Source organism: Verrucomicrobiia bacterium, assembly GCA_026414565.1.
Taxonomy (GTDB): Bacteria; Verrucomicrobiota; Verrucomicrobiia; order Limisphaerales; family Fontisphaeraceae; genus Fontisphaera.
Genome location: JAOAIT010000055.1, coordinates 171,957 through 215,874 on the forward strand (window position 1 = coordinate 171,957; position 43,918 = coordinate 215,874).

A 43,918-nucleotide genomic window follows, 5' to 3' on the forward strand; every position below is an offset into this window, starting at 1 on the left:
CCTGGATGGTTTCCAGCTTTTCCCTGCCCAGCGCGCGGCGGAGCTGATCGGCGCGGCCGGGCGGCAGGCCGGCAAAGGCCTCGCAAATTTGCAGGACGTGCTCCTCATACACCACCAGGCCGAACGTGCCTCTCAGGCACGGCTCCAGCGAAGGATGCGGATAATCGGGCGGCTCCAGCCCTTGGTAGCGGCGGCAGAACTTTTGTTTTTTCTGCTCGTTGGCGGCGCCGGGGCGGATGACGCTGACCAGCGCCACCAGGCCGTCTATTTCGCGGATGTTGCTCTGCCGGCAAAGGCCCACCATGGCAGGTGACTCGATATGATGCACGGCGCGCGCCTGGCCGCCGGCAATCAGCTCCCAGACGGCGGGATCATCCCACGGGGCGAGGTCCGGCAGCCCGCCGTCCAGCGGCGCCAACGTTTCGGTTTCCCCGGCGGCCGGGCGCCGGCCGGCGTTTTCAGGCGGCGCCGTTTCCCGGGATATTTCCGCTAGGGCGTCGCGCACCACGGCCAGGCCGCCCTGGGCCAGAATGTCCAGTTTCACCAGGCCAAGAGCCTCGACGGCGTCCATGTCGTACTGTGTGGCGGGCCAGCCTTTGTGGGCGCGGAAGGTGGGCGCAAGCTCGTGCATCGGCTGGCGCGAGAGCACCACGCCGCAGGGGTGCATCTTGGGATACCGCGGGAAACCGTCCAGAAACTCCGCCATCTCCAGGGCGGAGCGGTACGGCTCTTCGTCCAGCGGCAGATCGCGGCACTCAGGGCTGGCCCGCAGCAGTGGCACAAGCCCGCGGGCGCGGCCCCAGGGGAAATGCTCGGTGAAACGCCGCACCTGATGCTCGGACAGGCCGAGGGCCTTGCCCACGTCGCCCACCGCGCCGCGGGCCTGGTAGGTGGAGAACCCGCCCACCACCGCGCAATGCTCCGGGCCGTATTTCTCAAAGAGCAGCGCGATGACATCGTCTTTGCAATCGTGGGGGAAATCCACGTCAATATCCGGCAGCTTGTGCATGGCCATGCGCTCCCGGTTGAGAAAGCGGCGGAAGTAGAGCTCAAAGCGCAGCGGGCACACCTGGCTGATGCCCAGGCAATAGCAGACCAGCGAATCAGCCGCGCTGCCGCGGGTGAGCCAGTCAATGCCCCGCCGGCGGCACTCGCGCAGCAAATCCCACACCACCAGGAAATAGTCCTCGTAGCCCACCTCCCCAATGATGCCCAGCTCCTCCTCCAGTTGCGGCCGCACCTGCGCCCAGCGTTCAGGGTAACGGCGGCGCGCGCCTTCCATCACCAGCCGCCGCAAAAACGCGCGCGCGCTGGAGCCGTCCGGCGGTTGAAACGCCGGGAATTGCGGCGGGCCGAAGGGGAAGCGAAAACCCCGGCAGCGCGCAGCAATCTCGGCATTGCCGGCCAGGGCGCGGGGGGGCAGGCGGAGGGACTGGCGTAACTCGGCAGGCGTGCGCCAGTGCAGCTCGCCGGCGAGCTTGGCGGGATGCTCCTGCCGCAGTAGGGTGAGGGTGCGGATGGCCTCCACCACCTCGAATTTCCAGCGGTCCTGGGGCGTGGCGTAATGCACCGGCTGCCCCCACGCCAGGGGCAGATGCGCCGGAAAACGGGCGGCGTCCTCGGGGGCGCACACCAGCCCGTAAAAACGGCCGGGAAACCACGCTGCCAGCCGCGCGTCCGCCCCCACCGCCAGCAGGCCGTCCGTCCCTTCCTCCAACTGTTGCCGCGACCATTGCCCCGGCGGCAGGCTGAGCCACCGGCAGAGCCGGGCATAGCCTTGCTGGTTTTCCACGAACAAAACCAGGGGCCGGCCTTCGAGGGTGATTTCTGCGCCCACCAGCGGTTGCAGGCCGGCGGCCTGGGCCTGCTGCACAAACTCCGGCGCGCCATGCAGATGGCCCAGATCGGCCAGCCCCAGCGCGGGCGTTTCGTGCTGTTGCGCCAGCCGGATGATGTCGCGAATGGCCAGGGTGGACGCCAGAAATGAATAATAACTGCGCACCCGCAACGGAATGACGGGCACGGTGGCCGGGCGCCGGAACGTCCCGGGCGTGGCCACCGCCTTGCTGCAGCCTGCTTGCCGTGGGGGGGAGTGCTCCCGGGCGGGTTCAGTGGGGGCGCTGCGCTCCGCCAGCAACAGGTCATGCCCGCGCTGGACCACGCCCCGGCCGAACTTTTCGCGCAGGGCATCCACGGCGGCGGCCAGGCGGCGGCGCGCGGCAGGGCGGCCATCACCGGGCAGCAGCTCCAGGGCGCCGGTCAAGTGGCCATCATACAGATGGGTCAGCCGCAACGAGACAAGGCGGAGGCTCACGCGGCGGCGCCAGGCCCGTTTCAGGAGACTGCGCAGGCGGCCGTACACTTCGGTTTCCACGCACACCGGCTCAGGCAGGCTTTCACTGCATTGATCCTCCGCCATGTCATTGTAACGCACCTTCACGGTGAGCGTCCGGGCGGCCTGGCCGGTGGCCCGCAGCCTGGCAAACAGCTCGTCGGCCATGCGGCGCAGGACAGCCTGCGCGTATTCCTCGTCGGTGATGTCCTGCGCAAAGGTTTCCTGCTGGCCCAGCGATTTGGCCGGGGCGCGGCTGGGCACCACGGGGCGATCATCCAGACCGCGCGCAAAGCGATGCAGCGTTCCCGCGGCGGAACCCACCAGGACTTCGAGCAGCTCCGGCGGGGTGGCCGCGATCTGGCCCACCCGCGCCAGCCCGGCGGCATCCAGACGCGCCCCCAGTTTGGGCCCCACGCCCGGCAGCCAGCGGTTGGGCAGCGGCGCCAGAAACCCGGCCTCCCTGCCCGGCGGGACTTCAAGCAGCGCGGCGGGCTTGTTCAGCTTGGAGGCCACCTGGCTCACGAGCTTGTTGGTGGCCACGCCCTCGCTGACGGAGATTTTGAGCGATTGCCGGATCGCTTCGCGCAGGCGCCGGGCCACCTCAAGGGGCGGACGCCGCGCCCCGGTTACGTCCAGGTAGCCCTCGTCAATCGAGGCCACCTCCACCTCCGGCGTGAAGTCGTAGGCGTAGGAAAACATCCACTGCGAAAATTGCTCGTACTTTGCAAAATCCCCCGGCAGCAGGATCAACTGCGGACACAACCGGCGGGCCAGCGCCGCGGGCATGGGAGTGTAAATGCCAAACCGCCGCGCCTCGTACGAGGCGGACGCAATGATGCCGCGCTTTTCCCCGCCCACGGCAACGGGCCGTCCGCGCAGGCGCGGGTCCGCCGCCTGCTCCACCGAGGCGAAGAAGGCATCGGCGTCAAGGTGGATGATGCCGTTGAACATCCGCAGGGAAGGGGAGGTTGGGGGGCGTTACCAGGTTGCCAGGTGGCAGGGAACAAAAGAGTATTTTGCTGAATCACCCCCCGCGCTTAAGGGGGGTTCAGCCGGATCATGAGCCCCCCCGGCGCCTCCGGCGATGCGGTTCGTCCAGGAAACGGCGGCGGGGCGTATGGGCCGGGCCGGATCCTGCTTCGCCAAAGCAGGCCCTCGGCGGCTGATCGCATACCTCGCCCCGCAGAACTTCCGGGCTGCCAGACCGGCTTCCCCGTCTGCAAAAGTTAAAAACCTTTCACTGTTTTCCTGCATAACTCCCTCCGCTCACCCCACCTTCCCGCGCACCAGCCCCACCATCACCCCCTGAATGACCAGCTCGGCGGCGGGGATGAGCTTGGGATACCTGGGATTTTCGGCCTTGAGGTAGGGGCGGCCACGCTCCACCACATACGTCTTCAGCGTGCTTTCGTTGTCAATCAACGCCGCCACCACTTCGCCGGGCCGGGGAATCCGGCCGTGTTCCAAAATCACAATGTCGCCGTCTATGATGTGCCGCCCGATCATCGAATCGCCCCGCACCCGCAGCGCAAACGTCCGCGCCGTGGGTTGAATGCCCAGCGTGCGCACATCCACCGACACGCACCCCTCGGCCTCCTGCTGCCGGTCCTCGGCAAAGCCGGCCGGGATGCTGCCAAACAGCGGGATGTCCACCACCGCCTGCCGCAGCCGCGCCAGGGGCGAGGCCAGGCGCCACGAGCGCGCCTTGCCCGGCTCATGCGCCAGCCAGCCCTTGCGCTCCAGCGCCGCCACGTGACACGCCGCCGCCCGCGGGCTGCGGAAACCAAAATGCGCCGCAATTTCGCGCAGGCTGGGCATCGGCCCGCCCGCCTGCTGCCGGGCCTGAAACAGCGCCAACACCCGTTTTTGTTGTTCCGTCAACGGTCTCATAATAACTATACAAATGTATAGTAATCGGGGAAAGAAATCAAGCCCTCCTCTTGAGCTGCTGCCCTCTCCGCCCGAAAATCGCCGGCGCCCCGGCCCGTTTTTCAGGAGATGGCACGGATCACGCCGTCATCGTAGGAAGGTTCAATCCGCGCCCCGGCGGGGACTTCCAGAAAATCCTCGCCGCTCCAATCCCCGTGCAACCAGCGGCGCAGGAGGGTCAAGTCCCCCGCCAATTCCTCAAAAGTCCAGCCGCGTTTCTGGCAAATCTCCTGCACCTGCGCCCGCAAATTGAGCACGCGGGTGAAATCATACTCAATCAAGATGCCGTGGGTATAGTGGCTGAGCCATTCATTCATGGCCTCGACCAGGTACTGGGCGGCTTCCTCCCCATATTTCTCCACCCAGGCGGTGTAGGTGTCGCTGCCTTCGGCCACCGGGCCGGGGCGGTTGGGCAGGAGATTCACCCCCTGCGGCAGGGCCCGCTGGCCGCGGCGGGCCATGCACTCCAGCCAGCCGCAGGTGTAATAATACGCGCCGGGACGTTCCTGCTGCTGTTGCGCGTAACGCTGGCGCGACCCGAGAAAAAAGGTGATGCAATCATGCGCGCGCGGCACGATGAGCCGCGTGTGGCGCGCCTGCAGGCCGGCAATGAGGTTGCCGCACAGGCCATACCCCAGCAGGATGGCGTCGTACTTGCCCTCCGGCACGGCGTCCACCCGCGCCTGCACCTGGCCGCGGCCGTGGGCGGGGTTGTCATGATAGCCCTGGGGGAGGAATTCCAAATCCAGCAACAGCGGCGAAGTGGCGGCCAGAAAGCACACCTCGCGCACCATGATTTCACAGGCCAGGACTTTGCAGAGCATGGCTCAAGGCCGCCGGGCCACCCAGGCGATGGCCTGGGCCAGCAGTTTCCGGAAGCTGGGGTTGGTGTAGGCCTGCCCGTCATGGCCAAGCTGAATGGCCGCCACCCGGGCGTTGGCGTAGGTCTTGGCCCACGCCACGATGGGACTGCTGCTCGGCGTGTCACACAACAAAAGCGGGATCACGTCAGGATGAATATACAGCCCCCCGTAAGTTTCATCGTGAATCTCAAAATCTTTCAACCCTCGCGTGATGGGATGGGCGGTGGAGGCGATGCGCACCTGCATCACCACATCATGCTTGAAGGTGGAGCCGGGCCGTTCCACGCCGTCGAGCACCTCCTTTTTCAAGACATATTTGCCGCCGATGATCTGGCGATACTCCGGCCAGTCCTGGTAATTGGCCAGGCTGTGATGCAGGGCCACCAGCCCCTTGCCCTCCTGCAGGCGCGCCACGAAATTGGATTTGGCCGTGGAGGAAATCGGCTGCCACATGTCATACAGCACCATCACGTCCCACTGCCGCGCGGCCTCGGCTTGCCAATAGTCCTGGGCCTGCGGATGCACCGCCGCCTGAAAGGTGATGTCCGGGTTGTCCTTGAACACCTGCCAGAACTCGTTGGTTTGGTAGTCATGTCCGCCGGTAATGACCAGCACCCGGATTTTCTCGGCCGCCGTCAGCGAACCGGCCAGCAGAGCGCCGCCCAGCACGGTGGCGATCAACAAACAGCGCAAGGATTTCATGCCCCTACTATGCTGCCAGACCCGGCGAAAGAAAAGGGAAAGATTGACTTTTCCCTGCCCGTGCCCCCTCCCCACGAATTGCCCTTTGCAGCGGTTTGCGCGCCGGCCCGTGTCTTTCCTTTCTTGATTCCTGTCTTCCGCCCCGCCTACAGTTTCGCCATGTGGTCATCCAATGCGCCCACCCCCGATTCAACGCGAATGCTCTATGTCTGGCTGATCTCTGCCGTGGCGGCCCTGGGGGGGCTGCTGTTTGGCTGGGATTGGGTGGTCATCGGCGGGGCCAAACCCTTTTTTGAGCCGCATTTCAATCTCCCGGCCATGGCGGCGGCCTGGCGGCAGCATCCCTTGGCCCGCGCGGTGGGATTGGACACGCCGGAGGCCTTGAGCGGGTGGGCCAATAGTTGCGCTCTCCTGGGATGTCTGGCCGGGGCGCTGGTGGCGGGGGTGCTCAGTGACGCGCTCGGCCGAAAAAAATTGTTGATTGCCGCCGCCTTCCTCTTTGCCGTGTCCTCCGTGCTCACCGGCTGGGCGGGCAGTTTCAATCAATTCGTGGTGTGGCGCATCACGGGCGGCATCGCCATCGGCATGGCCTCCAACCTCTCCCCGCTCTACATCGCCGAAGTCGCCCCGGCGGCCTGGCGCGGACGGCTGGTGACCCTGAATCAACTGGCCATCGTGGTGGGAATTCTGGCCGCGCAACTGGTCAACCTGGCCATCGCACGGCCGGTGCCCGAAGGCGCCACCGCGGCGGACATTGCGGCCTCCTGGAACGGCCAGTACGGCTGGCGCTGGATGTTCACCCTGGTGGCCGCGCCCTCGCTGATCTTTCTGGCGTGCGCCCTCTGGGTGCCGGAAAGCCCCCGCTGGCTGGTGAAAAATGGCCGGCCCGACGCCGCGCAGCGGGTGCTGGCGCGCATCGGCGGCGAAGACTACGCCCGCCGCGAAACCGAGGCCATCAGCGCCACCATCGCGGCCGAGGAGGTCGCTCGGGTGCGGCTGGGGGATTTGCTGGAGCCGCGATTGTTCAAGGTGCTGGTGCTGGGCTGCGCGCTGGCCGTGCTGCAGCAATGGAGCGGCATCAACGTGTTGTTTAATTATGCGGAGAACATTTTCAAACAGGCCGGTCTGGCGGTGAACACCATCCTGTTTTTCATCGTCCTCACCGGCCTGGTCAATCTGGTGTTCACCCTGCTGGCGCTGGGGACGGTGGACCGTTGGGGCCGCCGTCGTTTGATGCTGCTGGGCTGCGCGGGAATTGGGGCGTCGCATCTGTTGATTGGCGTGGCCTATGCCCAGCACTGGCAGGGGGTGATGGTGCTCTTGTTCGCGCTGCTGGCCATCGGGTGTTATGCCATGTCGCTGGCGCCGGTCACCTGGGTGCTGATCGCAGAAATCTTCCCCAACCGCATCCGTGGCGCCGCCATTTCCGTGGCGGTTTCCGCCCTGTGGGTGGCCTGTTTCATCCTCACCTTCACCTTCCCCATCCTCGAGCGGCGCATCGGGACGGGCAACACCTTCTGGCTGTATGCGGCGATTTGCGCGGCGGGTTTTGTTTTGGTTTATTTCAAGGTGCCCGAGACGCGCGGCAAATCGCTGGAAAACATCGAGCGCGAGCTGGGCGGCGGGCAGATCCATGGTTGAGCGAAAGCCGGTTATGCGTGCGAAAAAATGGCTCTGGATGGGCGCGATTGTGGCCCTCCTGCTGCTCATGGCCACCGTCTGGTGGCTCCACCGTTTCCAGCGCTACACGCCCGTGGAGGTGGCCCGGGACCTCCGCGCCGCCATGCAGGTCAAGGGCCATCCCCGGCCGGTGGAGCGTTTCCTGGAGCTGCGCTACGGGCCGCTGGACCTGCCCACCAACCGGCATCAGGCGTTTCTGGATTTTTTCAACCCCGGCCATGTCGAAGGGCTGCACCTCCTGACCAGCCGGCTGCCGGCCGAGCGGCGGAAGACCAACATCCAGGCCATGGCCCAGTGGCTGGCGCAGTATCGCCAGCAACTCCTGCCCGAGGAGAAACAAATGCTCGCGGCGTATTTCCGCACCCCCGAGGGCCGCCGCGCCATCGAATCCGCCACCGCCAAATATCTTTCGCAGGACGTGTATTACCGGGCGGAAACGGCGCCTGTGATTCGGGAGCTGATGAACACCCTCAACGATTTGCAATCGCCATGATCCCTTCCCCAAAATGCGCCTGCCGCGGACGCGCGGCTTTTACGCTGATTGAGCTGCTCGTGGTAATCGCCATCATTGCCATCCTCGCCGCGCTGCTGCTGCCTTCCCTGGGCCGCGCCAAACGCTCCGCCCGGGCCACCGCCTGCCTCAGCCAGCTCCGGCAAATGGGCGTGGCCCTGGAGTTGTACGTGCAGGAGCACGAGGACCGCCTGCCTTCCTGTCCCTTGTTGCCCAGCACGGACACCAACTTGACGCCGATCACCACCGTCCTGCAGCCCTACCTTAAAAAGCCGGAAATCTGGCGCTGCCCGGAAGACGAGGAAATTTTCCCGCGTGAACAAACCAGTTACGAGTGGAATGCCTTTCTGAATGGCGCCTCCTACACCCGCCCCGAAACCTGGTCTCCCGTCACCCACAGCATCGTGCAAACGATATTTGGCGGGCGGGTCAACACCCCCTTGATTGGCGACGCCGGCACCTTTCATGCCGAGGGCAGCAGTGGACTGGGCAAAAATGCCTTGTTCTTTGACGGGCGGGTGGAGCGTGCCCGGCGCCGTTGAGGCAGGGCTACTTGCCCACGCCCATGACAATCACCACCAGGTCAATGATGAACAGCAGCACAATGGTGGCCTCCAGCACCAGCATCCAGCGATTGGTGCGATCGGTGTTGAGAAAGTGGTAGAGGTCATCCAGCGTTTTCAATTTGCCATCCAGCACCCGGTGCCAGTCGGCCAGATGGAACCGCTGGGAAACCGCCTGATAAATCCGCGCCAGGTGCCAGTCGCCGAAAAACTTGGTGATGTTGCTCAGCTCGTCATTGAAGCGGGCCAGGTCAATTTTCAGTTCGCGCAACTCGCGCATGATTTGACTGCGGCGGCGGGTGCCCTGGCCGCTTAAATCACGGTAGCTGCGCTCGATCGCGTCGTCCAGCAACCGGTCATACGCCTCCAGCTCGGCCAGTTGCAGATTGGCCAGCTCCAGAATGTAAAGCGTCTCCTCAAACTCCCCCGGATTGTCCACCACCAGCGCGGCGTCCCAGTCCACCACCGTCAGATCATCCTCGTAATAGCTCAGGTACAAGTTGGTGGATTCCTCCGCCTCCTGGGTGGAAAGCGACTCCAACTCCGGCTCCTGGGTGAGCAACGCCGCCACTTCCCGGCGATGTTGCGCCAGCCAGTTTTCCGCGCGGATTTTGCCGCCGTCGGCAGCCTTCAGGGGCGCTTCCAGACAAAAAACGGTGTAGGCCTCCTCCTCCTCCAGCCGCTCCACCGGCCGCACGAAGTGGGATTTCAGCTCCTCCCGGATCTGCTCCGCCAGTTGGCGCACCTCGGTGTACAAATCGCCATTGGTGAAGGTTAAATCATGGTATTGGACGAGTTCTTTCAATTCGTTGACTTGAAACGGCACACGCACCGACAGACTCATGGCGCCCACGGGAAACAGTTTGACCGTGACTTCCAGCCGCACCGGCCCGTGGGGGCCAATCCGCTCCCACGGCGTCAGCCGCACCAGCAACGGCCGATGCAGCATTAGGTAACGGGGACTCCGCTTGCTGGTGTCCACGCAATAATCAGCCACCGGCTGCCCCCGCAATTCCCGCAGGGCCAGCGGATTGATGTCATACGCCAGGTCAAAGGCATACAAGTACACCACCGAGCCCCGATAACGGGCCGCCGTCGTTGCTGTCCTGGACTGCCCTTCCTCCGCGGTCTGCCACGCTGTGATCATATCCCACCTTAAGATACGTCTTCCCCCGCCCCGGGCACAAGCGGCTTTTGGGGCGGAGGGAAAATCTCCCTTTGCGGTTGCTTTGGCCGGACGGGTGGCTTAACTTGGCCGCCGACAAACCGATGCGCATTATGTTGCAACGTAGATTCTTCCTCTGGGCGGCCGCGCTCCTGCTGGCCGTGGGTGTTCAAGTGCAGGCCGCCGACCAGCCCAAGAAGGGCGTGCTCCGGCACGTCGTCATTTTCAAATACAAGGAAACCGCCTCGGCCCAGGACATTGCACGGGTGGAGGAAGCCTTCCGGGCCTTGAAGAAATCCATACCCGGCATCGTTTCCTTCGAGAGCGGCGTTAATGTCAGCCCGGAAAATCTAAACAAAGGTTTCACGCACTGCTACATTCTGACCTTCCGCACCGAGAAGGACCGCGACGCCTACCTGGTGCACCCGGAGCACCAGAAGTTTGTCGAGATCGTCAAGCCCGTCCTGGCGGAGCCGCTGGTCATTGATTTCTGGGTGCGGGAGAAGTGAGCCATGGCCGGTGCCTTGCGCGGCGGAGTTTTCCGCGTGACGGGCGGCGTGCCGCTGCAGGGCGAGGTCACGCCGCAGGGCAATAAAAACGAGGCGCTGCCCGCTTTGGCTGCCTGCTGCCTCACGGCCGAGCCGGTGCGGCTGGAAAACCTGCCGGCCATCGAGGATGTGGACGTGATGATGCGCATCCTCGCCGCCGTGGGGGTTTCCGTGCAGGAGGAGCCGGAGCGTCAGACCGTGCTGGTCCGCGCCGCGGCCGAGCCCAACCCCCAGTTGCCCGTGGAATTATGCGCCCGCCTCCGCGGCTCGGTCACCCTGGCCGGTCCGTTGCTGGCCCGTTGCGGCCGCGTCTTTCTGCCCCTGCCGGGCGGCGACAAAATCGGGCGGCGCCGGCTGGATACGCATCTGCAGGTTTTTCAGGAATTGGGCGCGGAAATCACCGCCACCGGCCAGGGCTATGAAATCGCCGCCCGCCGCCTGCGGGGCGCCGACATCTGGATGGATGAGGCCAGCGTGACGGCCACCGAAAACGCCGTTTGCGCCGCGGCCACGGCCGAGGGGGAAACCATCCTGCGCAACGCCGCCAGCGAGCCGCATGTCCAAAACCTCTGCCACCTGCTCAACCGCATGGGGGCGCGCATCGAGGGCATCGGCTCCAATGTGCTCCGCATTGCCGGCGTGCCCGCGCTCCACGGCGCCACTCATCGCATCGGGCCGGATTATCAGGAAATTGGCAGCTTCATTGCGCTGGCGGCGGTGACCCGCGGACGGCTCATGATTCGCCAGGCTGGCGTGCCGCATCTGCGCATGATCCGCGCCGCCTTCAACCGCCTGGGCGTCCGCACCGAGGCCGTCGGCGAGGATGATTTGCTCATCCCCTCAGAGCAGACCCTCCGCATCGTCAATGATTGGGGCGGCGCCGTGCCCAAAATTGATGACGCGCCCTGGCCGGGGTTTCCCGCCGATTTAACCTCCGTGGCGCTGGTGACCGCCACCCAGTGCACCGGCACCGTGCTGATTCACGAGAAAATGTACGAGTCCCGCCTCTACTTTACCGACAGCCTCATCAGCATGGGGGCCCGCATCATCTTGTGCGACCCGCATCGCGCCGTGGTCATTGGCCCGGACCGCCTGCGCGGGGCGCGGCTCAACAGCCCGGACATTCGCGCCGGCATGGCCATGTTGATCGCGGCCTTGTGCGCCGAGGGGGAATCGGTCATTCAAAACATCATCCAGATTGACCGCGGCTTTGCCAACATTGATCACCGGCTGCGGCAGTTGGGGGCGCGCCTCCAACGGGAAATCTGAACTGCCGCTCCCCTTGCGCGGGTCAAGCTGCCGCGGGGCATCCCCGCCGCCATTCCGGTGCCTGAGCAGACCCATCCATCCGTCCGCCGCTTTTCCTCCCTCACCGCCGGAAAAAATCGCCTGGGCGGTTTGACAAGGGGGCAAATGCCGTTATATTGAAAGCGGACTAAAACAGTCCTGTTTAACATGCAAATCACGCGGGCCAGTGAATATGGAGTCATCGGGCTGACCGCCCTGGCACGGCGTCCGGCGGGCGCCGTGGTCATGATTGATGAGGTCAGCCGCGAGATGGACATCCCGCGCAGTTTCCTGGCCAAGATTTTCCAGTCCTTGGTGCGGGCCGGCCTGGTGCAATCCGTGCGCGGCACCGGCGGAGGCTTTCGTCTGGCACGGCCGGCGGAAGCGATCACGGTGCTCGACATCATTGAAGGCGTGGAAGGCCCCATTGCCCTGCAGCGGTGCTTGGAGGAGAAGCCGGATTGCGTGCACATGACCCACTGCGCCTTGTGCGGCCTGCTGGCCGAGGCGCAGGGGCGGTTGCGCGAGACCCTGGCCCGCACCACCCTGGCGGAGCTGGCCCGGCGCCAGCCGCCGCGGCTGGCGGTGAACGGCGAGGCGAAAAGGCCCCAGATTTTTTTGAAACCTGAACCAGTGCCCTGAACTTAAAGCGAAATCCGACTATGAGCGAAACCTACACCCTCTACAACCAGACCGTCATGGATCACTTCATGAATCCCCGCAACATGGGGGACTTGCCCGATGCGGATGGGGTGGGCGAAGTGGGCGCCGCGGCCTGCGGCGACATCATGAAGATCAGCCTGAAAATCCAGGACGGCAAGATCACCGATGCGCGCTTCAAAACCTTCGGCTGCGGCTCCGCCATTGCCAGCTCCAGCATGGCCACCGAGCTGATCAAGGGCCGCACGGTCGAGGAAGCCTTGAACTTCTCCAACCAGGAAGTGGTGGACGCCTTGGGCGGCCTGCCGCCGGTGAAAATCCACTGTTCGGTGCTGGCCGAGGAGGCCCTGAAGGCCGCACTGGAGGATTACCTCAAGAAACATCCGGAAGTGGCTGCCAAGGTGAAGGAAAAAGAAGCCGCCCAGGCCGCCGCGCCGGAGACCGCCAACGCCTGATTTTATGCGCCGCGTTTATTTGGATCATTTGTCGGCGACGCCCCTGCTGCCGGAGGCCTTCGAGGCCATGAAACCCTATTTCATGGAGGCCTTTGGCAATGCGTCGTCCTTGCATCAGTACGGCTTGCAGGCGCGGGATGCGCTCGCCCGGGCGCGCTCGCAGATTGCCGCCCTCATCAATGCCGAGTCCGCCGAGGAGATCTTTTTCACCTCCGACGGCACGGAGTCGGCCAACCTGGCGATCAAAGGGGTGGCCTATGCCAACCAGCGCCGCGGTAACCATCTGGTGGTCAGCGAAATTGAGCATCCCTCGGTGCTCAATTCGGTGGAGTTTCTGGAGAAACAGGGCTTCACCTGCACCCGCGTCAAGGTGGATGGTGAAGGCTTCGTGAATCCGGAAGACGTCCGCGCGGCCATCACTGACAAGACCATTCTGGTGGCGGTGCATCATGCCAATCACGATATTGGGAGCATCGAACCCGTCCGCGAAATCGGCCGGATTTGCGCCGAGAAAGGCGTGCCCTTCTACGTGGACGCCGAGGCCAGCGCCGGCTGGCTGCCGATTGACGTGCAGCAGATGGGCGCCAGCCTGTTGTCCTTCTCGCCGCACAAGTTCTACGGCCCCAAGGGTGTGGGTGTGCTCTATCGCAACAAAAAGGCGCGGTTGGTGAGCATCATTCACGGCGGCGTGCAAGAGGGCGGCCGCCGCGCGGGCACCGAAAACGTGCCGGCAATCGTGGGCGCGGGGGTGGCGGCCGAAGTGGCCCTGCGCGAGCTGAACCAGCGGTTTGCTCACACGGCGCGCCTGCAGAAAAAATTGTGGGAAGGCTTGAAGGCCAATGTGCCGTACATCAAGCTCAACGGCCCTGAACCCGGCCCGCGCCGCCTCCCCCATACCATCAACATCAGCACCGAGTTCATCGAAGGCGAAGGGCAGCTTTTGATGTGCGACCTGAACGGCATCGCGGTGGCCAGCGGCTCCAGTTGCGTGAGCAAGTCCCTCAAAATCAGCCATGTGCTGGCGGCCATCGGCCTGGACCATGCGCTGGCGCAGGGCAACATCATCATGTCCCTCGGCAAGGACACCACGGACGAAGACATTGACTACGTGATCCAGACCTTCGCCAGGGTGGTGGTCCCCAAACTTCGCAACATGTCCCCCATGTGGGATGAGTTTCAGCGCGGCATCATTGACTCGGTCATCAGCCCCACCGGCCGCGGACGCTCCTTCACGGAACATGCCGCCGCCGTATCCGGCAAGCCGGCTCACTAAAGCATTTACTTCGGGGCGCAGGGCCGGCCGTCGCGCCGGCCCTGCACTTTTTTCGGAAGGCATAAAACCATTCGTCAACCCTGCCCCGAGGGTGTAGATTACCAGCATGGCCGCTCGCATTTTTCCACCGCGCCGGTCGTATGGCCTGCTGTGCCTCATCTTGGGCGCGTCCATGCTGATTTGGGGCCAGACACTGCTGGCCTCCCGCCTGCACGGGAAAACCTACATCATTTACTGGACGCTCTGCTTCCTGGTCACCAGTTTGGCCTTGATTCTGGCCTTGTGGGAAACCCGGCGGTTGCGCATCCAGTTGCAGGAGGAGGAAAAGGCTCTGTTTCGCGAGATGGTCCGGCAAATTGAACTGGCGCGCCGGGAAAAGGAGGCCAGGCAGGACTCCCCAGAACCTTCCCCGGAAAAGGGCGGCAAGGAACGTCAATAACCCAAGGCTCCCTCCGCCGCGCAAAGCCTGCCTCCATTGGGGGGTGTCTCCGAATGAAGTGTGGATTGGCCGCCATGCGCAAACCCGGGGCAGGGGAGTTGGAATTGCTTGCGCCTTGGCCTGCGGGGCCTTTGCTGCTAGGTTTTGTCCATGCCGTTAAGGATTAAAATATGTGGCATCACGTCCGCAGCCGATGCCCAGGCGGCAGTGGCGGCGGGCGCGGATGCGTTGGGTTTTGTGTTCTACGAAAAAAGCCCGCGTTACGTGACCCCGGCGCAGGCGCGGGACATCGTGGCCGCGCTGCCCCCCTTCGTGGTACGCGTGGGGGTGCTGGTCAACCCGGCGGCCGAGCTGGTGCAGGAAGTCCTCGCGGCGGGGATGCAGGTATTGCAGTTTCATGGGGACGAAACCCTCGAGCAATGCCGTCAGCAGCCCGTGCCGGTCATCAAAGGCTTCCGCCTGCAGGACGAATTGTCCCTGCTGACCTGCCGCGACTATACCGGCCTGCCGTGGTTGCTGGACAGTTATGTGGCCGGTCAGGCAGGCGGTACGGGCGCGGTGTTTAATTGGGAACTGGCAGTCAAGGCCAAGGCCTCCAATCCCCTCATCATCCTGGCCGGCGGCTTGACGCCCGACAATGTGGCCGAGGCCATTCGGCGGGTGCGCCCCTACGCGGTGGATGTATCCAGCGGAGTGGAAGCGGCGCCCGGCCGGAAAGATGCCGCCAAACTGCGTGCCTTTGTGGCCGCCGCCCGCGCAGCGTGAGCCGATGAGGTACCCCATGGGGCTGCGGGGCAGCCCGCCGGCCCTTGCATTTTGCGCCTCCTGCACGTAGGGTGAAGCCGGGCGGCGAATAAAGACGCCTGCCCACCGTCCAAACCCATGGGAGGCGGCCTGCCTGAACAAATGGGCCGCCCATGAGTCTAAGCTGTGTTATGAAAACGAACTTTGGGAAACATTTTATTTGTTTGGGGCTGGTGGCCGCGGTGGTGGCCGGTTGCGCCTCCGCGGGCGTGAAAAATCCCTCAGGCACCGGCGTCAAGGTGTTGCGCCCGGACGAGGCGGGCTTTGTGGCCGGCACGGGCATTGAATCGCAGGACCTGGTGGCGGTCACCGACAAGATCGCCCGCAACATCCTCAACGTGCCGGAAATCAAGAACGCCCCCACTCCTCCCTACATCGTCCTGGAGCCGGTGATTAATGAAACTCGTTTCACCATCAACAAGGACATGTTTCTCACGCGCATTCAGACGGAGCTGATCAGCAAGGCCGGCGGCAAGGTGCGTTTCCTGGCTCGTGAGCGCCTGGCCGCGCTGGAGCGCGAGCGCGACCTGAAGCGCACCGGCCAGGTGACCTCCACCTCCGATCCCAAGCTCCAGGAGTTCAAAGGCGCCGATTATTTCCTCACCGGCAAGCTGCAAAGCCTCACCACCCGCACCTCCCGCGGCACCAGCGACTATATCCTTTACACCTTCGAGCTGATTGACGCCCGCACCAGCGTGATTGTCTTCAAGGACTCGATGGAGGTGAAGAAACAGGGGCAGGAAGACGCGGCCTACCGCTAAACCCCTGCGGCGCCTGCCGCTCCGGACTATGAAACCCCTGCCGGCCCTGTGTTTATGCGCCCTGCTGTGGCTGGCCGGTTGCGCCACCACCCCGCCCGGCCCGCCCTTGCCCGACGCCCAGGCGGACCCTGTGGCCCACGGGCTGGCCATGATTGAGCGCGCCCCGGCGCGCGATCGGGTTTTGTGGCAGTATCGCACCGCCCTTCACGCCCTCCGCCGCGGCCAATATGACACCGCCACACGGCTGCTGGACGAGGCCCTCCTGCGGGTCAACAACATCTTCGGCCCCGATCGCGATGCCAAAAAGGCCCGCAGCCTCTTTCACGAGGAGGCCAAAAAGTCCTTCATCGGCGAACCTTACGAGCGTTGCATGGCCAACTTCTACCGGGGCCTGCTCTACTGGCGCGCCGGCGAGGTGGACAACGCCCGGGCCTGTTTCCGCAACGCCCAGTTCATGGACAGCGACGCTGAGAACAAGACCTATGCGGGGGATTATATCCTCTTTGACTACCTCGATGGCTATGCCACCGTGAAACTCGGCGGCGACGGCAGCGATGCCTTCAAGCGCGCCCAGGCTCGCGCTCCCGCCCCGCTGCCGCCCTACAATCCGCGCGCCAACCTGCTGGTCTTTCTGGAGTACGGCCCCGGTCCCCAGAAATACGCCACCGGCGAATACCGCGAGCAGTTGCGTTTCCGCACCTTTGAGTCGCCGGTGGTCATGGCCGTCCTCAAACAGGGCTCCCAGGAGCTGGCGCGGGTCGGACCGTATGACGATCTTAATTTTCAGGCCACCACCCGCGGCGGGCGGGTGATGGATCACGTGCTCAAAAATAAGGCCGTTTTCAAAAGCACCACCGACACCGTCGGCAATGTGGCCGTCATTGGCGGCGCGGTCATGGCCATGCACGACGACACCAGCGAAGCCGGTCTGGCCGTGCTGGGCGCCGGCCTGGTGGCCAAGCTCCTCGCGGCGGCGGCCAATCCCGCGGCCGATACCCGCTGCTGGGACAACCTGCCCCTGTACTTGGGCTTTGCCGCCCTGGAAATGCCGCCGGGCCGCCACACCCTGACCATTGAATTTTGGAATCGGGACCATCAACCCGTCAGCACCTTCACCAAACAATGGAACGTGACGGTGGCGCCCGACCGCGACACCGTCATTTTTGTCAGTGATCAATCCGTCAATCGCATGGACCTATGAGCAAATCCCTCGGACACCTCCTCTTTTGTGCGGCGGCGCTGCTGGCCGCCGGCTGCCAGACCAGCAACATTGACACGGGGGCCTACCCGCCCAAAAACACCAACAAATACGATCTGGAAAACCGGGCCAACTTCGTCCTCCTGGATCGCGCCACCCAAACCAGCGTGACCTGTCACGGCATCCAGGAGCGGCGCCTGGACGATGGCCGGCTCCAGGTCTCGGCCAATGTGCGGAACCGCCTCCATCGGCGCATCCAGGTCCAGATCAACTGCGTGTTCAAGGATGCCCAGGGTTTTGTGGTGGAAGATACACCCTGGCGTGACCTCATTCTGGACGAAAATGCCCAGGAAGGCGTGAGCTTCGTCTCCACCCAGACCACCGCCCAGAAATACACCATCCGCGTCCGCCAGGCCCGGTAAGCCGCGGACAAAACTTGGCAGCGCGACCACGGCCCCCTAGAGTCAGCCCGTGGCCCGTACCTTGGTCGAACGGCTGCCCTCCCGGGCAGCCAGCCCTGATGAGCTGTTGGAACGCTTCCTGGATTACGTCCGGGATTGCGGCCTCGAGCTGTATCCCGCTCAGGAAGAGGCGCTGCTGGAATTGCTGGAGGGCAAAAATGTCATCCTGAACACCCCCACCGGCTCGGGCAAATCCCTCGTGGCCGCCGCCCTCCATTTCCTGGCCTTGGCCCAGGGACGCCGCTCGGTGTACACCTGTCCCATCAAGGCCCTGGTCAACGAAAAATGGATGGCCCTCTGCCGGGAATTCGGCCCGGAAAACGTCGGTTTGAGCACCGGCGATGCCACCGTCAATCGCGATGCGCCCGTGCTCTGTTGCACGGCGGAAATCCTGGCCAACATCGCCCTGCGCCAGGGGGCTGAAGCCCCCGTGGATGATGCGGTGCTGGACGAATTCCACTATTACTCCGATCCGGAACGCGGCGTGGCGTGGCAAGTGCCACTCCTAACTCTGCCCCAAACCAGATTCCTCCTCATGTCCGCCACCCTGGGCGATACCACCTTTTTTGAGGAGGCCCTGACCCGTCTCAATGGGCGTCCCACGGTGACCGTGCGCTCAGACCATCGGCCGGTGCCCTTGAGCTTTGCCTATGCAGAAACCCCTCTGGCGCAAACGGTGGAGCGGCTCCTGTCCGAAAACAAAGCCCCCATTTATGTGGTGCATTTCACCCAGGCGGAGGCGGCGGACAATGCCCAGAACTTCACCAGCCTGAACGTTTGCACCCGTGAAGAGAGGCAGGCCCTGGCCCAGGCTTTGGAGGGATACCGCTTCACCAGCCCTTACGGCCCGGAAATCAAAAAATACCTGCGCCAGGGAATCGGGCTGCATCATGCAGGCTTGTTGCCGCGCTACCGGGTGCTGGTGGAGCAACTGGCCCAGCAGGGGTTGCTTAAGGTTATATGTGGAACTGACACCCTGGGCGTCGGCATCAATGTCCCCATCCGCACCGTCCTCTTCACCCGCCTCTGCAAATTCGACGGCCAGAAAACCAGCATCCTTACCGCCCGCGATTTCCATCAAATCGCCGGCCGCGCCGGCCGCAAGGGGTTTGATGACCTGGGCTTTGTGGTCGCCCAGGCCCCCGAGCACGTGGTGGAAAACCTCAAGCTTGAAGAAAAGGCGCGGCGGGAGGGCAAAAAATACGTCAAACGCCGGCCGCCGGAGCACAATTTCGTCAACTGGGATGTTCAGACTTTCCGCCGGTTGATCGCGGCGCCCCCGGAACGGCTGGTCTCGCGTTTCCAGGTCAGCCACGGCATGCTTCTGCAAGTCTTGAGCCGCCGGGGCGATGGTTGCCGCGCCATGCAACGCCTGCTGCGTGACTGCCACGAGCCGCCCCGGGCCAAAGCCCAGCATCGCCGCCGGGCCTGGCAATTGTTTCGCGCCTTGGTGGAGCGCGGCATCATTGAGTTCATTCCCAAAACCGAGGACGGCTCCTACCTGCAGGTGCGCATGGATTTGCAGGAGGATTTCAGCATGGATCAAACCCTATCGCTGTATCTGCTGGAGACGCTGCCCCTGCTTGATCCCCAGGCGCCGGATTACGCCCTCAATGTCCTTACCCTCGTCGAAAGCATTCTGGAAGACCCCCTCCCCATTTTGCGCCGGCAGCTTGACCGCCTCAAGGCCCAGCGCCTGGCCGAGATGAAGCAGGAAGGCATGGACTATGAGGAGCGCATGGCCGAGCTGGAGCAAATGGAGCATCCCAAACCGCTGCGCGATTTCATCTACAGCACTTTCAACGCCTTTGCCGACAAGCATCCCTGGGTGGGACAGGAGAACATCCGCCCCAAATCCATCGCGCGCGAGATGTTTGAGCAATTCCGCTCGTTTGCGGATTATGTGAAGGACTACGAGCTGCAGCGGGTCGAGGGCCTGCTGTTGCGCCATCTGCACAGTGTTTACAAAGTGCTGACCCAGACCGTCCCGGATCAGGCCAAAAACGAAACCTTGTGGGAAATGGAAACCTACCTGCGCACCCTCCTGCGCCAGGTGGACTCCAGTCTCCTGGAGGAATGGGAAAAAATGCTGCACCCGGAGGCGCTGGCCGCAGGAACTGTCGCCCGGGCGGCCACCGAACCTGTCCTGCCTGGCGCGGAGGCTCCGGCCGCGGACATCACCCGCGACACCGAGGGCTTTCTACGGCAAATCCGCACCCTCATTTTCAACTTCCTGCGTCATTGGCAATGCGGGGAGCCGGAAACGGCGGTGGAACAGCTCTTTTACCGCGAGGATGCTGCCGGGCAGCCGTGGACACCCGAGCGCCTGGAGGCGCTTTACAAAGATTACTGCAAGGAACATCAGCTCCTTCGCCTGGATCCGGAGGCCCGCAATCGCCGGCACACCCATCTGGACCAAAGCCCGGCCCCGCGGGCCTGGCGCATCCAACAAATGCTCGTGGATCCCGAGGGATTGAATGACTGGGTGGCGGAGTTCACCGTGGATTTGCCGGCCTCCCGCCGTGCCGAGGCCCCCGCCCTCCGCCTGGAGCGCCTGGGTCCGCTGGTGTGAAAATAAGCGTTTCCCTGCCCGCCGCTTCGTGGTAAAAAAACAGTGAACACTGCCAGCCCTGCCCGGATATGCCGCCCGGGCCAGGAAAATTGCGGATACCTGACGGCCAACCAGCGCCCATGTTTATCATTTGCAGCACTTGCGGGAGTGCCAATCCGGCCACCAGCGCTTCGTGCTGGAAATGCAGCATGCCTTTGGCCGTGGGCGAAGCGGCGCCCCGCACGGACGCCCCGCACGCCGCTACGCCACGTCCCGCCACCGCCCCGCCCGCTTCCACGGACAAACCTTCATCCACCGGGGCGGTGCGCGCCGAGGGGGTCGCTGCCGAAACGGTGCAATTCACCACCGCCTCCTACACCACGCGCACGCGGGTGGCGGGGGAGGCGCCCATCAGCCTGGCGCTGAATTTCCCCGCTCCGTGGTGGGCGGGCGAGCCGGCCACCCTGCACCTGGAGCTGCGCAATCTCATCAGCAAGCCGGTGGAACAACTCGAAATCAGCCTGCTTTCTCGGGCTTTTCGCGAGGTGTTGACCGAATCCTTTGCCGCCTTGCCGGGGCGCGAGATGTTGCGCCTGGCCCTGAAAGCCGTGCCCGCGGCCGCCGGCCAATTCCTGCTGACCTGCACGGTGAAACTGAAGAGCGGCGGGCAGGTCAAGAACTACATCGGCGCCCGGGTCATCTGGGTCAATCCGCTGCCGGCCCCGGAACATTACCCCCTGCCGCCCGAGCGCGTCCGCGTCAACCGTGGCGCCAACGGCTCGGACCTGCAGGCGGTTTGGGAAACCACGGGGCGGCCCCCGCTGTCCCGGCTGGCGGATTGGGCGGCGGTCCAGGCCCTGGCGCTGCCGGAAGTGTATGAGCCGCTGGAGCTGGGGCTGGATTATCAGCTCAGCGTTTCCGCGCTGGAAGAAAGCTCCCAGCGCCAGGAGCTGTACATCCCCCGCTTGTTCATCACCAACGCCCAGACGGGCACCAAATTGAAACTCAATCCCGCCAACCCGGACGAAGGCATGGGGATTCACCTGGTGGCCCGGCCCGTCTTCAAGATTGGCCGCTCGCGCATGGACAGCGATTATGTGACCTGGTTCTGGCCGCGCAGCCATGCCAACGATGAACGCACCCGGCATCTGAGCCGGGTCCATGTCATCATGGAAATGCGCGAGGGCCGCCCCATGCTGCGCGACGCCGGCAGCGTGGCCGGTTCCAACTACGACGGCCAGCCCCTGAGTGTGGAGAAATGGGAGCCCATTTTGCGGCGGGCCACCCTCGTCCTGGCGGGGGAATATTATCTGGAAGTGCACCCCGCGCCGGGCATGACCGCCGGGCAGATGGTCATCAAAAATCTTCAGCTTTGGAGCGGCCCGCATGAGTCCTCGCCTTCCCCCTGGCGGGGGGCGATTCATTTTACGCCCATGAACACCGCGGTGGCCCATCACGATGCCATCTGGCTGTTCAGCGAGGCCACTTTTGGCACCAGCCGCTCCAATGCCATCATGCTGCCGGAAAGCCAGGGGGTGAGCGAAGTCCAGGGCCGGTTCTATTACGCCTGCGGCGGATTCTGGCTGGAGAGCGTGGCGCGCAACGAAATGGTGCGGGTGAATTATTACGCGCTCAAACCAGGAGAAGTAGCTCCGCTTATCAACGGGCAGTTGGTGCAACTGGGCCGGATAAATTATCACGTGGAAATTTTGCCCTGAGCCCCGCTTTGGCATTGAAGCGCCGCCCAAAAGCTGTTACGGTTTTGGCTGAACAACCGGGCGGGCGCAGGCGTCGAACCTGTGGCCCCCGCACGAGGCCCGACCCATGACGCAGGGCGATGAAACGCTGTTCTGGCTGGTGGTGGCGCTGTTGGCCACGGTGGTCATGTTTGGCACCGTCTGCTCCTACCTGCTGGCGCGCCACCTCTGGCAGCGACGCCGCGAGAAGGTGGAGCCGGCATTTTTCCTGCACCCGTTCAAACCGCCGGGCGGGTCCTTCCAATTTCCCGGGGATTACCCCTGCCGCTGGCTGGCCATCAAGACGCGCTATCCCGCGGCCGTGCTTGAGGCCCTCCCCATCACCCGCGCCACGCCCTGCTCCTGGGAGGAGGGACTGGCGCGCACGTTTGACCGCAAATTGTTTGTTTCCCCGCCCATCAACGGGTGGATTCTGGTCTTGGGCGGGGCGCTGCCGGATCCGGCGGTGGATGTGGATCAGTGCTACCTCTTCCTCACCAATCTCAGCCGCAAACTGGGTCACGTGCAATTTTTCAACATGAACCGCTCCCTGCATCACCACGCCTGGGCGATGGTGGACAAGGGCCAGGTCCTGCGGGCCTACGCCTGGAGCGGCCAGACGGTGTGGCATGAAGGCCAGATCACCCCCGCAGAGTTGGACCTCGAGCTGGCCTGTTACGATTACGGGGAATCCCCGCGGCCCCGCCGGGACCGGCAGAATCCCCTGGCGGCCACCACCGAGCGCGTGCCCCTGCTGGCGGCCCGTTGGGGCATTGATCCTGCGGCGTTGAGCCGCTGCCTGACGGAGGATCGCGTGGGCTTGGCCGGAGAGCTGCGCCTGTCCAATCAGGAATAATTGTATGTCACTCGAATCGGCACTGGAACAATACCCCAAACAAGTCAAAACCAAATCCGGCTTGAAAATCACCCTGCGGCCTCTGGGGGCCGGCGAGGTCAAGGCGCTGCAGGAATTTTTCCACGCCCTGCCGCAGGAGGAAATGATGTTTTTGAAAGAGCGCCTGAATGACCCCGCGGTGCTGAAGCAATGGTGCAAACATCTGGATTTCCATCAAAACCTCCCGCTGCTGGCCTGGCAGGACAAACAACTGGTGGGGGTGGTCATCCTGCGCCAGGAGCAGGGCGGGTGGAAGCGTCACATCGGCCACATCAATGTTTATGTGCACCCCAAACAACGGGGGCAGGGGATTGGCCGCCTGCTGATCTCAGAGATCATTGACCTCGCCCGCCGCGCCGGGCTGGAGCGACTGGAAGCCGAGTTCTTTGGCGCGCAGGAAGGCGCCATGAAGCTCTTCGGCCTCATGGGTTTCAGCAACCTGCTTTCGTTGCCGGAGTACGTCAAGGACATGCAGGCCAACGCCCACGATTACATCATGATGGGCATCAAGCTGAGCACCGAGGAGGAATACGCCGGCATGGGCTGAGCGCCGGCCCCGCATCATGGCCCCGGAAATATGCCCCCAATGCGGGGCGGTGGTCCCTCCGGGGGCTGCCGCCTGTCCGGAATGTGGCTCGGACGAGCAGACCGGCTGGAGTGACCGCGCCCAGGCCCAGCGGCTGGGCATCCCGGACGACGAGTTCGATTACGATGCCTACATCAAGGAAGAATTCGGCCAGCAGCAGGAGTCCAAGGTGCGTCCGCGCGGCATTGCCTGGTATTGGTGGGCGGTGGCCATCCTGCTGGTTTTAATCCTCCTGAGCCGGCTGTGGGGATAGGCCGCCCGGCCCAACGCTCCGGCGCAGGGCCCGGCCTGGCACGCTGCCACGGGGGGGATGAGCGTGACGCTTGAGCAAGGTGCCTGAAAGCACACACAGGGGACGCCGAAGCTCCCCGAAATCACCCGAGATTGCCCATGGGCTTGATGCGATGGTTTTGGCTCGGTTTCTGGCAGGCACGGGAGGCCGTTCTGCGGGCCTTGGGCCGGGCGCCACGCCCCGCCGCCCATCCCCGGCCCGAGCCTTCCCCGGCGGAGGAAGCTGAAATCAAAGACGTGGTCGTGCTCCGACTTAAGGCCGCAGCCGAGCAGGGCGACCCCCAGGCCCAGGTGGACCTCGGCATTTGCTACTTCAACGGGGATGGGGTGACGCCAAGCTACCACGAGGCCGTGCAATGGTTTCGCCGGGCCGCAGCGCAGGGACATCCTGTGGGGCAGGTCAACCTGGGCATCTGTTACGCCAACGGCCAGGGCGTGAAACAGGACTACGCGGAGGCCGTGGAGTGGTTTCGCCGGGCCGCCGCGCAGGGTGACGCCCGCGCCATGGTGAGTCTGGGCGTATGCTACCAAAACGGCCAGGGCGTGCTGCGCAACGAGACCGAGGCGGTGAAATGGTTTCAGGCTGCCGCCGCCCAAAACTATCCGCCGGGCCTGGTGAGCCTGGCGGCCTGTTTTCAAAGTGGTCGCGGAGTGGCGGCGGATGAGCGCCGGGCTTTTGCATTATTCATGCAGGCGGCCCAGGCCGGCCAGGCGGTGGCCCAGTATGAAGTGAGCCGGTGTTACGAGACCGGCAGCGGCACCCACAAAGACGCCGCCCAGGCCGCCCAGTGGTGTTTGAAGGCGGCGCTGCAGGGCCTGATCCAGGCCCAGCATCAAATCGGCCTCTGGTATTGGGAAGGCTGGGGTGTCTCCCAGGATTTGGTGGAGGCCGCCCGTTGGCTCATGGCGGCGGCCGAGCATGGCGACCCGGCCGCGGTGGCCGATTGGGAGGCCTTGAAATCCCAGCTCACCGCCGCGCAAAGGGAGGAGGCCTTGCGCCGGAAAAATGCGGAAAGCTCAACCACCTCACCCCCGCCTGCCCGCTGAGCAGGGGATGCCGCCGGCTGGCGTCCTGGTCAATCGGGCGGCTTATTGCTTCAGCCGTTTTTTCCAGGCGGGATACTCCTCTTGCAAAAGTTTTTGCGGCCAGGTCCCGTACCACGCGTACCCGTTGCGCCGCTCGTGGCCAATCTCCGCCAATGCATATTTCACCACGCCGTCGCGATCACAAAAAATGGGTCGGTTGGTCCCGATTTCGTAGAAGCGCGCCCACAACGGCGGCGCCGCCGGATCGGCCTGCACCACGCGGTCCCGCCCCCCGGGTTGTGCCGCGTCTTTGATTTCCACCACTTTGAGGCCGCGCAGTTGCACCTTGTTCAGCCAGGCCACCGCGGCCTCCACCGCCTGCACCACCTCGGGTGCCGGCTGCTCCAGACTCATCAGCAGCCGCACCAGGCCCACCGACTCGCACCCGCTCAGGGACACCGGCTCAAAAGTGCGCGCCGGCCGCGGCTGGAAGTCCACCTCGTCGTGTTGGGCGCACCAGGCGGTCAGCTCGCCCTGCACGCGCACCTGGCATTTCAGGATGCACGCAATGCCGCGGTCGAAAGCGGCGCGCGCCGCCTGCCGGCGGGTTTCATCCAAAAAACGGTACACCGGGGAGGTCCAGGTTTCCCGCAAAAACTCCATCAGCCGCACCATGGCCTGATCATTAAACGTAATGTGGCGGTGGTACTGCGGGCCGGGCGGATAAAACTGCGGCCAGCCGCCGGTGGGATACTGGGCTTTGAGGATGTAGTCGAAACCGCGCTCAAAGGCCTGGCGGTATTGCGCCTCGCCGGTGGCATTGACCATCCGCGCCAGGAAACGCAGTTCATCCGTGGTGGCGCCATTGTCAAAAGTGGGCTTCAGATTTTCCGGTTTGCCCGTGTATTTTTTGGCGGCGGTGGCCGTGTTCTTGGGCCAGCCGCCCAAAGGCGATTGATGCGACAGGATATTGGCGGCCACTTCGGCTGCTGCCTCAGTCTGATACCACTCCGGCGGACGGTTTAGAAACGCCGAGGCCCGCTGGCCCAACGCGGCATAAACCGTGGCCGCCAGCGCCATTGTAATCAACCCGATGCTCAAGTTGGGAGGCATCTTCCCCACTCTAAACCATCGGCACGGGCAAATCCACTCCGGTTTTCCGGCGCTTGCCGGCGAGGCTGGGCGCGCTTATCTTGCGCCCATGACTGCACCAAATCGTGTGCCGGTGGCTCTGACTATTGCCGGCTCGGACAGCGGCGGCGGCGCCGGCATTCAGGCCGATCTGCATACCTTTGCGGCCTTGGGCGTGCATGGCACCTCCGCCCTCACCTGCCTGACCGCCCAAAATCCTCGTGAAGTCAAAGCCGTTCATTCTGTCTCTGCAGCTTTTTTGCGGCAACAGCTTGAAGCCGTCTTTGCCGAGCTGCCGCCGGCCGCCCTCAAGACCGGCATGCTCTATTCCCGTCTTCTGATTCAAGAGGTGGCGGAGTTTTTGGTATCGTTAAAAAGGCGTCCGCCGCTGGTGGTGGACCCGGTGATGCTGGCCACTTCCGGCGCGGCGCTGCTGCGCCCGGAGGCCGTCCGCGCCTTGCAAGAACGGTTGCTGCCCCTGGCGCAGGTCATCACGCCCAATGCGCCCGAGGCGGCCGCGCTGTCGGGGCGGACGGTGCAATCAGTGGAGGATTTGCGGGCGGTGGCGCGGGTGCTGCACGCCCGGCACGGCTGCGCGGTGCTTCTCAAGGGGGGGCATCTGCGCGGATTGAAAGTGGCCGTGGATGTTTTGTGGGACGGGCGCAGTGAATGGCTCTTGGAGGCGCCACGGGTGCCCCGCGTCTCCACCCACGGCACCGGCTGCACCTACTCTGCGGCCATCACCGCCGGTCTGGCACAGGGCCTGCCGCTGGTGGAGGCGGTGGGGCAGGCCAAGCAGTTTATCACGCAGGCCATCGCCCAAAGCCGGCGGGTGGGGCGGCATCAGGCCCTGCACTGGCTGGCGGCCGCCCGCCCGGCACGGCCGCGGGCGGCCCGGTGTGGCTGCTCAGGTGCGGCTTGTCAATGTGCCTGAGGTGGGGTTAACTAAGAGAGTCGCATGAACGTCGAATACACCTTCACGATGAGCGATGGGCACACCCATCGTTTCACGGTGAACGTGGATCGTCCATGCGCCCAGGCCGATCCGGCCAAGCCTCCCCCCGCCTGGACGGCCCTGGAGTTTCATCAATGCCGCAACTGCCCCCTGCGCCGTGAGACCCATCCCCATTGTCCGGTGGCGCTGGATTTGCAGGAAATCACCGAGCGTTTTCAGGCCGTGCATGCGCTCGACTCGGTCACGGTGGAGGTGCGCACGCCGGAGCGGACGTACGTAAAATATTGCGATGTGCAGACGGGGTTGCGGGCGTTGCTGGGGCTGGTGATGGCCTCCAGCGGTTGTCCCATCACCAGCCGGCTCAAGGCCCTCAGTTACTATCATCTGCCTTTTGCCAACGCCGAGGAGACCCTCTTCCGGGCGGTGGCGGCCCATCTGTTGCAGCAGTACTTCGTGCAAAAAGCCGGGGGCCAGCCGGATCTGGAATTAAAAAACCTGCGGCAGCTCTACGAAGATTTACGCCTCGTCAACACCGACTTCGAAGCCCGCCTGCGCGCCGCCAACCGCCAGGACTCGAACCTTGCGGCGATCATTGCGCTGAACTTCCTTTCGGCCGCCGTGTCCTGCTCGCTGGATGAAGCCCTGGCCCGGCTCAAGCCGCGGTTTGCCGCCGTGTTCGAGCCTGTGAGTACATGACCATTACCTACACCTTCACCCTGCAAAGCGGCGAGGTGCATCAATTTGATGTGCATCTGGAGCGCGGCATGCCCCCGGCCCACCCGCCGCGCCCTTACGCGCCCTGGACGCGGCTGGACTTTCAGCAGTGCAGCAACTGCCCCCTGCGCAGCGACCGCCATCCCTATTGTCCCACCGCGGTGGATCTGGAGCAGATTGCCCACCGCTTCAGCAGCATCAAATCTTTTGAAAAAGCCTGCGTGGAGGTGCGCACGCCGGACCGCACCTATACCAAGCATTGTGACGTGCAAACCGGCCTGCGCGCCCTGCTGGGCCTCATCATGGCCACCAGCGCCTGCCCCATTTCCTCGCAGCTCAAGGGCCTGGCCCATTTTCATCTGCCTTTTGCGAGCATTGAGGAGACGCTCTTTCGCGTGGCCGGGGCGTACCTCATCAAGCAGTATTTCGTCCAGCAGGCCGGCGGCACACCCGATTGGAATCTGGCGGGGCTGGACCGCTACTACCGCGACCTGCAGGAGCTGAACGCCTGCTTCAAAGGCCGCCTGGATGCGGCCAGCGACAAGGACGCCAATCTTAATGCGATTTGTTCGCTCAATTTCCTTTCCATCGCCGTGGCCAGCGGCGTTGAGGATCAACTGGATCGCCTCAAATCACGTTTTGAGGTGAAATAGGCTTGTTGCTCCGCCCGCGTTGCGCTGGACAGGTTGCCAGGCCGCAGGGGCGTTGATTTCCCAGCGGCGGACCTTGATTCCCCGGCCACTGTCGCATGATTTGACGGCAAAGGTTTTTGTTGTCAAACCGCGCCGCTTTCCTCCAAATTGGCGCTACCGCGCCCGCAGCGGGCGCGGGCCAAACAGAGCACGCTTATGGCCTCAAATTTTACGCTTGGACTGGACTACGGCACCAATTCGGTGCGCGCCTTGATTGTGGAGACGGCCACCGGCCGCGAGGTGGCCAGCGCCATCACGGTGTACCCGCAGGGCGAGCAGGGGGTCATCCTGGATCCCCAGGACCCCAACCTGGCCCGGCAACATCCCGAAGATTATCTCACCGGGCTGGAGGCCAGCGTGAAACAGGCGCTTAAACTCGCCGCCAAGGACCGCGAATTCAAACCCGAGCGCATCATTGGCATCGGCGTGGATACCACCGGCAGCACACCGCTGCCCGTGGATAATAAAGGCCGGCCGCTGGCCATGAGCAAAAAGTTTGCCCGCCACCCCGCCGCCATGGCCTGGCTGTGGAAGGACCACACCGGCCACGCGGAAGCCGAGGAGATCACCGCCGCCGCGGAAAAGTCGCGCCCGCAATTCCTCGCCAAGTGCGGCGGGCGTTATTCCAGCGAATGGTTCTGGAGCAAGATTCTGCATTGTGCGCGCACGGCGCCGGAGGTCTTCGACGCGGCTTACACGTGGGTGGAATGCGCGGACTGGATTCCCGCGGTGCTCACGGGCACGGATGCCCCGGAGCAATTAAAACGCGGTGTTTGCGCCGCCGGCCACAAAGCCATGTACCATCGCGCTTGGGGCGGTTATCCCGATGCGGAGTTTCTGGGCGCCTTGGACTCCCGCCTGGTGCGGGTGCGCCAGACCCTGCCTGCCGAGTGCTTTCATGTGGGCCACGCCGCCGGTCAGTTGACCCGCCCCTGGGCCAAACGCCTCGGCCTCAAACCCGGCATCCCGGTGGCGGTGGGCGCGTTTGACGCGCATCTGGGCGCGGTCGGCTCCGGCATCGCGCCGGGCGTGCTCGTCAAGATCATCGGCACCTCCACCTGTGACATCCTGGTTTCTCCTTTGGCGACCGTGCTGCCGGACATCCCGGGGCTGTGTGGCATCGTTCCTGAATCCGTGCTGCCGGGCATGTACGGTTTGGAAGCCGGCCAGTCGGCAGTGGGCGACATCTTCAACTGGTTTGTGAATGTCATCGCCCCCGGCGGCGCCAGGCAAGGCTCGCATGAGGCGCTCACGAAAGGCGCAGCGGCGCTCAAGCCCGGCCAGAGCGGGTTGCTGGGGCTGGACTGGCACAATGGCAATCGCACCATTCTGGTGGACCAGCGCCTCACCGGCCTGATCCTTGGCTTGACGCTGCATTCCACGCCGGCCGAGATTTACCGCGCGCTCATTGAGTCCACCGCCTACGGCGCCCGGCGCATCATCGAACGCTTTGAGGAGTACGGCGTGAAGGTCGAGCGCGTCGTCAATTGCGGCGGCATTGCGGCCAAAAACCCCCTGGTCATGCAAATCTATGCCGATGTGCTCGGCCGACCGATGCAAATTTCGCGCAGCGACCAGACCTGCGCGCTGGGCGCGGCCATGGCGGGCGCCGTGGTGGCCGGCAAGGCCGCCGGCGGACACGAAAACTTTGCCGCGGCGGCGCAGGCCATGACCGGCGTCAAGGCCCAATCCTTCCAGCCGATTCCGGAAAATCAGGCGGTGTACGAGCGGCTTTATCAGCTTTACCGCCGGCTGCACGATGCCTTTGGCGTGCGCGGCACGCAGGCGGATCTGGCCGGGGTGATGAAAGAATTGTTGAACATTCGGGACGCCACCCGTTAAGGTGGCCGCAGTGAACTTGAGCATGGAGCAAGCACATGGCTTTTGAGCAACTCAAAGAACGGGTCTGGCGGGCCAATCAAGGTCTGATCGAAAATGACTTGGTGATCCTGAGCTGGGGCAACGCCAGCGGCATTGACCGCAGCGCGGGCGTCGTCGCCATCAAACCCAGCGGCGTGCCCTACAACAAATTGCGCGTCGAGGACATCGTGGTGCTCTCCCTGGCCACGGGCGAAGTGGTCGAAGGCAGGGCGCGCCCCTCTTCGGACACCGCCACGCATCTGCATTTGTACCGCGCGTTTCCCTCGATTGGCGGGGTGGTGCACGCCCATAGCGTCTATGCCACCGCCTTTGCGCAGGCCGGGCGTGATTTGCCCTGCCTCGGCACCACCCATGCCGACACCTTTTACGGCACGGTGCCGCTCACCCGTCAGCTCACGCCGGAGGAAATCGCCGCCGATTACGAGCTGAACACCGGCAAAGTCATCGAGGAAACCTTCCGCACCCGCCACCTGAACCCGGACCAAATCCCGGCGGTGTTGGTGGTGGGCCACGGGCCGTTTGCGTGGGGGCCGACCACCGAGAAGGCGCTGGAAAATGCCTTCATCCTGGAAAAAGTGGCCATGATGGCCATCAACACCTACCGCGTAAATCCGGACAGCCAGGCCATCCCCCAGGCCCTGCTGGACAAACACTTCCTGCGCAAGCACGGGCCGACGGCTTACTATGGCCAGCGGTAACGTGAAGTTGCGCTTTACAAATGCGGCGGCACCGGTTTAATTTGACGCATCGCTTATGTGTAATGTCATTTGCTGGTTGGGCCTCGCCATCCTGGTGGCGGGGCTGGGCGCAGGCTGTGCGGGTCCGGAGAAAAAACTGGGCCGGGGCATGAACAACGCCACGGAGTTTCTGCGGCTGGGCGAGCTGCGCCGCTCGGTGGAGCAAACCGCGCTTTTTGACAGCCCGGAATCGGCCTACACCACGGGTTTCATTCGCGGCATGAATCGCACCCTCGCCCGCACCGGCATTGGCATCTACGAAATCATCACCTTCCCCTTCCCGAGCTATGAGCCTGTGTTGACGCACAAGTTTTCGGCCAAGCCGGTGTACCCGGATACCTACCGGCCCAACTTGATCGAAGATCAGACTTTTGCCCCCGACACCTCCCTGGGCTTTGCCGGCGGCGATGTCATCCCCTTCGTCCCGGGCAGCCGTTTCCGGGTGTTTGATAATTAAGGGTGCCTGATGCCAGGGCGCCAACCTCGCGTTGGCGCTTTTTTTATGCCCATGAACCGCCTGGAGCGATCATCCCCCTGTAAAATCAATCTTTTATTGAACATTCTGGGCCGTCGCCCGGATGGATTTCACGAGCTGGAGACGCTCTTTTTTCCGCTGCCGTTGCATGATCGCCTTGAGTTTGAACCGGCGGCGGGCGGCTCCGGCATCGTGCTGACCTGCACGCATCCCGGATTGCCCACCGGCCCGGAGAATCTCGTGTATCGGGCCGCTCAAAGCTTCTTCGCCACCACCGGCCTGCCGCCCGCGGTACGCATCCACCTGGAAAAAAATCTCCCGCTGGCCGCCGGCCTCGGGGCGGGCAGTGCCAACGCCGCCGTGACCCTGCAGGCCCTGAATGAGATGCACCACCGCCCCTTGACCCCTGCCCAGTTGCATGAATTGGCGGCCACTTTAGGCTCGGATGTGCCCTTTTTCCTCCAAGACCGGCCGGCGCTTGCTTTTGGCCGCGGCGAGCAACTGGAGCCGCTGCCGGAGTTGACCGCCATGAAAAATGGGGCGGTTCTCCTGGTTCACCCCGGCTTTGGCGTTTCCACGGCCTGGGCCTATCGCGCCCTGGCCGAATTCCCCGAGGCCTTGAACGGCCGTCCCGGCCGCGCCCGGGCTTTGGCGCAAGTTCTTCAGAAGGGCAGTTTGCTTGAAGCTGCGCCCCATTTCTACAACGCGCTGGAGGCGCCGGTGCTGCGCAAATATCCCCTGCTGCAATGGTTTCAGGATTTTCTGCGCGGTCAGGGTGCCATCGCCGCCCTTATGAGCGGCAGCGGCTCCACCACCTTTGCCTTGATGCCCGGCCCGGCCGCGGCGGAAAACGCCCTGGCGGCATTGCGCGCTGCCTATCAGGCGGACTTTTGGTCTGCGGTGGTCCCGCTGGCATGACCCGGGGCGTGGGCGCCGGTTGAATGCCCTTTCGCGCCCTTGACCTGCCGGACCAGGCCAACGCAGGGAGATTTTCCGCCCGGAGCCTGTTTAACCGCTTGACCTTTGGGGGGACAGCCCGCTTAATAGACCGCTGAGCGTTGTCGGGTACACGCACATGTTGGCGCAACTAAAGAGCCTGTTCTCCAACGACATCGGCATAGACCTGGGCACGGCAAACACCCTGGTGTACGTGCGGGATCGCGGGATCGTGCTCCGGGAGCCGAGCGTCGTGGCCATTCAAGCCGGCACCACCAACGTGGTGGCCGTGGGAGAAGAGGCCAAGCGCATGATCGGGCGCACACCGGTGAATCTGGTGGCCATCCGCCCCATGAAGGACGGGGTGATCGCGGAGTTTGAGATCACCGAGGCGATGCTGCGGCATTTCATTCAAAAAGTGCATTACCGCAAGCTGATCGCCCCCCGGGTGGTGGTGGCCGTGCCTTCGGGCATCACCGAGGTGGAAAAAAGAGCCGTGCGCGATTCGGCCATGCATGCCGGCGCCCGCGAGGTGTATCTCATTGAGCAACCCATGGCTTCGGCCATCGGCGTGGGCATGCCCGTGCATGAGCCGGCCGGCAATATGATTGTGGACATTGGTGGCGGCACTTGTGAAATCGCCATCATCTCCCTCTCCGGCATCGTCTATAGCCGCAGCCTGCGGGTGGGCGGAGACGAGTTCGACGAAACCATTGTCGCGCACATGAAGCGCACCTACAACCTCATGATTGGCGAACGCACCGCGGAAGAAATCAAAATTCGCATTGGTTCGGCCTTTCCGCTGGAGCAGGAATTAACCATGGAAGTTAAAGGTCGCGATCTCGGCGCCGGGTTGCCGAAGACCATTACCATCCGGTCCGAGGAAATTCGCGAGGCATTGCAGGAACCGCTTTCCCAGATTTTGGAGTCCGTGCGCATCACGCTGGAACGATGCCCGCCGGAATTGTCCGCCGATCTGGTGGACCGCGGCATCGTGGTGGCGGGCGGCGGCGCGCTGTTGCGCGGCATTGACCGGCTGATCTCCGAGGAGACCGGCCTGCCGGTGCACATCGCCGACGACCCCCTCACCGCCGTGGCCGAAGGCACCGGCCGGGTGTTGCAGGAAATGGAGTTCTTGAAGCGGGTTACTTCGCAGCCCAGAGGTTAATGCCCTGGCGCGGCGTTCGCCACCACGCAACAACGTGGCGGCGAAATGTTACGCAAACAACATTGGTGGATTTTGGGCGCAGCCGCACTGGCGGGCCTCCTCGTGCTCGGCCTGCCGGAGCGCGCCGCCGCCCGCCTGAAACAAGGCCTGGCGGCCCTCTTCCTTCCGCTCTTCGGCCTCTCCCAATCCTCCGGACGCCTGGCCGACAAGGCCGGAGCGCTGACCGTCCCCAAGGCGGAGCTGCTTGCCGAAAACGAGCGCTTGCGCCGGGAGATCCAGGAGCTCCGGCTCCGCCAGCATCAGGCCGCCGAATGGTGGCGCGAAAACGAAGCCCTCCGCCGCCATCTCGGCTGGAAGGCCCAGGCCCCCTGGAAGATGAAACTCGTGCGGGTCATTGGCCGTGACCCCGCCAACTGGTGGCGCGCCATGCACATTGACGCCGGCCTGGCCGACGGCCTCCGCCCCAATTATCCGGTGGTCACCCCCGAGGGCCTGGTCGGCCGCTTGCATGAGTGCGCCGAGCATCGCTCCCTCGTGGTCTTGCTCGGTGACCCCAAATGCCGCGTGGCCGCCCTGGTGCCGGAGGCCCAGGACTCCGGCATTGTCCTGCCCGGCGCCTCGGCTTCCTGGAAAAACCAGTTTGTGGAGCTGGCCTACCTGTCCCGGCAGACCGAGCTTAAACCCGGCCAGCGGGTCATCACCAGCGGCCTGGGGGGGATCTTCCCGCCGGGCATTCCGATTGGGGATATTGCGGACTGGCGGCTGGTGGACGGCCTGTACGTCGAGGCGCGGGTGCGCGTGGCGGTAAATTTTAGTGCGCTGGAGGAGGTATGGGTGTTAATTCCATGAAATGGCTCCCGCATCTCCTGTTGCTGGCCGCCGCCTGGGCCCTGGCTTTTCTGCCCTGCGCCATGGACTGGCCGCAGCGATGGCTGGGCGCGCAAGTCAGTTTTTTGCCGCCATTGATGGTTTATGCGGCCCTGAATTGCGGGCCGGGCTGGCTGGCGTTGCTGGCCCTGGCCGGGGGGCTGGGGGCGGATGCCCTGTCCTGCAACCCCCCGGGGAGCACGTCCGTGCCGTTGTTGTTGATTGGCATGGCCGTGCTGCGTCATCGCGAGGTGATCCTGCGCAAGGAAACCTTTGCCCAGGTGACCCTCGGGCTGGCCGCCAGCGCGGCGGCGCCCCTGCTGCAGGTCTTGCTGCTGCTGACCTTCGGTTATGATCCGCTGGTGGGCTGGGCCTCCCTCTGGCCGTGGCTGTTCATGGCCGTGGCCGGCGGCGCAATGACGCCCTTGTTGTTTCGGGCGCTGGACCGGCTGCTGGGCGCCGTAACCTATCCGGCGGCGGGCCCGGGCGGTTTTGCCCCCGAGCGGGAAATTGTGCGCGGACGTTATTAAGCATGGCATTGCTGGAAAATTTGCATCAGGGTGACCGGCCCTTGCAGGCGCTGGCGGGCGTGATGGCCGCCGGCCTGCTCGTTTTGCTCGGCGGCCTCTGGTACGTGCAAATTGTCGCCGGCAAGAAGTACGCCGAGGAGCAGGTGGCCCAGTCTTTTCGCACGGTCCGCATTCCGGCCGTGCGCGGCAAAATTGTGGATCGCGACGGACGCGTGCTGGCGGAAAACCGGCCGGCCTACCACGCCAGCGTGTACCTCGAAGCCTTGAGTCCCTACTTCCGCCAGGCCTATGCCCTCCTGGTCTCCAACGAAGCCGCCCGCGTGCGCGCCCAATATCATCGGAACCTGACGCGGGAGGAGCGTGCCACGCTGGCCCGCGCGGCCCGTTACATGGTGGCCAGCAACGTGGTGACCCGCCTTGGTTATTTGTTGGGCCAGCCGGCCGAGTTGTCGCCCGCAGCCTTTCACGCGCATTACGATCAACGCCGTGCCCTGCCGCTCCCGGCGGTCCTCGATTTAAGCTCCAATCAGGTGGCGCGGCTCATGGAAAACACCGTCCTGCCGGTGGGCGTGGATTTGGATGTGCAACCCGTCCGGGTCTATCATCACGGCCTCCTGGCCGCGCATGTGCTCGGGTACCTGCGCAAGGACAACTCGTCCTTCGAAGGCGAGGAGGCCTTTTTCAACTTCCGCCTCCCCGACTACCGCGGCGTCATCGGCATCGAGGGGGTGTTCGACGCCCAGCTCCGCGGCCGTGCCGGAGTGAAGTCCGTCCTGGTCAATTATCTGGGCTATCGCCAGAGCGAGAACATCTGGACCCCCGCCGAGCCGGGCCAGAATGTGGTGCTGACGCTGGATGTGGAACTGCAGCGCGTGGCCGAAAAAGCCCTGGCCGAAGCCGGCCGCGACACCGGCCAGCCCACCCGCGGCGCGGTGGTGGTGATGGAGGTGCACACGGGCGATCTGCTGGTGCTGGCCTCCGCGCCGGCCTATGACCCGAATGATTTTCTGCCCGCCATTTCCCCGGAGTTGATGGAGCAGTTGAATGATCCGCAGCAACGCCCGTTCATCAACCGCGCCACCCAGGAGCGTTACCCCCCCGGCTCTATCTTCAAAATCATCACCGCCCTGGCCGCCCTCGAGGCCGGGGTGCTGGACCCCCAGGAAATCTACCAGGGCAAAGGCTATGCGCAGGTGGGTGACACGCGCATTGGCGACACCGCGCCGCCCGGCCCGTATGACTTCCGCCGCGCCTTCAAACTTTCGAGCAATGATTACTTCATCCACTATGGCCTGCGCGCCGGGCTGGAGGCCCTCCTGCGGGTGGGCCAGCGGCTCCATTTGGGGGAACCGGTGGATTTGCCCACCGGCCAGAATGATCCCGGCTTTTTCCCCACGCGCGAATGGATGCAGCAGCGCCGCGCCCGCGGCGTGGTGTGGAGCGAGGGCGATACCGCCAACCTGTGCATCGGCCAGGGCTACCTCGCCGTCAACCCCGTCCAGATGGCGGTCATGACGGCGGCCATTGCCAATGGCGGGCGCGTCCTGTATCCCCGCCTGGTGCAGCGGGTGGAGCCCATGGAGATCACCGGCCTGGGCCAGAACGTGGTGGAATACCCCCCGCGCCTGCGGGGCGAGCTGGGCGTCCACCCCCGCCATCTGGAGCTTGTGCGCGATGCCATGCTGGCCGATGTGGAAGACCCCGATGCCACCGGCCGCCGGGCCGCGGTGCCCGGTTTCCGCATCGGCGGCAAAACCGGCACGGCGGAAGTCAAACAAGGTCGGCGGGTGGTGGACAAAATCACCTGGTTTGTGGCTTTTGGCCCGTATGAGCACCCGCAGTATGCGGTGGTGGTCATGGTGGAAAGCGGCGCCTCCGGCGGATTCACCTGCGCGCCGGTGGCCGCGCAAATCTTCAAAGCCCTGCGGGACCGGCAGCGGCCGGCGCCCCTGGCCATGCACTCTGCCCAATGAAATCGCCCCTCTCCATCTTGAATGAGCGCCAGCCGGTGGTGGACTGGCTGTTGTTGGGGGCCGTGGGGCTGTTGATGGTCATGGGGCTGGCCTTCATTTACAGCGCCACCCTCGGCAGCGAAGCCTTGCGCAGCCTGCCCTTTTATCAGCAGCACCACTTCAAGCAGGCCGTCTGGTGCGCCCTGGGCGCGGGTTTGGGCATCGCCGCTTGTGCGGTGCCCTATCCGCGGTTGCTGCGCTTCGCGCTGGTGGCCTATTGGGCCTGTATTCTGTTGCTGATTCTGGTGCTCATCCCCGGCATTGGCACCAGCCACGGTTGGGGCGCCATGCGCTGGATTGATCTGGGGCCGGTGCAAATCCAGCCCTCCGAATTCGCCAAGCTCGCATTGATCATGGCCCTGGCGCATTACCTGAGCCGCCCGGTGGAGGAATTGCGGCAAACGCGCACTTTCTGGACCGCGCTGGGGCTGATGGCCCTGCCGTTTGTATTGATCCTGCGTGAACCCGATCTCGGCTCGGCCCTCCTCCTGCTGCCCGTCACCCTGGCCATGTTGGTGGTGGCCGGCACGCCCACCGGGTATCTGGTGCGGCTGGGGCTGGCCGGATTCATGCTCGTGAGTTTGCTGTTGGTGGATGTCTTGCTGGCGCCGCCCAACTGGCGGTTGAAATTGGAGGATTACCAGCGGCGCCGCTTGCTCGTGTTTTTTGGTTTGGATTATACCCGTTTTGCTCCGCCGCAGGCCACGGCGGCGGAGTTGCAGCGCCTGCGTCTGCAACAACAGAATGACGAATACTGCTCGCGGCAGGCGCTCATTTCCGTCGGCTCGGGTGGTTTGGCCGGCAAAGGCTGGCGGCAGGGGGCCCAGATCGCCCTGGGATACCTGCCGCGCGGTGTGGCTCACAACGACTTCATCTTCTCTGTCATCGCCGAGGAGAAGGGCTTTTTGGGAAGTGCGTTGGTGGTGGGCTTGTATGGCGTGGTGCTGGGGTGCGGTCTGCGGACCGCCGCCCTGGCCCGGGATCGCCTCGGCAAGCTGCTGGCGGTGGGCATTGTGGTACTGCTCTTCAGCCAGGTCTTCATCAACATCGGCATGAACATTCGCATCCTGCCCGTCACCGGTGTGCCCCTCCCGCTGCTCAGTTATGGCGGCAGCTCGGTGCTTTGCACACTGCTGGGACTGGGCTTGTTGCACAACGTGTACCTCTATCGAAGGGACTAATGGTATGAGTGAAACTGGTCGTTCTTTTGGCCGCCGCCGTGGCGGCATGCGCTTCCGCCCCACCGGCGGATTGAAGCCTCCTTCCCCCAAGGTCGAGCGCGCCGCGCAGGAAGCCCGCGCCGAAGCCCTGGGCACCAAAAATGAGGTGGAATCCATCTATGACCGCCGCCGCCATGAGGCGGAAATTCAACGCGCGGAAAACCTGGCCGCCGGCCTCCCGCCGGACGCTCCCCCCGCCCCCGCGCCGGAAGCCCCGCCCACCGAGGGCGGGCGCAGCCAGGAGTTTCGCGCCCCCAATCTGGACACCCCGGCCGAGGTCACCGAGGACACCTACCAGCCGGTGGAAATTGAGGAAAAACCCAAGGGCCTGGTGGAGTCCATCAAGCATGCCGCCAACAAGGTCATCACCAAGGTCAAACGCCTCATCCGCCCCGTCCAGCGCAGCCACAAGGAGGTCATCATCAACGTCGAGTCGCTGGAAACCCGCGTGGCTGTGCTCGAAGCCGGGCGGCTGGAGGAGTTCACCATCGAGCGCACCACCGAGGAGCGCATGGCCGGCAGCATCTACAAGGGCAAGGTGCGCAACCTCGAGGACGGCCTCAAGGCGGCCTTTGTGGACATTGGCTATGAGAAAAACGCCTTCCTGCATTACTGGGACATCGTGCCCAGCAATTTTGACAGCAGCGTGGAAGTCGTCGAGCGCGACACCGGCCGCCGCCGCGAGCGCGAGAAGCCCAAAATCACCCAGAAGGACATCCCCCGCGTTTACCCGCCCGGCTCCGACATCATCGTGCAGGTGACTAAGGGGCCGATCGGCACCAAGGGGCCGCGCGTGACCACCAACCTGGTCCTGCCCGGCCGTTATCTGGTCCTGCTGCCCAACTCCGAGCAGTCGGGCATCTCCCGCAAAATCGAAAACCACGAAGAACGCCAGCGGTTGAAAAAAATCCTCCGCAACCTGCATATCCCCGACGGCATGGGGGTCATCATCCGCACGGTGGGCGAGGGACAGCAGGCCCGCTACTTCGTGCGCGACCTGGCGCTGTTGCTCGAAGAATGGGCCGGCATCCAGGAGCGCATCCGCACCCTGCCGGCCCCCGCCTGCGTGTTCAAGGAGCCGGACCTGATCGAGCGCACCGTGCGGGACTTCCTCACCGAGGACGTGGAGCGCATTGTGGTGGACAACGCGGCGGCGTGCGAACGCATGAAGCAGATGATCGGCCGCATCTCCAAACGCTCCGTCAGCAAGGTCAAGTTGTACACCGAGAGCACGCCCATCTTTGACAAGTTCAACATCACCCCGCAGCTCGAGCAGGCCTTCTCGCGCCAGGTCACCCTCAAGAGCGGCGGACACCTGGTCATTGACGAAACGGAGGCCCTGGTGGCCATTGACGTCAACCCCGGCCGCCACAAGGGCACCAAGGACCAGGAGTCCACCATCCTCAAGGTCAACCTCGAAGCCGCCGAGGAAATCTGCCGGCAGTTGCGCCTGCGCAACATCGGCGGCCTCATCGTGCTGGACTTCATTGACATGCGCCATCCCCGCGACCGCCAGGCCGTGTACCGCAAAATGCTGGAATGTCTCAAACGCGACCGCGCCAAAACCCATATCCTGCCCATCTCCCAACTGGGCTTGATGGAGATGACGCGCCAGCGGCATTCGGAGAGTGTGCGGGCCTCGGTGTTTGACGACTGCCCCTACTGCAAAGGCCGCGGCAAGGTCAAAAGCGCCCTCTCCATGAGCGTCGAAATCCAGCGGCGCCTGGCCGAGATCCTCAAGAAACGGCCCCGCGATGAATCGGACTTCCAGCTCCGCATCGTGGTGCACCCCACCGTCCTCGAACGCCTGCGCAAGGAGGACGAGAAGCTCATCATCGAGATGGAGAAAAAGTATTTCGGCCGGCTCAGCTTCCGTGCCGATCCCAGCTTCCACGCCGAGCAGTTCAAAATCTACAATGCGCTGACCAACGAGGAGCTGGCCTCCGAGAAAGATTAATCACTACCCTGCTTGAAGGAGGGCCGGCGCTCGCGTCGGCCCTCCATTTTTTTGCCGGCACGCACAGCGTTGGACTTCTTCCCGCGCACCGGGTATTTCCTGAACATCCCGGTAATTGGTCCGTTGGGTACAAACTTTTTCACCTGCACGGTTTCGAGCAGGGTGGTCAAAAAAAGCCAGTTTTTAAGCCGTCGGATTTATGTCTGTAAGTTGTTAAAGATAAACACTTTATAAATATTTGACGGCTCGTTTTTTCCCTTGGCATGGCCGGTGCTCTATGGCCCGCACGTTAAGTCGGGCATCTGCCTGAGGTGGATGCATCGTGGCAATAGCAATCAACGCGGTGAACGCACAGGCGAACATGAAGAAAATCGAAGCCATCATAAAACCGTTCAAATTGGACGATGTCAAAGATGCCCTGAGTGACTTGGGCATCGAGGGTATGACGGTGACCGAGGTCAAGGGATTTGGCCGGCAGAAAGGGCACACCGAAATCTACCGCGGCAGCGAGTACACGGTGGATTTCCTTCCCAAAATCAAAGTGGAGGTGGTGGTGGCCGACAGTCAGTGCGAGGCGGCAGTGGGGGCCATTCTGAAGTCCGCCAAGACGGGCAAGATCGGAGACGGCAAAATCTTCATCACCACCATAGATGAAGCCATCCGCATCCGCACCGAAGAACGGGGGCAGCAGGCGGTGTAAGGGATGAAGCGATGGCCGGCAAGATGAACCCAAGAATCTTAAACGTTAACCCTTTCTAAAGCGAAATTATGAAAAAGATTTTTCTGCTTCTGAGTTTGATGACCTGGATGGCGCTCGGCGGCGGCACGGCTCTGAGGGCGGCGGACGCCGCCCCGGCGCCCGAGCGCTCGCTGGCGGAGCGCATTGCGGATCTGGAGGCCTACATGAACAACGTGGCGCGGGTGGAAAACACCAATGCGCCCTCCAAAATCCCCGGCCCGGGGCCGGGCCACAATGCCTGGCAGATGACCTCGACGGCCCTGGTGTTGTTCATGACGCTGCCGGGCCTGGCCCTGTTCTACGGCGGCCTGGTGCGGCGCAAGAATGTGCTTTCCGTCATGGCGCAATGCCTGGGCATCGCCGGCCTGTCCACCGTGTTGTGGTTTATTTGCGGATACAGCCTGACGTTTGCCCCGGGCAATCCGTTCATCGGCGGGTTTGACTACCTTTTCCTCAAGGGCGTCAACGGCGGCGAGGTCGGGCAGGGGAGCAACTGGATCAGCAACAACGTGTGGGCCATGTTCCAGCTCACCTTTGCCATCATCACCCCCGCGTTGATCGTGGGCGCCATTGCCGAGCGCATGAAATTCTCCGCTCTCATGCTCTTCATGCTGGGCTGGATGTTTCTGGTGTATTTCCCGCTGGCCCACATGGTCTGGGCGGCGGACGGCTTGATGTGCGGGCCGCTCAATCCCAACGCCAAGATCAAGGCGCTGGATTTCGCCGGAGGCACCGTGGTGCACATGTCCTCGGGCTGGTCCGCGCTGGTGCTCTGCTTGATCCTGGGCAAGCGCCTGGGCTTTCCCAAGGAGCTCATGCCGCCGCACAGCATGGTGTTGACCATGATCGGCACCGGCATGCTGTGGGTGGGTTGGTATGGGTTTAATGCCGGCAGCGCCCTGGCCGCCGACGGCATCGCGGCCAACGCTTTCGTGGCCACGACGCTGGCCGCGGCGATCGCGAGCTTCGTGTGGCCCATGGCGGAGTGGGTGTTCCGCGGCAAGCCGAGTGTGCTCGGTTTCTGCTCCGGCGCGGTGGCAGGCTTGGTGGTCGTCACTCCGGCGTGCGGTTTTGTCAACACCAACGGCGCTGTCCTCATCGGTGTCGCGGCGGGTTTGGTCCCGTTCTTCGCGTGCTGGAAACTCAAGGCATGGCTCGGCTACGACGACGCGCTGGACACCTTTGGCGTCCATGGCGTCGGCGGCACACTGGGCGCGTTCCTGACCGGACTGCTGGCCAAGCTGGAAGCCAACGCCAACCTCGGCAACAACCTCAAGAGCCTCGTTGGCCACAGCTTGTGGATCGAACAACTAAAAGCGATCGGTCTGACGATCCTGATGGCGGTCATTGGCACGACGATCATCGCCTTCATCGTCAAGGCTGTGGTGGGCTTGCGTCCGGCGCCGGAGGACGAACGCCTGGGTCTAGACATCACCGACCACGGTGAGGAGGGTTACAATCTGATCTGAACGGTTCCATCCAATGGGAGACGTGCCATGAAGAAAATCGAAGCCATCATCAAGCCGTTCAAACTCGAAGAAGTGAAGGCCGCGCTCGCCGAAGTCGGCGTCGAGGGCATGACCGTGACCGAAGTGAAAGGCTTCGGCCGGCAGAAAGGCCACACGGAGATCTATCGCGGCAGCGAATACACGGTGGATTTCCTGCCGAAGATCAAGATGGACGTGGTCGTGACCGATGCGCAGGTGGAATCAGCCATCGCCGCCATCCTCAAGAGCGCCCGCACCGGCAAAATCGGCGACGGCAAGATATTCGTGCTGCCCGTTGAGGAAGCCATCCGCATCCGCACCGACGAGCGCGGCAACAAGGCGGTGTGAAGCTGGCGCCGGAAAAGGGGCTTCGTAGGCAACTTCGCGGTTTGACATTGCAGAGCGTGCCGGGGAAGGCTACAAGGCACGGTAGGCATTTCAAGCCAGCGAAGGAACAACGCGCATGAAGAAAATCGAAGTCATCATCAAGCCGTTCAAACTGGAGGAAGTGAAGTCGGCCCTCGCCGAAGTGGGGGTCGCGGGGCTGACGGTCACGGAGGCGAAGGGCTTCGGTCGGCAAAAGGGCCACACCGAAATCTACCGCGGCAGCGAATACACCGTGGATTTCCTGCCGAAGTTGAAGATTGACCTGGTGGTCGCTGACGAGATGGTCGAGCCGGCGATCGCGGCCATCGTCAAGAGCGCCCGCACCGGCAAGATCGGCGACGGCAAGATCTTCGTGCTGCCCGTCGAGGAAGCCATCCGCATCCGCACCGACGAGCGCGGCAACAAGGCGGTGTGAAGCCAGACACCGATGGCGCGAGCGGCGTTTCCGAAAGGAAGCGCCGCTTTTGCTTCAGCGCCGGGACACGCTCGCGGTTTGGTCCGCGCTGAGGTTCTGGCCTTTCAACACCCAAGCTCGCTCTCGCCAGTCACCGATGCCAGATCCAATACCAGCGGCGTCCGCGCCGGATGCGACCGGTCGCGGCGAGGATCAAACTTCGCGCTTGTGACCGGTGCAGCGGTCGCCTATGCTCGCGCGCGTCGTGGGAGCGGCAATCACTATTCTTGGCAGCGGTTCGGCCGGCAACTGCGCGTTGTTGGAAACGCCTCGGGTCTGCCTGTTGATTGACGCCGGCCTCAGCGGCAAACAGATCGCCCTGCGGCTGGCGAGCATCGGCCGCACGCTCGACGACGTGGACGCGGTGTTGCTGACCCACGAGCACCACGATCACGCGCAGGGACTGCCCGTCCTCTGCCGACGCCACCGAATTCCGGTCTTCGCCAATCGCCTTACCATCGAGGTCCTGCAGGAGGACATGGGGCACGTGCCGATGGCCGGATTGTGGAAGGTGTTCCAGACCGGCCAGGCGTTTGAACTGGGCGATGTGATCGTCGAGACGTTTCCCGTTCCGCATGACGCGCAAGACCCGGTCGGGTTTCTGCTGCGGCACGAGAACCTGAACGTTGGCGTGCTCGCTGATCTCGGCCACGTCACGCGCCTGATCGTCGAGCGGCTCAAACGCGCTCATATCCTGCTGCTGGAGACCAATCACGACGTGCGGATGCTGCAGGAGGACCCGCGCCGGCCGTGGTCGCTCAAGCAACGCATCCTCTCGCGGTTCGGCCATCTCTCCAATGAAGCGGCCGCCGAGGCCGCCACGCAAATCGTCCACGACGACCTGCGGCACATCTTCC

At 63.8% G+C, this 43,918-nt stretch carries 44 protein-coding genes (1 of these 44 running past the window's edge); 37 read left to right on the forward strand and 7 right to left on the reverse strand.

Annotation, left to right across the window (positions count from 1 at the left end; genetic code table 11):
* The 4 genes from dinB to N3J91_13510 all read right to left on the reverse strand — a co-directional run.
* A protein-coding gene (dinB, locus tag N3J91_13495) for a DNA polymerase IV (GenBank protein ID MCX8157436.1) crosses the window boundary here: on the reverse strand, nucleotides 1-3,286 show its 5' portion. 1,103 nt of this gene lie to the left of the window's left edge; the window shows 3,286 of its 4,389 coding nt (coding positions 1-3,286); its start codon is at nucleotides 3,284-3,286; the stop codon falls past the left edge of the window.
* A gap of 315 nt (nucleotides 3,287-3,601) precedes the next feature.
* Nucleotides 3,602-4,225: a transcriptional repressor LexA gene (lexA, locus tag N3J91_13500; protein MCX8157437.1), complete on the reverse strand. Its 624-nt coding sequence runs from the start codon at nucleotides 4,223-4,225 to the stop codon at nucleotides 3,602-3,604.
* 101 nt (nucleotides 4,226-4,326) lie between these two features.
* Nucleotides 4,327-5,088, reverse strand: a complete 762-nt coding sequence (locus N3J91_13505; GenBank protein MCX8157438.1) for a DUF1638 domain-containing protein — start codon at nucleotides 5,086-5,088, stop codon at nucleotides 4,327-4,329.
* 3 nt (nucleotides 5,089-5,091) lie between these two features.
* The gene (locus tag N3J91_13510; protein MCX8157439.1) at nucleotides 5,092-5,829 is read right to left on the reverse strand and encodes a ThuA domain-containing protein; all 738 of its coding nucleotides are present in this window, start codon (nucleotides 5,827-5,829) and stop codon (nucleotides 5,092-5,094) included.
* A gap of 159 nt (nucleotides 5,830-5,988) precedes the next feature.
* On the opposite strand from N3J91_13510, the gene N3J91_13515 reads away from it, so the two are divergent.
* Genes N3J91_13515 through N3J91_13525 form a run of 3 tightly spaced genes read left to right on the forward strand, consistent with a single transcriptional unit; the run spans nucleotide 5,989 to nucleotide 8,562 of the window.
* Nucleotides 5,989-7,470, forward strand: a complete 1,482-nt coding sequence (locus N3J91_13515; protein ID MCX8157440.1) for a sugar porter family MFS transporter — start codon at nucleotides 5,989-5,991, stop codon at nucleotides 7,468-7,470.
* 13 nt (nucleotides 7,471-7,483) lie between these two features.
* Nucleotides 7,484-8,002: a hypothetical protein gene (locus N3J91_13520; GenBank protein MCX8157441.1), complete on the forward strand. Its 519-nt coding sequence runs from the start codon at nucleotides 7,484-7,486 to the stop codon at nucleotides 8,000-8,002.
* Nucleotides 7,999-8,562, forward strand: coding sequence for a prepilin-type N-terminal cleavage/methylation domain-containing protein (locus N3J91_13525; protein ID MCX8157442.1), 564 nt, complete (start codon nucleotides 7,999-8,001; stop codon nucleotides 8,560-8,562). The genes N3J91_13520 and N3J91_13525 overlap by 4 nt, the downstream gene beginning before the upstream one ends.
* A gap of 7 nt (nucleotides 8,563-8,569) precedes the next feature.
* Here N3J91_13525 and N3J91_13530 read toward each other — a convergent pair whose 3' ends face one another.
* Nucleotides 8,570-9,730, reverse strand: a complete 1,161-nt coding sequence (locus N3J91_13530) for a hypothetical protein (protein ID MCX8157443.1) — start codon at nucleotides 9,728-9,730, stop codon at nucleotides 8,570-8,572.
* Between the two features lie 131 nt (nucleotides 9,731-9,861).
* Here N3J91_13530 and N3J91_13535 point away from each other — a divergent pair, with 131 nt between their 5' ends.
* From N3J91_13535 to N3J91_13610, 16 genes are all read left to right on the forward strand, one after another.
* Nucleotides 9,862-10,257 carry a Dabb family protein gene (locus tag N3J91_13535; GenBank protein ID MCX8157444.1) on the forward strand — a complete coding sequence of 132 codons (396 nt, stop codon included), beginning with the start codon at nucleotides 9,862-9,864 and terminating at the stop codon, nucleotides 10,255-10,257.
* 15 nt (nucleotides 10,258-10,272) lie between these two features.
* A complete protein-coding gene (murA, locus tag N3J91_13540; protein MCX8157445.1) occupies nucleotides 10,273-11,565 on the forward strand; it encodes a UDP-N-acetylglucosamine 1-carboxyvinyltransferase in 1,293 nt (430 codons plus the stop codon).
* A gap of 186 nt (nucleotides 11,566-11,751) precedes the next feature.
* Nucleotides 11,752-12,225: an Rrf2 family transcriptional regulator gene (locus N3J91_13545; GenBank protein MCX8157446.1), complete on the forward strand. Its 474-nt coding sequence runs from the start codon at nucleotides 11,752-11,754 to the stop codon at nucleotides 12,223-12,225.
* Between the two features lie 20 nt (nucleotides 12,226-12,245).
* Nucleotides 12,246-12,698, forward strand: a complete 453-nt coding sequence (gene nifU, locus N3J91_13550) for a Fe-S cluster assembly scaffold protein NifU (GenBank protein ID MCX8157447.1) — start codon at nucleotides 12,246-12,248, stop codon at nucleotides 12,696-12,698.
* A 4-nt stretch (nucleotides 12,699-12,702) separates the two neighbouring features.
* The gene (locus N3J91_13555) at nucleotides 12,703-13,971 is read left to right on the forward strand and encodes a cysteine desulfurase (protein ID MCX8157448.1); all 1,269 of its coding nucleotides are present in this window, start codon (nucleotides 12,703-12,705) and stop codon (nucleotides 13,969-13,971) included.
* Nucleotides 13,972-14,077: 106 nt separating this feature from the next.
* Nucleotides 14,078-14,410, forward strand: coding sequence for a hypothetical protein (locus N3J91_13560; GenBank protein ID MCX8157449.1), 333 nt, complete (start codon nucleotides 14,078-14,080; stop codon nucleotides 14,408-14,410).
* Between the two features lie 150 nt (nucleotides 14,411-14,560).
* Nucleotides 14,561-15,175 carry a phosphoribosylanthranilate isomerase gene (locus tag N3J91_13565; GenBank protein MCX8157450.1) on the forward strand — a complete coding sequence of 205 codons (615 nt, stop codon included), beginning with the start codon at nucleotides 14,561-14,563 and terminating at the stop codon, nucleotides 15,173-15,175.
* 170 nt (nucleotides 15,176-15,345) lie between these two features.
* Nucleotides 15,346-15,975: a penicillin-binding protein activator LpoB gene (locus tag N3J91_13570; protein ID MCX8157451.1), complete on the forward strand. Its 630-nt coding sequence runs from the start codon at nucleotides 15,346-15,348 to the stop codon at nucleotides 15,973-15,975.
* A 28-nt stretch (nucleotides 15,976-16,003) separates the two neighbouring features.
* Nucleotides 16,004-17,176, forward strand: a complete 1,173-nt coding sequence (locus tag N3J91_13575; GenBank protein ID MCX8157452.1) for a hypothetical protein — start codon at nucleotides 16,004-16,006, stop codon at nucleotides 17,174-17,176.
* Nucleotides 17,173-17,595, forward strand: a complete 423-nt coding sequence (locus N3J91_13580; protein ID MCX8157453.1) for a YcfL family protein — start codon at nucleotides 17,173-17,175, stop codon at nucleotides 17,593-17,595. The genes N3J91_13575 and N3J91_13580 overlap by 4 nt, the downstream gene beginning before the upstream one ends.
* A 49-nt stretch (nucleotides 17,596-17,644) precedes the next feature.
* A complete protein-coding gene (locus N3J91_13585) occupies nucleotides 17,645-20,206 on the forward strand; it encodes a DUF3516 domain-containing protein (GenBank protein MCX8157454.1) in 2,562 nt (853 codons plus the stop codon).
* A gap of 188 nt (nucleotides 20,207-20,394) precedes the next feature.
* The gene (locus N3J91_13590; GenBank protein MCX8157455.1) at nucleotides 20,395-21,903 is read left to right on the forward strand and encodes a hypothetical protein; all 1,509 of its coding nucleotides are present in this window, start codon (nucleotides 20,395-20,397) and stop codon (nucleotides 21,901-21,903) included.
* A gap of 106 nt (nucleotides 21,904-22,009) precedes the next feature.
* Entirely contained in the window at nucleotides 22,010-22,777 is a 768-nt protein-coding gene (locus tag N3J91_13595) for a hypothetical protein (GenBank protein MCX8157456.1), read from the forward strand.
* Between the two features lie 4 nt (nucleotides 22,778-22,781).
* Nucleotides 22,782-23,363, forward strand: a complete 582-nt coding sequence (locus tag N3J91_13600) for a GNAT family N-acetyltransferase (GenBank protein ID MCX8157457.1) — start codon at nucleotides 22,782-22,784, stop codon at nucleotides 23,361-23,363.
* Nucleotides 23,364-23,379: 16 nt separating this feature from the next.
* Entirely contained in the window at nucleotides 23,380-23,655 is a 276-nt protein-coding gene (locus N3J91_13605; protein MCX8157458.1) for a zinc-ribbon domain-containing protein, read from the forward strand.
* Between the two features lie 146 nt (nucleotides 23,656-23,801).
* Complete coding sequence (locus N3J91_13610) at nucleotides 23,802-24,740, forward strand: sel1 repeat family protein (protein MCX8157459.1); 939 nt, start codon at nucleotides 23,802-23,804, stop codon at nucleotides 24,738-24,740.
* A 42-nt stretch (nucleotides 24,741-24,782) separates the two neighbouring features.
* Here N3J91_13610 and pelA read toward each other — a convergent pair whose 3' ends face one another.
* Nucleotides 24,783-25,832 (reverse strand): pectate lyase, encoded by a 1,050-nt coding sequence (gene pelA, locus N3J91_13615; protein MCX8157460.1) that lies wholly within the window; start codon nucleotides 25,830-25,832, stop codon nucleotides 24,783-24,785.
* 88 nt (nucleotides 25,833-25,920) lie between these two features.
* Between pelA and thiD the strand changes: the two genes are divergently transcribed.
* From thiD to N3J91_13680, 13 genes are all read left to right on the forward strand, one after another.
* A complete protein-coding gene (gene thiD / locus N3J91_13620; protein MCX8157461.1) occupies nucleotides 25,921-26,784 on the forward strand; it encodes a bifunctional hydroxymethylpyrimidine kinase/phosphomethylpyrimidine kinase in 864 nt (287 codons plus the stop codon).
* A gap of 24 nt (nucleotides 26,785-26,808) precedes the next feature.
* Complete coding sequence (locus tag N3J91_13625; GenBank protein MCX8157462.1) at nucleotides 26,809-27,501, forward strand: hypothetical protein; 693 nt, start codon at nucleotides 26,809-26,811, stop codon at nucleotides 27,499-27,501.
* On the forward strand, nucleotides 27,498-28,172 hold the full coding sequence (locus N3J91_13630) for a hypothetical protein (GenBank protein ID MCX8157463.1): 675 nt from the start codon (nucleotides 27,498-27,500) through the stop codon (nucleotides 28,170-28,172). Before N3J91_13625 ends, N3J91_13630 begins: the two co-directional genes overlap by 4 nt.
* 195 nt (nucleotides 28,173-28,367) lie before the next feature.
* Nucleotides 28,368-30,053 (forward strand): ribulokinase, encoded by a 1,686-nt coding sequence (locus N3J91_13635; GenBank protein ID MCX8157464.1) that lies wholly within the window; start codon nucleotides 28,368-28,370, stop codon nucleotides 30,051-30,053.
* A 35-nt stretch (nucleotides 30,054-30,088) separates the two neighbouring features.
* Complete coding sequence (gene araD / locus N3J91_13640) at nucleotides 30,089-30,790, forward strand: L-ribulose-5-phosphate 4-epimerase AraD (GenBank protein MCX8157465.1); 702 nt, start codon at nucleotides 30,089-30,091, stop codon at nucleotides 30,788-30,790.
* Between the two features lie 55 nt (nucleotides 30,791-30,845).
* Nucleotides 30,846-31,286 carry an exosortase system-associated protein, TIGR04073 family gene (locus tag N3J91_13645; protein ID MCX8157466.1) on the forward strand — a complete coding sequence of 147 codons (441 nt, stop codon included), beginning with the start codon at nucleotides 30,846-30,848 and terminating at the stop codon, nucleotides 31,284-31,286.
* 45 nt (nucleotides 31,287-31,331) lie between these two features.
* Complete coding sequence (ispE, locus tag N3J91_13650; GenBank protein ID MCX8157467.1) at nucleotides 31,332-32,222, forward strand: 4-(cytidine 5'-diphospho)-2-C-methyl-D-erythritol kinase; 891 nt, start codon at nucleotides 31,332-31,334, stop codon at nucleotides 32,220-32,222.
* A 157-nt stretch (nucleotides 32,223-32,379) separates the two neighbouring features.
* Nucleotides 32,380-33,408 carry a rod shape-determining protein gene (locus tag N3J91_13655; protein MCX8157468.1) on the forward strand — a complete coding sequence of 343 codons (1,029 nt, stop codon included), beginning with the start codon at nucleotides 32,380-32,382 and terminating at the stop codon, nucleotides 33,406-33,408.
* Between the two features lie 45 nt (nucleotides 33,409-33,453).
* Nucleotides 33,454-34,257, forward strand: coding sequence for a rod shape-determining protein MreC (locus N3J91_13660; GenBank protein ID MCX8157469.1), 804 nt, complete (start codon nucleotides 33,454-33,456; stop codon nucleotides 34,255-34,257).
* On the forward strand, nucleotides 34,254-34,805 hold the full coding sequence (locus tag N3J91_13665; protein ID MCX8157470.1) for a hypothetical protein: 552 nt from the start codon (nucleotides 34,254-34,256) through the stop codon (nucleotides 34,803-34,805). Before N3J91_13660 ends, N3J91_13665 begins: the two co-directional genes overlap by 4 nt.
* Before the next feature lie 2 nt (nucleotides 34,806-34,807).
* The gene (locus N3J91_13670; protein ID MCX8157471.1) at nucleotides 34,808-36,778 is read left to right on the forward strand and encodes a penicillin-binding transpeptidase domain-containing protein; all 1,971 of its coding nucleotides are present in this window, start codon (nucleotides 34,808-34,810) and stop codon (nucleotides 36,776-36,778) included.
* Entirely contained in the window at nucleotides 36,775-37,998 is a 1,224-nt protein-coding gene (locus N3J91_13675) for a rod shape-determining protein RodA (GenBank protein ID MCX8157472.1), read from the forward strand. The genes N3J91_13670 and N3J91_13675 overlap by 4 nt, the downstream gene beginning before the upstream one ends.
* A 4-nt stretch (nucleotides 37,999-38,002) precedes the next feature.
* A complete protein-coding gene (locus N3J91_13680) occupies nucleotides 38,003-39,994 on the forward strand; it encodes an Rne/Rng family ribonuclease (protein ID MCX8157473.1) in 1,992 nt (663 codons plus the stop codon).
* On the opposite strand, the gene N3J91_13685 is transcribed toward N3J91_13680, so the two are convergent.
* Nucleotides 39,991-40,164 (reverse strand): hypothetical protein, encoded by a 174-nt coding sequence (locus N3J91_13685; protein MCX8157474.1) that lies wholly within the window; start codon nucleotides 40,162-40,164, stop codon nucleotides 39,991-39,993. The genes N3J91_13680 and N3J91_13685 overlap by 4 nt on opposite strands.
* Nucleotides 40,165-40,355: 191 nt before the next feature.
* Here N3J91_13685 and N3J91_13690 point away from each other — a divergent pair, with 191 nt between their 5' ends.
* The 5 genes from N3J91_13690 to N3J91_13710 form a co-directional block, all read left to right on the forward strand.
* Nucleotides 40,356-40,694: a P-II family nitrogen regulator gene (locus N3J91_13690; GenBank protein ID MCX8157475.1), complete on the forward strand. Its 339-nt coding sequence runs from the start codon at nucleotides 40,356-40,358 to the stop codon at nucleotides 40,692-40,694.
* 68 nt (nucleotides 40,695-40,762) lie between these two features.
* The gene (locus tag N3J91_13695) at nucleotides 40,763-42,202 is read left to right on the forward strand and encodes an ammonium transporter (GenBank protein MCX8157476.1); all 1,440 of its coding nucleotides are present in this window, start codon (nucleotides 40,763-40,765) and stop codon (nucleotides 42,200-42,202) included.
* Nucleotides 42,203-42,229: 27 nt separating this feature from the next.
* Nucleotides 42,230-42,568, forward strand: a complete 339-nt coding sequence (locus N3J91_13700; GenBank protein MCX8157477.1) for a P-II family nitrogen regulator — start codon at nucleotides 42,230-42,232, stop codon at nucleotides 42,566-42,568.
* A 115-nt stretch (nucleotides 42,569-42,683) separates the two neighbouring features.
* Nucleotides 42,684-43,022: a P-II family nitrogen regulator gene (locus N3J91_13705; GenBank protein MCX8157478.1), complete on the forward strand. Its 339-nt coding sequence runs from the start codon at nucleotides 42,684-42,686 to the stop codon at nucleotides 43,020-43,022.
* Between the two features lie 229 nt (nucleotides 43,023-43,251).
* The coding region (locus tag N3J91_13710) for an MBL fold metallo-hydrolase (GenBank protein MCX8157479.1) at nucleotides 43,252-43,918 on the forward strand (667 nt) is incomplete at its 3' end.

What these genes read in the sequence shown, in the direction of transcription:
- N3J91_13590 (MCX8157455.1), top strand. Translation starts at nt 20,395, where the DNA reads ATGCCTTTGGCCGTGGGCGAAGCGGCGCCCCGCACGGACGCCCCGCAC.
- N3J91_13670 (MCX8157471.1), top strand. Translation starts at nt 34,808, where the DNA reads ATGGCATTGCTGGAAAATTTGCATCAGGGTGACCGGCCCTTGCAGGCG.
- N3J91_13610 (MCX8157459.1), top strand. Translation starts at nt 23,802, where the DNA reads ATGCGATGGTTTTGGCTCGGTTTCTGGCAGGCACGGGAGGCCGTTCTG.
- N3J91_13680 (MCX8157473.1), top strand. Translation starts at nt 38,003, where the DNA reads ATGAGTGAAACTGGTCGTTCTTTTGGCCGCCGCCGTGGCGGCATGCGC.
- N3J91_13705 (MCX8157478.1), top strand. Translation starts at nt 42,684, where the DNA reads ATGAAGAAAATCGAAGTCATCATCAAGCCGTTCAAACTGGAGGAAGTG.
- araD (MCX8157465.1), top strand. Translation starts at nt 30,089, where the DNA reads ATGGCTTTTGAGCAACTCAAAGAACGGGTCTGGCGGGCCAATCAAGGT.
- N3J91_13675 (MCX8157472.1), top strand. Translation starts at nt 36,775, where the DNA reads ATGAAATCGCCCCTCTCCATCTTGAATGAGCGCCAGCCGGTGGTGGAC.
- thiD (MCX8157461.1), top strand. Translation starts at nt 25,921, where the DNA reads ATGACTGCACCAAATCGTGTGCCGGTGGCTCTGACTATTGCCGGCTCG.
- N3J91_13575 (MCX8157452.1), top strand. Translation starts at nt 16,004, where the DNA reads ATGAAACCCCTGCCGGCCCTGTGTTTATGCGCCCTGCTGTGGCTGGCC.
- N3J91_13535 (MCX8157444.1), top strand. Translation starts at nt 9,862, where the DNA reads ATGTTGCAACGTAGATTCTTCCTCTGGGCGGCCGCGCTCCTGCTGGCC.
- N3J91_13660 (MCX8157469.1), top strand. Translation starts at nt 33,454, where the DNA reads ATGTTACGCAAACAACATTGGTGGATTTTGGGCGCAGCCGCACTGGCG.
- N3J91_13605 (MCX8157458.1), top strand. Translation starts at nt 23,380, where the DNA reads ATGGCCCCGGAAATATGCCCCCAATGCGGGGCGGTGGTCCCTCCGGGG.
- N3J91_13690 (MCX8157475.1), top strand. Translation starts at nt 40,356, where the DNA reads ATGAAGAAAATCGAAGCCATCATAAAACCGTTCAAATTGGACGATGTC.
- lexA (MCX8157437.1), bottom strand. Translation starts at nt 4,225, where the DNA reads ATGAGACCGTTGACGGAACAACAAAAACGGGTGTTGGCGCTGTTTCAG.
- N3J91_13515 (MCX8157440.1), top strand. Translation starts at nt 5,989, where the DNA reads ATGTGGTCATCCAATGCGCCCACCCCCGATTCAACGCGAATGCTCTAT.
- ispE (MCX8157467.1), top strand. Translation starts at nt 31,332, where the DNA reads ATGCCCATGAACCGCCTGGAGCGATCATCCCCCTGTAAAATCAATCTT.
- N3J91_13570 (MCX8157451.1), top strand. Translation starts at nt 15,346, where the DNA reads ATGAAAACGAACTTTGGGAAACATTTTATTTGTTTGGGGCTGGTGGCC.
- pelA (MCX8157460.1), bottom strand. Translation starts at nt 25,832, where the DNA reads ATGCCTCCCAACTTGAGCATCGGGTTGATTACAATGGCGCTGGCGGCC.
- N3J91_13520 (MCX8157441.1), top strand. Translation starts at nt 7,484, where the DNA reads ATGCGTGCGAAAAAATGGCTCTGGATGGGCGCGATTGTGGCCCTCCTG.
- N3J91_13665 (MCX8157470.1), top strand. Translation starts at nt 34,254, where the DNA reads ATGAAATGGCTCCCGCATCTCCTGTTGCTGGCCGCCGCCTGGGCCCTG.
- N3J91_13645 (MCX8157466.1), top strand. Translation starts at nt 30,846, where the DNA reads ATGTGTAATGTCATTTGCTGGTTGGGCCTCGCCATCCTGGTGGCGGGG.
- N3J91_13695 (MCX8157476.1), top strand. Translation starts at nt 40,763, where the DNA reads ATGAAAAAGATTTTTCTGCTTCTGAGTTTGATGACCTGGATGGCGCTC.
- N3J91_13600 (MCX8157457.1), top strand. Translation starts at nt 22,782, where the DNA reads ATGTCACTCGAATCGGCACTGGAACAATACCCCAAACAAGTCAAAACC.
- N3J91_13580 (MCX8157453.1), top strand. Translation starts at nt 17,173, where the DNA reads ATGAGCAAATCCCTCGGACACCTCCTCTTTTGTGCGGCGGCGCTGCTG.
- N3J91_13505 (MCX8157438.1), bottom strand. Translation starts at nt 5,088, where the DNA reads ATGCTCTGCAAAGTCCTGGCCTGTGAAATCATGGTGCGCGAGGTGTGC.
- N3J91_13700 (MCX8157477.1), top strand. Translation starts at nt 42,230, where the DNA reads ATGAAGAAAATCGAAGCCATCATCAAGCCGTTCAAACTCGAAGAAGTG.
- N3J91_13630 (MCX8157463.1), top strand. Translation starts at nt 27,498, where the DNA reads ATGACCATTACCTACACCTTCACCCTGCAAAGCGGCGAGGTGCATCAA.
- N3J91_13655 (MCX8157468.1), top strand. Translation starts at nt 32,380, where the DNA reads ATGTTGGCGCAACTAAAGAGCCTGTTCTCCAACGACATCGGCATAGAC.
- N3J91_13565 (MCX8157450.1), top strand. Translation starts at nt 14,561, where the DNA reads ATGCCGTTAAGGATTAAAATATGTGGCATCACGTCCGCAGCCGATGCC.
- N3J91_13530 (MCX8157443.1), bottom strand. Translation starts at nt 9,730, where the DNA reads ATGATCACAGCGTGGCAGACCGCGGAGGAAGGGCAGTCCAGGACAGCA.
- nifU (MCX8157447.1), top strand. Translation starts at nt 12,246, where the DNA reads ATGAGCGAAACCTACACCCTCTACAACCAGACCGTCATGGATCACTTC.
- N3J91_13510 (MCX8157439.1), bottom strand. Translation starts at nt 5,829, where the DNA reads ATGAAATCCTTGCGCTGTTTGTTGATCGCCACCGTGCTGGGCGGCGCT.
- N3J91_13625 (MCX8157462.1), top strand. Translation starts at nt 26,809, where the DNA reads ATGAACGTCGAATACACCTTCACGATGAGCGATGGGCACACCCATCGT.
- N3J91_13635 (MCX8157464.1), top strand. Translation starts at nt 28,368, where the DNA reads ATGGCCTCAAATTTTACGCTTGGACTGGACTACGGCACCAATTCGGTG.
- N3J91_13560 (MCX8157449.1), top strand. Translation starts at nt 14,078, where the DNA reads ATGGCCGCTCGCATTTTTCCACCGCGCCGGTCGTATGGCCTGCTGTGC.
- N3J91_13595 (MCX8157456.1), top strand. Translation starts at nt 22,010, where the DNA reads ATGACGCAGGGCGATGAAACGCTGTTCTGGCTGGTGGTGGCGCTGTTG.
- N3J91_13555 (MCX8157448.1), top strand. Translation starts at nt 12,703, where the DNA reads ATGCGCCGCGTTTATTTGGATCATTTGTCGGCGACGCCCCTGCTGCCG.
- N3J91_13545 (MCX8157446.1), top strand. Translation starts at nt 11,752, where the DNA reads ATGCAAATCACGCGGGCCAGTGAATATGGAGTCATCGGGCTGACCGCC.
- N3J91_13525 (MCX8157442.1), top strand. Translation starts at nt 7,999, where the DNA reads ATGATCCCTTCCCCAAAATGCGCCTGCCGCGGACGCGCGGCTTTTACG.